This window comes from Streptomyces sp. NPDC102283 (assembly GCF_044766265.1).
In the GTDB taxonomy this organism is placed as follows: Bacteria; Actinomycetota; Actinomycetes; order Streptomycetales; family Streptomycetaceae; genus Streptomyces.
On sequence record NZ_JBIWLQ010000012.1, the window covers coordinates 1 to 56,782 of the forward strand.

At 69.1% G+C, this 56,782-nt stretch carries 55 protein-coding genes and 3 tRNA genes (1 of these 58 cut by a window edge); 35 read left to right on the forward strand and 23 right to left on the reverse strand.

From position 1 onward, the window contains the following. Window positions 1–110: 110 nt before the first annotated feature. Entirely contained in the window at window positions 111–656 is a 546-nt protein-coding gene (locus tag ACIRJT_RS23245) for a hypothetical protein (protein WP_403912058.1), read from the reverse strand. A gap of 430 nt (window positions 657–1,086) precedes the next feature. Further along, entirely contained in the window at window positions 1,087–1,581 is a 495-nt protein-coding gene (locus ACIRJT_RS23250) for a hypothetical protein (protein WP_402095505.1), read from the reverse strand. A 168-nt stretch (window positions 1,582–1,749) separates the two neighbouring features. Between ACIRJT_RS23250 and sigM the strand changes: the two genes are divergently transcribed. From sigM to trxA, 4 genes are all read left to right on the forward strand, one after another. Then, window positions 1,750–2,469, forward strand: coding sequence for an RNA polymerase sigma factor SigM (gene sigM / locus ACIRJT_RS23255; RefSeq protein WP_403912061.1), 720 nt, complete (start codon window positions 1,750–1,752; stop codon window positions 2,467–2,469). Next, complete coding sequence (locus tag ACIRJT_RS23260) at window positions 2,466–3,431, forward strand: hypothetical protein (protein ID WP_403912063.1); 966 nt, start codon at window positions 2,466–2,468, stop codon at window positions 3,429–3,431. The genes sigM and ACIRJT_RS23260 overlap by 4 nt, the downstream gene beginning before the upstream one ends. 125 nt (window positions 3,432–3,556) lie before the next feature. Beyond that, window positions 3,557–4,528: a thioredoxin-disulfide reductase gene (gene trxB / locus ACIRJT_RS23265; protein WP_398612808.1), complete on the forward strand. Its 972-nt coding sequence runs from the start codon at window positions 3,557–3,559 to the stop codon at window positions 4,526–4,528. A 46-nt stretch (window positions 4,529–4,574) separates the two neighbouring features. Further along, on the forward strand, window positions 4,575–4,907 hold the full coding sequence (trxA, locus tag ACIRJT_RS23270; RefSeq protein WP_403912065.1) for a thioredoxin: 333 nt from the start codon (window positions 4,575–4,577) through the stop codon (window positions 4,905–4,907). A 99-nt stretch (window positions 4,908–5,006) separates the two neighbouring features. Here trxA and ACIRJT_RS23275 read toward each other — a convergent pair whose 3' ends face one another. The 9 genes from ACIRJT_RS23275 to rpmH all read right to left on the reverse strand — a co-directional run bounded on the left by ACIRJT_RS23275 (window position 5,007) and on the right by rpmH (window position 11,930). Continuing rightward, window positions 5,007–5,624: a GNAT family N-acetyltransferase gene (locus ACIRJT_RS23275; protein WP_403912068.1), complete on the reverse strand. Its 618-nt coding sequence runs from the start codon at window positions 5,622–5,624 to the stop codon at window positions 5,007–5,009. Between the two features lie 304 nt (window positions 5,625–5,928). Beyond that, entirely contained in the window at window positions 5,929–7,020 is a 1,092-nt protein-coding gene (locus tag ACIRJT_RS23280; protein ID WP_403912071.1) for a ParB/RepB/Spo0J family partition protein, read from the reverse strand. Beyond that, window positions 7,017–8,093 carry a ParA family protein gene (locus ACIRJT_RS23285; RefSeq protein WP_403912074.1) on the reverse strand — a complete coding sequence of 359 codons (1,077 nt, stop codon included), beginning with the start codon at window positions 8,091–8,093 and terminating at the stop codon, window positions 7,017–7,019. Before ACIRJT_RS23285 ends, ACIRJT_RS23280 begins: the two co-directional genes overlap by 4 nt. A 328-nt stretch (window positions 8,094–8,421) precedes the next feature. Then, on the reverse strand, window positions 8,422–9,138 hold the full coding sequence (gene rsmG / locus ACIRJT_RS23290) for a 16S rRNA (guanine(527)-N(7))-methyltransferase RsmG (protein WP_403912076.1): 717 nt from the start codon (window positions 9,136–9,138) through the stop codon (window positions 8,422–8,424). 109 nt (window positions 9,139–9,247) lie between these two features. Continuing rightward, complete coding sequence (locus ACIRJT_RS23295; RefSeq protein ID WP_403912079.1) at window positions 9,248–9,763, reverse strand: protein jag; 516 nt, start codon at window positions 9,761–9,763, stop codon at window positions 9,248–9,250. Between the two features lie 13 nt (window positions 9,764–9,776). Further along, window positions 9,777–11,042, reverse strand: a complete 1,266-nt coding sequence (yidC, locus tag ACIRJT_RS23300; RefSeq protein WP_403912082.1) for a membrane protein insertase YidC — start codon at window positions 11,040–11,042, stop codon at window positions 9,777–9,779. Between the two features lie 3 nt (window positions 11,043–11,045). Beyond that, a complete protein-coding gene (gene yidD, locus ACIRJT_RS23305) occupies window positions 11,046–11,405 on the reverse strand; it encodes a membrane protein insertion efficiency factor YidD (protein ID WP_073768205.1) in 360 nt (119 codons plus the stop codon). Next, the gene (gene rnpA, locus ACIRJT_RS23310) at window positions 11,402–11,773 is read right to left on the reverse strand and encodes a ribonuclease P protein component (protein WP_403912085.1); all 372 of its coding nucleotides are present in this window, start codon (window positions 11,771–11,773) and stop codon (window positions 11,402–11,404) included. The genes yidD and rnpA overlap by 4 nt, the downstream gene beginning before the upstream one ends. A gap of 19 nt (window positions 11,774–11,792) precedes the next feature. After that, window positions 11,793–11,930, reverse strand: coding sequence for a 50S ribosomal protein L34 (gene rpmH / locus ACIRJT_RS23315; RefSeq protein WP_003967884.1), 138 nt, complete (start codon window positions 11,928–11,930; stop codon window positions 11,793–11,795). A gap of 380 nt (window positions 11,931–12,310) precedes the next feature. Here rpmH and dnaA point away from each other — a divergent pair, with 380 nt between their 5' ends. From dnaA to ACIRJT_RS23360, 9 genes are all read left to right on the forward strand, one after another. Then, entirely contained in the window at window positions 12,311–14,170 is a 1,860-nt protein-coding gene (gene dnaA, locus ACIRJT_RS23320; RefSeq protein ID WP_403912088.1) for a chromosomal replication initiator protein DnaA, read from the forward strand. Window positions 14,171–15,108: 938 nt separating this feature from the next. Continuing rightward, window positions 15,109–16,239, forward strand: a complete 1,131-nt coding sequence (gene dnaN / locus ACIRJT_RS23325) for a DNA polymerase III subunit beta (RefSeq protein WP_073799901.1) — start codon at window positions 15,109–15,111, stop codon at window positions 16,237–16,239. Between the two features lie 171 nt (window positions 16,240–16,410). Next, window positions 16,411–17,295: a phosphogluconate dehydrogenase (NAD(+)-dependent, decarboxylating) gene (gene gnd, locus ACIRJT_RS23330; RefSeq protein ID WP_403912091.1), complete on the forward strand. Its 885-nt coding sequence runs from the start codon at window positions 16,411–16,413 to the stop codon at window positions 17,293–17,295. A gap of 67 nt (window positions 17,296–17,362) precedes the next feature. After that, window positions 17,363–18,493 carry a DNA replication/repair protein RecF gene (gene recF, locus ACIRJT_RS23335; RefSeq protein WP_403912093.1) on the forward strand — a complete coding sequence of 377 codons (1,131 nt, stop codon included), beginning with the start codon at window positions 17,363–17,365 and terminating at the stop codon, window positions 18,491–18,493. A gap of 206 nt (window positions 18,494–18,699) precedes the next feature. After that, on the forward strand, window positions 18,700–19,203 hold the full coding sequence (locus tag ACIRJT_RS23340) for a DUF721 domain-containing protein (RefSeq protein ID WP_371627916.1): 504 nt from the start codon (window positions 18,700–18,702) through the stop codon (window positions 19,201–19,203). Between the two features lie 447 nt (window positions 19,204–19,650). Continuing rightward, complete coding sequence (gyrB, locus tag ACIRJT_RS23345) at window positions 19,651–21,720, forward strand: DNA topoisomerase (ATP-hydrolyzing) subunit B (protein WP_215103611.1); 2,070 nt, start codon at window positions 19,651–19,653, stop codon at window positions 21,718–21,720. A 47-nt stretch (window positions 21,721–21,767) separates the two neighbouring features. Further along, a complete protein-coding gene (gene gyrA / locus ACIRJT_RS23350; protein ID WP_403912098.1) occupies window positions 21,768–24,407 on the forward strand; it encodes a DNA gyrase subunit A in 2,640 nt (879 codons plus the stop codon). Between the two features lie 93 nt (window positions 24,408–24,500). Then, window positions 24,501–25,121: a DUF3566 domain-containing protein gene (locus tag ACIRJT_RS23355; protein ID WP_403912100.1), complete on the forward strand. Its 621-nt coding sequence runs from the start codon at window positions 24,501–24,503 to the stop codon at window positions 25,119–25,121. 71 nt (window positions 25,122–25,192) lie between these two features. Then, window positions 25,193–25,269: transfer RNA gene (locus ACIRJT_RS23360), tRNA-Ile, on the forward strand. 73 nt (window positions 25,270–25,342) lie between these two features. Here the strand turns inward: ACIRJT_RS23360 and ACIRJT_RS23365 are convergent. Beyond that, window positions 25,343–25,579 (reverse strand): hypothetical protein, encoded by a 237-nt coding sequence (locus tag ACIRJT_RS23365; RefSeq protein WP_403912102.1) that lies wholly within the window; start codon window positions 25,577–25,579, stop codon window positions 25,343–25,345. Between the two features lie 102 nt (window positions 25,580–25,681). Continuing rightward, a complete protein-coding gene (locus ACIRJT_RS23370; protein WP_403912105.1) occupies window positions 25,682–26,056 on the reverse strand; it encodes a DUF6344 domain-containing protein in 375 nt (124 codons plus the stop codon). 291 nt (window positions 26,057–26,347) lie between these two features. Between ACIRJT_RS23370 and ACIRJT_RS23375 the strand changes: the two genes are divergently transcribed. Further along, window positions 26,348–26,482, forward strand: coding sequence for a DLW-39 family protein (locus ACIRJT_RS23375; RefSeq protein WP_003958712.1), 135 nt, complete (start codon window positions 26,348–26,350; stop codon window positions 26,480–26,482). A gap of 345 nt (window positions 26,483–26,827) precedes the next feature. Further along, the gene (locus ACIRJT_RS23380; RefSeq protein ID WP_403912107.1) at window positions 26,828–28,162 is read left to right on the forward strand and encodes a hypothetical protein; all 1,335 of its coding nucleotides are present in this window, start codon (window positions 26,828–26,830) and stop codon (window positions 28,160–28,162) included. 20 nt (window positions 28,163–28,182) lie between these two features. On the opposite strand, the gene ACIRJT_RS23385 is transcribed toward ACIRJT_RS23380, so the two are convergent. Both ACIRJT_RS23385 and ACIRJT_RS23390 read right to left on the reverse strand, forming a co-directional pair. Further along, complete coding sequence (locus ACIRJT_RS23385; RefSeq protein ID WP_403912110.1) at window positions 28,183–29,532, reverse strand: serine/threonine-protein kinase; 1,350 nt, start codon at window positions 29,530–29,532, stop codon at window positions 28,183–28,185. A gap of 140 nt (window positions 29,533–29,672) precedes the next feature. Then, the gene (locus ACIRJT_RS23390) at window positions 29,673–30,221 is read right to left on the reverse strand and encodes a helix-turn-helix domain-containing protein (protein ID WP_371624615.1); all 549 of its coding nucleotides are present in this window, start codon (window positions 30,219–30,221) and stop codon (window positions 29,673–29,675) included. Window positions 30,222–30,398: 177 nt separating this feature from the next. Between ACIRJT_RS23390 and ACIRJT_RS23395 the strand changes: the two genes are divergently transcribed. The 10 genes from ACIRJT_RS23395 to ACIRJT_RS23440 all read left to right on the forward strand — a co-directional run bounded on the left by ACIRJT_RS23395 (window position 30,399) and on the right by ACIRJT_RS23440 (window position 39,072). Then, window positions 30,399–30,471, forward strand: a tRNA-Ala gene (locus tag ACIRJT_RS23395). A 503-nt stretch (window positions 30,472–30,974) separates the two neighbouring features. After that, window positions 30,975–31,100 carry a hypothetical protein gene (locus ACIRJT_RS23400; RefSeq protein WP_403912114.1) on the forward strand — a complete coding sequence of 42 codons (126 nt, stop codon included), beginning with the start codon at window positions 30,975–30,977 and terminating at the stop codon, window positions 31,098–31,100. Window positions 31,101–31,145: 45 nt separating this feature from the next. Next, complete coding sequence (locus tag ACIRJT_RS23405; protein WP_403912117.1) at window positions 31,146–31,874, forward strand: hypothetical protein; 729 nt, start codon at window positions 31,146–31,148, stop codon at window positions 31,872–31,874. After that, entirely contained in the window at window positions 31,871–33,094 is a 1,224-nt protein-coding gene (locus tag ACIRJT_RS23410) for a cytochrome P450 (RefSeq protein ID WP_403912119.1), read from the forward strand. The genes ACIRJT_RS23405 and ACIRJT_RS23410 overlap by 4 nt, the downstream gene beginning before the upstream one ends. Next, on the forward strand, window positions 33,091–34,470 hold the full coding sequence (locus ACIRJT_RS23415; protein ID WP_403912121.1) for an aldo/keto reductase: 1,380 nt from the start codon (window positions 33,091–33,093) through the stop codon (window positions 34,468–34,470). Before ACIRJT_RS23410 ends, ACIRJT_RS23415 begins: the two co-directional genes overlap by 4 nt. Continuing rightward, on the forward strand, window positions 34,467–35,060 hold the full coding sequence (locus tag ACIRJT_RS23420) for an NADPH-dependent F420 reductase (RefSeq protein ID WP_403912122.1): 594 nt from the start codon (window positions 34,467–34,469) through the stop codon (window positions 35,058–35,060). Before ACIRJT_RS23415 ends, ACIRJT_RS23420 begins: the two co-directional genes overlap by 4 nt. A gap of 238 nt (window positions 35,061–35,298) precedes the next feature. After that, a complete protein-coding gene (locus ACIRJT_RS23425) occupies window positions 35,299–36,081 on the forward strand; it encodes an SAM-dependent methyltransferase (RefSeq protein ID WP_403912125.1) in 783 nt (260 codons plus the stop codon). A gap of 56 nt (window positions 36,082–36,137) precedes the next feature. Next, entirely contained in the window at window positions 36,138–37,403 is a 1,266-nt protein-coding gene (locus ACIRJT_RS23430; protein ID WP_403912127.1) for an MFS transporter, read from the forward strand. A gap of 26 nt (window positions 37,404–37,429) precedes the next feature. Then, entirely contained in the window at window positions 37,430–38,263 is an 834-nt protein-coding gene (locus ACIRJT_RS23435; protein WP_403912129.1) for a methyltransferase domain-containing protein, read from the forward strand. Window positions 38,264–38,487: 224 nt separating this feature from the next. Next, window positions 38,488–39,072: a TerD family protein gene (locus tag ACIRJT_RS23440; protein WP_007447254.1), complete on the forward strand. Its 585-nt coding sequence runs from the start codon at window positions 38,488–38,490 to the stop codon at window positions 39,070–39,072. Between the two features lie 166 nt (window positions 39,073–39,238). Here ACIRJT_RS23440 and ACIRJT_RS23445 read toward each other — a convergent pair whose 3' ends face one another. After that, complete coding sequence (locus ACIRJT_RS23445; protein WP_403912641.1) at window positions 39,239–39,958, reverse strand: DUF5324 family protein; 720 nt, start codon at window positions 39,956–39,958, stop codon at window positions 39,239–39,241. Window positions 39,959–40,241: 283 nt separating this feature from the next. Between ACIRJT_RS23445 and ACIRJT_RS23450 the strand changes: the two genes are divergently transcribed. Together ACIRJT_RS23450 and ACIRJT_RS23455 are read left to right on the forward strand one after the other, a co-directional pair. Continuing rightward, the gene (locus tag ACIRJT_RS23450) at window positions 40,242–40,769 is read left to right on the forward strand and encodes a peptidylprolyl isomerase (protein ID WP_403912132.1); all 528 of its coding nucleotides are present in this window, start codon (window positions 40,242–40,244) and stop codon (window positions 40,767–40,769) included. A gap of 154 nt (window positions 40,770–40,923) precedes the next feature. After that, window positions 40,924–41,829, forward strand: coding sequence for a rhomboid family intramembrane serine protease (locus ACIRJT_RS23455; RefSeq protein WP_403912135.1), 906 nt, complete (start codon window positions 40,924–40,926; stop codon window positions 41,827–41,829). Window positions 41,830–42,195: 366 nt separating this feature from the next. Here the strand turns inward: ACIRJT_RS23455 and crgA are convergent, their stop codons facing one another. Further along, entirely contained in the window at window positions 42,196–42,450 is a 255-nt protein-coding gene (gene crgA / locus ACIRJT_RS23460) for a cell division protein CrgA (RefSeq protein ID WP_371624611.1), read from the reverse strand. A gap of 142 nt (window positions 42,451–42,592) precedes the next feature. On the opposite strand from crgA, the gene ACIRJT_RS23465 reads away from it, so the two are divergent. The 6 genes from ACIRJT_RS23465 to ACIRJT_RS23490 all read left to right on the forward strand — a co-directional run bounded on the left by ACIRJT_RS23465 (window position 42,593) and on the right by ACIRJT_RS23490 (window position 47,214). Then, the gene (locus ACIRJT_RS23465) at window positions 42,593–43,360 is read left to right on the forward strand and encodes a DUF881 domain-containing protein (RefSeq protein WP_403912138.1); all 768 of its coding nucleotides are present in this window, start codon (window positions 42,593–42,595) and stop codon (window positions 43,358–43,360) included. Window positions 43,361–43,390: 30 nt separating this feature from the next. Continuing rightward, window positions 43,391–44,095 carry a class E sortase gene (locus ACIRJT_RS23470; protein ID WP_403912141.1) on the forward strand — a complete coding sequence of 235 codons (705 nt, stop codon included), beginning with the start codon at window positions 43,391–43,393 and terminating at the stop codon, window positions 44,093–44,095. Between the two features lie 78 nt (window positions 44,096–44,173). Further along, window positions 44,174–44,362, forward strand: coding sequence for a hypothetical protein (locus tag ACIRJT_RS23475; RefSeq protein ID WP_003967905.1), 189 nt, complete (start codon window positions 44,174–44,176; stop codon window positions 44,360–44,362). Next, a complete protein-coding gene (locus ACIRJT_RS23480; RefSeq protein WP_398066706.1) occupies window positions 44,359–44,997 on the forward strand; it encodes an aminodeoxychorismate/anthranilate synthase component II in 639 nt (212 codons plus the stop codon). The genes ACIRJT_RS23475 and ACIRJT_RS23480 overlap by 4 nt, the downstream gene beginning before the upstream one ends. Further along, window positions 44,994–46,454: a class E sortase gene (locus ACIRJT_RS23485; protein ID WP_403912146.1), complete on the forward strand. Its 1,461-nt coding sequence runs from the start codon at window positions 44,994–44,996 to the stop codon at window positions 46,452–46,454. Before ACIRJT_RS23480 ends, ACIRJT_RS23485 begins: the two co-directional genes overlap by 4 nt. A gap of 25 nt (window positions 46,455–46,479) precedes the next feature. Next, window positions 46,480–47,214 carry a class E sortase gene (locus ACIRJT_RS23490; RefSeq protein WP_403912149.1) on the forward strand — a complete coding sequence of 245 codons (735 nt, stop codon included), beginning with the start codon at window positions 46,480–46,482 and terminating at the stop codon, window positions 47,212–47,214. A 145-nt stretch (window positions 47,215–47,359) separates the two neighbouring features. Here the strand turns inward: ACIRJT_RS23490 and pknB are convergent, their stop codons facing one another. The 6 genes from pknB to ACIRJT_RS23520 all read right to left on the reverse strand — a co-directional run bounded on the left by pknB (window position 47,360) and on the right by ACIRJT_RS23520 (window position 55,418). After that, window positions 47,360–49,354: a Stk1 family PASTA domain-containing Ser/Thr kinase gene (pknB, locus tag ACIRJT_RS23495; protein ID WP_403912152.1), complete on the reverse strand. Its 1,995-nt coding sequence runs from the start codon at window positions 49,352–49,354 to the stop codon at window positions 47,360–47,362. A 171-nt stretch (window positions 49,355–49,525) separates the two neighbouring features. Continuing rightward, the gene (locus tag ACIRJT_RS23500; protein ID WP_403912155.1) at window positions 49,526–50,983 is read right to left on the reverse strand and encodes a peptidoglycan D,D-transpeptidase FtsI family protein; all 1,458 of its coding nucleotides are present in this window, start codon (window positions 50,981–50,983) and stop codon (window positions 49,526–49,528) included. Continuing rightward, window positions 50,980–52,380, reverse strand: a complete 1,401-nt coding sequence (locus tag ACIRJT_RS23505) for an FtsW/RodA/SpoVE family cell cycle protein (protein ID WP_403912158.1) — start codon at window positions 52,378–52,380, stop codon at window positions 50,980–50,982. Before ACIRJT_RS23505 ends, ACIRJT_RS23500 begins: the two co-directional genes overlap by 4 nt. 22 nt (window positions 52,381–52,402) lie before the next feature. Further along, on the reverse strand, window positions 52,403–53,902 hold the full coding sequence (locus ACIRJT_RS23510; protein WP_403912643.1) for a PP2C family protein-serine/threonine phosphatase: 1,500 nt from the start codon (window positions 53,900–53,902) through the stop codon (window positions 52,403–52,405). 129 nt (window positions 53,903–54,031) lie between these two features. Then, window positions 54,032–54,550, reverse strand: a complete 519-nt coding sequence (locus tag ACIRJT_RS23515) for an FHA domain-containing protein (RefSeq protein WP_003967913.1) — start codon at window positions 54,548–54,550, stop codon at window positions 54,032–54,034. A gap of 10 nt (window positions 54,551–54,560) precedes the next feature. Further along, window positions 54,561–55,418: an FhaA domain-containing protein gene (locus ACIRJT_RS23520; protein ID WP_403912161.1), complete on the reverse strand. Its 858-nt coding sequence runs from the start codon at window positions 55,416–55,418 to the stop codon at window positions 54,561–54,563. A 315-nt stretch (window positions 55,419–55,733) separates the two neighbouring features. Between ACIRJT_RS23520 and ACIRJT_RS23525 the strand changes: the two genes are divergently transcribed. Both ACIRJT_RS23525 and ACIRJT_RS23530 read left to right on the forward strand, forming a co-directional pair. Then, window positions 55,734–55,816: transfer RNA gene (locus ACIRJT_RS23525), tRNA-Leu, on the forward strand. Window positions 55,817–55,954: 138 nt separating this feature from the next. Further along, on the forward strand, window positions 55,955–56,782 hold the 5' portion of the coding sequence (locus ACIRJT_RS23530) for an aminoglycoside phosphotransferase family protein (protein ID WP_403912164.1). It continues 126 nt past the right edge of the window; only the first 828 of its 954 coding nucleotides appear in the window; it begins with the start codon at window positions 55,955–55,957; its stop codon lies beyond the right edge, outside the window.

The following is a 56,782-nucleotide window of genomic DNA, read 5'->3' on the forward strand; positions in this document are numbered from 1 at the left end:
CTTCGCGAAGTGTTCAGCGCTTGCAGCGGTTGCTGCGGGTACGGTCCTCACCCTGTATCTGACATGCTCAAGCTGAGGTTGGAAACAGCTCAGTGGCTACGGGACCGCTCTCAGGACACCGAGAGGGCTTTGCGGGCGTTTCGAAGCTGGGATTCCTGAAAAGCTTTCAGCTGCATCAGCTTTTCAGGATCCCGGCTCATCGCCTCTTTCTGCATCCTGGCCTCCACGCGGCCCCATTTCCCGATGAGACCGACCCGGTTCTTGCACTCCAGGTCAGTCAGAGCCACCTGCTTCTCTTCGGCGCTGGGCTTCTCGGAATCATGGAACTTTTGATCTCCCACGGATTCCAAAGGGGAGGCATAGGAGTATCCGGATACGGCCATGCATTTCGACCACGCTTTCACGACCGCATCGACCTGCGCATCGCCGATGGAACGCTCAAAGCTTTCTCTGTTGACCTGGGAAGCGAACAAAATGGCAGCCTCCGGCACACCGGCCTCATTTATCTTCGCTTCTGCCTCACCGTAGCAACCTCCATCGGGGACAGCTTCACCCTTCGCGCTTCCTCCGTCCCCCTGCTCTCCGAAGGCGAGTCGCTTGTCCTCGTCCGAGAGAGGTTTCAGCTTCCCCTCCGCGCCAGGCGCTGCAAGCGGCATGTGGTATCCGTACCTCGCCGCCGTCCCTCGATCCGATATTCCGTACCGTCTGCTGATTTCTGCTTCTTCAGTAGGATCCTCGGCCGGGGGCAGCGAATAGGAAGAGCCAAGCCGCTTCAAACAAGCATTCGTCAGATGAATTTTTGCCTTCTGGACAACCGCATGATCCTCAGGAGGCACACCGTACTCATCGATGGGGAGCCGGAGTGCCTTGTCAGGGTCAGTACGACCTACCGAGCTCTCCGGCTGAGGAGCTGACCGAACAGGCTCCGACGGAGCCGCGCAGCCGCCCAGAACAATGACCGACCCGATCAGCAGCACTTTCGTACAACGGAGCTGCGAAATATTCACTTTCCCACGCCTCACATAAAACGCTTGGCAGGCGTTCGAAAAGAACGCCTGCCAAGCGACGAGAATATTCCGGATCAGGTCAGCTCGACCAGATCGTGCAGTTCCCACTCGGCGAACCGCTGACCCGGAAGTAAACCGAAGCGTTGTTGTTGTAGGTAGCCTTCAATTGGGGAAGATATCCAAATTCACTGTTCTTTGCCCGCATCGCGTCGCAGGCGCCCGCATATCCACTGTTGTAATAGACCGCCACATTCACCCCGACACCGGGAAGCCTGGTCTGAATCGATGCGGCGTTGTTCTTCAGCGAAACTCCCTGACCACTCCCCGAGGTGAGGAAGGTGTACGGGGCCAGGTTGGAGATGCCTCCAGCGCCGCCGGTCGAGTTGATCGTCGTCCGCGAACCACCGTAGTTCGAGTTGTAGAAGAAAGTGATACAGCTGTCGTCGCAGTTGCCTATCTTGTTGGTGTCGACCGATATCGACGCGTTCGCGGCGGAGGCGGATCCAAGCACTCCCACCACTGCAGAACAGGCAACGGCAAGAGCGGCTGAAGCGGTACGGAATCTCTTGTACATAGATATCCCTTAAGTGCAGAATTTTATATTTTGCTTTAGCTGGGCAGAATATTTCATCATTTTCCGCCCGGACCTTGAAGAGGTTATCAACTGTCTGAGATAGTGTCGATCAGAATCCAAGGCACTTTCACCCTTAAAGTGGCCTTCTGTGCAGCTTGGGGAGACAGAATGGGCGCCGGTTCCGCAGGCACTGGCCCGAGCGACTCGGACCTGCTCGCCCAGCACGTGGCGGGCGATCCCGACGCCTTCGGTGAACTCGTACGCCGCCATCGCGATCGGCTCTGGGCCGTGGCGCTGCGCACCCTGGGGGACAGGGAGGAAGCGGCCGACGCGGTCCAGGACGCCCTCGTCAACGCCTTCCGCGCAGCCCACACCTTCCGCGGCCAGTCCGCGGTCACCACCTGGCTGCACCGGATCACCGTCAACGCCTGTCTCGACCGGGTCCGCAAGGCCGCCTCCCGCAAGACGTCCCCCGTGGACGACGCCGAACGACTCGATCAGCTCCTGGAACCCCACGAATCGGCCGAAGCCCCTGCCGTGCGGCAGGACCTCCACCGTCAGCTCCAGGAAGCCCTGGCCACGCTGCCTGCCGAGCAGCGGGCGGCGCTCGTCCTCGTCGACATGCAGGGCTACCCCGTCGCGGAGGCGGCCAGCATCCTCGAGGTGCCGACCGGCACCGTTAAAAGCCGATGTGCACGGGGCCGGTCGAGACTGGCTCCCCTGGTCCGGCACCTGCGCGCGGAAGCCGGGGGACAGGCCCCCGAAGGGGAGAACCAAGCGGACGGAAGGAACCGGACGCCCGGAGCATCCGTCCCATCTGCGTCAGGCCCCAGAGACGCAGGAGCAAGCGACCCTACCGCTACGAAGGGAGGAGGTGGGCGCCCGTGACATCCACGGCCGACACGGCTCAGCACCCGGAGGTCACCGAGATCTCCGATCTCACCGAGGGGCTGCTCTCCCCTTCCCGCACTGAGGAAGTCCGGCAGCACGTAACCGGGTGCGCCCTCTGCACGGAGGTCCGGGACTCCCTGGAAGAGATTCGAGAGCTGCTCGGAACGATGCCGGCACCCGAGCCGATGCCCGAGGACATCGCCGCCCGCATCGACGCGGCACTCGCGGCGGAGGCCCGCCCCGCCGCTCCCGCCGTGGACGAACCGGTCGTTGTTTCACGTGAAACAACGACCGCCGAAGACACGACCGACCGAGAGACGAGCAAGCCCGCTCCCAGGAGCATCGGCGCCTCCGCCCAGGACCGTCCTACGGGCCGTTCCTCTGCCGCTACCGGACCGGGTCGCCGTCCCACCCGTCGGCGGCGACGCGCGGTGGTCCTCGGCACCGCGTTCGGCGCCGCGGTCATCGGGATGGGTGTCTTCTTCCTCCAGTCCATCGCCCCGTCCGGTGACTCCTCCAAGACCGCGGCCGACAGCGGAGTCAGCGCCGCGGACAGCGGCGCGCACGCCTACGCCGACGGCACGCTGGAATCCCAGGTGCAGGACCTCCTGGGCAGTGGAGCCGGCCGGGAGAGCCCCGGTGCCAAGAAGGTGCCGCCGGGCGCGGACACCAAGTCGACGAGCGAGGCCATCACCCCCGACACCGAGACGTCCAGGAGCCCTTTGAAGGCCCCTGCCGTGGCCGTTCCCCCGTGTGTCCAGCAGGCCACCGGCCGCACCACGCCGGCCCTCGCCCTCGACGAGGGGACGTACCAGGGAACGGACACCTATCTCGTCGTCCTGCCGCACCCGAGCGACCCTTCACGCGTACAGGCCTATCTCGTGGCCGCCTCCTGCGTGGACACCGCTCCGGAGTCCACCGGGCAACTGCTGCTGACCCGCGTCTACGACCGCCCCTGAAACGGTCCGCGACCGCTGCGGCACGTTCGGGAATGCATCAGCCGTAGGATCCGTTGGGTGGGGTGTGAGTCGTAGAACCGACCCCGTAGGCAGTTAGGCAGTCTGCAGAAACGAGGAAGAGACCCGTGAGCGACGTCCGTAATGTGATCATCATCGGCTCCGGACCGGCTGGGTACACCGCCGCGCTGTACACCGCCCGCGCCTCGCTGAATCCGTTGGTCTTCGAGGGCGCCGTCACGGCCGGTGGTGCGTTGATGAACACCACCGACGTGGAGAACTTCCCCGGCTTCCAGGACGGCATCATGGGCCCCGAGCTCATGGACAACATGCGGGCCCAGGCCGAGCGCTTCGGTGCCGAGCTGATCCCCGACGACGTGGTCTCGGTCGACCTCACGGGTGACGTCAAGACCGTCACCGACACCGCGGGCACCGTCCACCGCGCCAAGGCCGTCATCGTCACGACCGGCTCCCAGCACCGCAAGCTCGGACTGCCCAACGAGGACGCCCTCTCCGGACGCGGCGTCTCCTGGTGCGCCACCTGCGACGGCTTCTTCTTCAAGGACCACGACATCGCCGTGATCGGCGGCGGCGACACCGCGATGGAGGAGGCGACCTTCCTCTCCCGCTTCGCCAAGTCCGTCACCATCGTCCACCGCCGTGACACCCTGCGTGCCTCCAAGGCCATGCAGGACCGGGCCTTCGCCGACCCGAAGATCAAGTTCGCCTGGGACAGCGAGGTCGCCGAGGTCAAGGGCGACCAGAAGCTCTCCGGTCTGACCCTGCGCAACACCAAGACCGGTGAGACCTCCGAGCTCCCCGTGACCGGACTGTTCATCGCCGTCGGCCACGACCCGCGCACCGAGCTCTTCAAGGGCCAGCTGGAGCTCGACGACGAGGGCTATCTGAAGGTCGAGGCGCCCTCCACTCGCACCAACCTCACCGGCGTCTTCGGCGCCGGAGACGTGGTCGACCACACCTACCGTCAGGCCATCACGGCAGCGGGCACCGGCTGCTCCGCCGCACTGGACGCCGAGCGCTTCCTCGCGGCCCTGGCCGACGCGGAGCCCGCCGAGCCGGAGAAGACCCCGGCCGTCTGAACGTCCGCACCGCACCCCACCACCCCGAGAGACTAAGGAGGCCGCCGTGGCCGGCGACCTGAAGCACGTTACGGATGACACCTTCGACGAGGTCGTCCTCAAGAGCGGCAAGCCCGTTCTGGTGGACTTCTGGGCTGCCTGGTGCGGCCCGTGCCGCCAGATCGCCCCGTCGCTGGAGGCGATCGCAGCAGAGCACGGGGACCAGATCGAGATCGTCAAGCTCAACATCGACGAGAACCCGGCCACCGCTGCCAAGTACGGCGTGATGTCCATCCCGACCCTGAACGTGTACCAGGGCGGCGAGGTCGCCAAGACCATCGTCGGCGCCAAGCCGAAGGCCGCGATCCTCCGCGACCTCGAAGGCTTCATCAGCACCTGATCGCGCAGCAGCGCTCCAGCGCGATGTTTCACGTGAAACGGGTCCACCCCCCTGAAGGGGTGGGCCCGTTCCGTATGGCGCTGCAGCAACGACCCGGCATCACAACGGCCGCAACACCGGTTCCTTCTGGACCGCCCCCAGAAACCGGTCGAGCGCCATCTCCACGTCTTCCTTCCAGGAGAGCGTCGTCCGCAGCTCCAGCCTCAACCGTGGATAAACGGGATGCGGCCGCACGGTCTTGAAGCCCACGGCCAGCAGATGTTCCGCGGGGAGTACACAGGTGGCTTGCTCGGACCGCGCGTCTCCGAAGGCCTCGATCGCCTTGAAACCACGGCGCAGAACATCCTTCGCCACTGTCTGCACCATGACGCGGCCCAGCCCTTGGCCCTGATACTCCGGAATGATCAGTCCGGTGATGAGCTGGACGGCGTCGGGGGAGACGGGGCTGGTCGGGAAAGCCGTCGAGCGGGGGACGTACGCGGGCGGGGCGTAGAGCACGAAGCCCGCCGGCACATCGTCCACATAGACCACCCGGCCGCAGGACCCCCACTCCAGGAGGACGGCGGAGATCCAGGCTTCCTTCTCCAGCTCCGACTTGCCCGCCTTTACCGCGGCTTCCCCACTGACCGGGTCGAGCTCCCAGAAGACGCACGAGCGGCAACGCTCGGGGAGATCCGGAAGGTTGTCCAGGGTGAGTGGTGCGAGTCGACGCCCCATGACGGCGATCCCTCACTTCCTTCGCCCACCGCACCACGTGCGGCTGCCAGGGTGCTCCGTTCATGGAACAGACTGCCGACGAATCCCCCGACGGCGCCCAGGCCCAGTCCGACCGTGACGAGCCGACTGCGGCTCACTCTTCGCAAGGCCTCCGCCCTCCTCTGAGGTCGATCACCGTGGATGCGCCGTCCCAGATCGCATCGTATCCACCCAGAGGTGGTGCGGATACCGAGAGAGGGCAAAGGGCGGGCCGTGTTCCGGTATCCACCCGGCGCACGGCCCGCCCTTCCTCAGGTCCCGCTGCTCAGCCCTCGTCGTCCTTCTCGGACGTCTCGCCGAGACGGCTCTCCAGCACACGGCCCTCGCCCGGGGCGAGACTGCCGAGGATCCGGTCCAGGTCCTCCATCGAGGCGAACTCGACGACGATCTTGCCCTTCTTCTGCCCCAGGTCGACCTTCACCCGGGTCTCGAAGCGGTCGGACAGACGCGTCGCCAGGTCGGTCAGAGCAGGGGACAGACGGCCACCGGCCCTCGGCCCCTTCGGCTTCGCAGAGCTCGTGGGTCGCGAGCCCATGAGCGTCACGATCTCCTCGACCGCACGCACCGAGAGCCCTTCGGCGACGATGCGGTGAGCCAGCCGGTCCTGCTCCTCGGAATCGTCCACGGACAGCAGCGCACGAGCGTGGCCGGCCGAAAGAACGCCTGCGGCGACGCGGCGCTGCACCGGCGGCGAGAGCCGCAGGAGCCTCAGCGTGTTCGTCACCTGCGGACGCGAACGGCCGATCCGGTCGGCCAGCTGGTCGTGGGTGCACTTGAAGTCCTTGAGCAGCTGGTCGTAGGCGGCGGCCTCTTCCAGCGGGTTCAGCTGAGCCCGGTGGAGGTTCTCCAGCAGCGCGTCCAAGAGCAGCTTCTCGTCGTCCGTGGCGCGGACGATGGTCGGAATCCGCTCCAGGCCCGCTTCACGGCAGGCCCTCCACCGACGCTCACCCATGATGAGCTCGTAGCTGTCCGGGCCCACCTTCCGGACGACGACCGGCTGGAGCAGACCGACTTCCTTGATGGAGACGACCAGCTCGGCCAGCGCGTCCTCGTCGAAGACCTCACGGGGCTGGCGAGGGTTCGGGGTGATCGTCCCGATCGGCAGCTCGGCGAAGTACGCGCCGGACGTCCCGGCATCCTGCTCGGACCGGCCCTCCGGGGTGGACGCCGGCTCCGGCACCACCGGGGCCGAAGGCAGCCCGGTCACCTTCGCAGCGGCCACCCCGCGCGCCGTCAGAACCGGACCCACGCCGGACGACGCCGCACCGCCTCCGGGCGCCGACACCTGCTTCTCCTGGGGAGCGGCGGGGATCAGCGCACCGAGCCCACGCCCCAGTCCTCTACGACGCTCACTCACTGAATGCCCTCCGAAACGTTCTGCTGGCTGTTCTGACTGCTCGTGTGGGCGTGCTGAGCCTCGTAGTGCATCCCGACGCCCCGCAGGGCGATCTCCCGGGCCGCCTCGAGATACGAGAGCGAACCGCTGGACCCCGGGTCGTAGGTCAGCACGGTCTGCCCGTAGCTCGGCGCCTCCGAGATGCGCACCGACCGCGGGATGCTCGTCCGCAGCACTTCCTTGCCGAAGTGGGTACGGACCTCCTCGGCGACCTGCGAGGCGAGCCTCGTCCGGCCGTCGTACATCGTCAACAGGATCGTCGAGACGTGCAGGTCCGGATTCAGATGCCCCCGCACCAGGTCGACGTTCCTCAGAAGCTGACCCAGGCCTTCCAGCGCGTAGTACTCGCACTGGATGGGAATCAACACTTCGGCTCCGGCCACCATCGCGTTCACCGTCAACAGACCCAGCGAGGGCGGGCAGTCGATGAGGATGTAGTCCAGCGGCTGCTCGTACGCCTGGATGGCTCGCTGGAGCCGGCTCTCCCGTGCCACCAGCGAGACCAGCTCGATCTCCGCACCGGCGAGATCGATGGTGGCGGGGGCACAGAAGAGGCCTTCGACGTCCGGTACGGGCTGGACCACCTCGGAGAGCGGGCGGCTCTCCACCAGGACGTCGTAGATCGAGGGAACTTCGGCGTGGTGATCGATGCCCAGAGCCGTGGAGGCGTTGCCCTGCGGGTCGAGGTCGACCACCAGAACGCGGGCACCGTGCAGGGCGAGGGAAGCGGCAAGGTTGACCGTCGTGGTCGTCTTCCCGACTCCGCCCTTCTGGTTGGCCACCACCATGACGCGGGTGCGGTCAGGGCGGGGCAGCCCTTCGCCGGCGCGGCCGAGGGCCTCGACCGCCAGCTGAGCGGCTCGGCCGATGGGTGTGTCGTCCATCGGCGGCGGTGTTTCACGTGAAACACCCTCACCCACGGACTCGGTTCGGGGACCGGGGACCGGGTCGGTCATCGGTCCCGCGAGGTTGGCGTCGGACCGCAAGGATTCACTCTCCTCGACTTCAGGCTCGCAATGAACAGAGCCTGCCATGCTTTCGGGGTCGTGAACCAGCGAGGCCCGCTGTTCTGTGGATGAATCCGTGCGTGTGGACAACTCGGCAACCCGTCCGGGCTTGCGGTCGCGAGGCGTGGCAGCCGCACGACCGCGGCCGATGATTCCCTGCAGCAGAGAGCGACGTTTCACGTGAAACACGATGCCTCTGCGAAGCAACTACCAGGCCACGACACTCCGCACGGGGTACGTATCGCTACTTTCCGGAAGAACCACTGCTAAGCGACTCAAGAGCCGTCAGAATCCGCATACCGTACTGCCGAACAGTGCTCCCGTCCGGACGGCGGCGCCGCCCCGCAGTGCCTCCTCAGCGGCGCCTGCGCGTCCGCTCCGTCCGAGCGGCCTTGGCCCTCTTTGCGGCGAACCTCACACCGCCCGGGCTCTCTCCCACCACGACACGGACCACGGTGGAGAGCGGGTCGACCAGGCCTTCACCGACGTGGAGCACCTCGGTCTCCAGGACACCGAGCTTGCTGAGCGCCGCCCTGGCGCCGTTGAGCTCCTCCTCGGCAGTGTCGCCCTTGAGCGCGAGCATCTCTCCGTAGGGCTTCAGCAGGGGCACGCCCCAGCCCGCCAGTCGGTCCAGCGGCGCCACCGCACGGGCGGTCACCACATGAACGGGCTGAAGCGTCCCGAGGACCTCCTCGGCCCGGCCGCGCACGACCGTCACATGGTCCAGGCCGAGCAGCTCGACGACTTCCTGGAGGAAGTTCGTCCGCCGCAGCAACGGCTCCAGCAGGGTGATCTTGAGATCGGGACGCACCAGAGCCAGCGGGATGCCGGGCAGGCCGGCGCCGGAGCCCACATCGCAGACGGTGACGCCTTTGGGCACGACCTCGGAGAGCACCGCGCAGTTCAGCAGGTGCCGCTCCCACAGCCGGGGGACCTCACGCGGCCCGATCAGGCCTCGTTTGACCCCCGCATCCGCGAGAAGCTCCGCGTACCGAACAGCCTCCGGGAAGAGCTCTCCGAACACCGCCTGCGCCTCCGCAGGTGCCTGGGGGAGCTCTGCTGCCTCCGTCACGGGGACCGTCCTTCCATACCGCACTAGCGCACTGTGGGTGGCTGACTTTCAGGCTGACAAAGATCGGCCCCGCCTGCGAACAGACGGGGCCGACAGTACAAGGATCCGGTCAGGCCGGGAGAACGACGACGAAGCGCTGCGGCTCCTCGCCCTCCGACTCGCTCCGGAGACCGGCCGCGGCGATCGCGTCGTGCACGACCTTGCGCTCGAACGGCGTCATCGGGTCCAGCTTCACCGGCTCGCCCGAGCTCTTGACCTCGTCCGCGGCCTTGGCACCCAGCGCCGCGAGGATCTCGCGCTTCTTGGCCCGGAAGCCACCAATGTCCAGCATCAGCCGGCTGCGGTCGCCCGTCTCCCGGTGGACGGCCAGTCGCGTCAGCTCCTGGAGCGCCTCCAGGACCTCACCGTCACGGCCCACGAGCTTCTCGAGGTCACGCGCCGATTCGCTGATGATCGACACCGCGGCCCGGTCCGCCTCGACGTCCATATCGATGTCGCCGTCGAGGTCGGCGATGTCGAGCAGCCCCTCGAGATAGTCGGCCGCGATCTCGCCCTCCTGCTCCAGGCGGGTCAGGGTGTCGCTACCGGCCTCAGCGGCGGCCGTGGAGGTGGTGCCTTCCGTCACGGATGGACTCCTTCTACTTCTTGGACGGGTGCTTGGGCCGCTGCGGACCCTTGCGCTGCCCGGACTTGGCTTGGCGTGAGGAGCCGGAGGCGGGCTTGCCCGCCGACTTCGGCTTGTCGTCCTGCGGTGCGTCCTGCTTCTCGAGCGAGGTCGTGGAACCGGCTTCCGAGGACTCCGTGTCCTTGGCTCCACCGGCCGTGGCACCGGCCGTCTGGCGCTTCGCCTTGGTCTGGCGCTTGGGCTGCTGGCGCTTGTGCGCCTGACTGCCCTCGGCGTCGGCCGCGGCGGTCTCGCTCTTCTGCACCGTGCCGTCCTCCTGGGCCGCGAGACCCAGCTTGCCGAGGCCGGTGATGAACTTGCGCTCGATGTCGTTACGGTCGGGGCCCTTGGCGACGATGGCCTTGACGGTGTTGCGACGGGTGCGGCCGCGCACCTGCTCATGGGCGGACACGCTCTTGAGGACCCGCTGGAGGTAAGCGTCCTGCGCCTTGCTGCCCGGCGTCGGGTTCTGGTTGATCACGTACATCTGCTGACCCATGGTCCAGACGTTCGTGGTCAGCCAGTAGACGAGGACACCGACGGGGAAGTTGATGCCCATCACGGCGAAGATGACCGGGAAGATGTACATCAGCATCTTCTGCTGCTGCATGTACGGGGTCTTGACCGTCAGGTCGACGTTCTTCGTCATCAGCTGGCGCTGCGTGAAGAACTGCGACGCCGACATCAGCACGATCATGATCGCGGTGACGATCCGGACGTCCATCAGGGAAGCGTCGAGCGAGGTGACCTTCTCGACGCTGTCAGTGAACTTCGCGGCCAGCGGGGCGCCGAAGATGTGCGCCTGACGCGCGCTGTCCAGCAGGTCCTGGTTGATCGCCCCGATCTTCTTGCCCGAGGCGATGGACGACAGCACGTGGTAGAGGGCGAAGAAGAACGGGGACTGCGCCAGGATGGGAAGGCACGAGGAGAGCGGGTTGGTGCCCGTCTCCTTGTACAGCTTCATCATCTCTTCGGACTGACGCTGCTTGTCGTTCTTGTAGCGCTCCTGGATCGCCTTCATCTTCGGCTGGAGCACCTGCATGTTGCGGGTCGACTTGATCTGCTTCACGAAGAGCGGGATCAGGCAGATCCGGATCAGCACCACCAGGGACACGATCGACAGGCCCCAGGCCCAGCCGGAGTCGTCGCCGAAGAGCGCCCCGTAGACCTTGTGGAACTGAACGATGACCCATGAGACGGGTGTGGTGATAAAGCTGAACAGACTGGCAATCGTGTCCACTAATCAGGCTCCTTGAGCATTGGGCGAGGTCTCTGCGGCCGGGCTCGGAGGTTCGGAGACCGACCCCCCGGGCGGCACATCAGCGGCGGTCTCCCCGCCCTTTTCGCCGCGCAGGGCATTGCGCAGCAGCTCGTGCCACCGCGGACGCTTGCGTGGCGGAACATGATCCACACCGCCGGGTGACCACGGATTGCACCGCAGGATGCGCCAGGCCGTCAGCGCTGTTCCCTTGATGGCACCGTGCCTGTCGATCGACGTATATCCATAGTGGGAACACGACGGGTAGTAACGGCAGACAGGCCCGAGGAGTGGACTGATCGTCCACTGGTACAGCTTGATGAGAGCAAGCAGCGGGTACTTCATCGCGCGCCCCCTCCCAGCAGCCGCTGAAGGGCGGCGTCCAGGTCTCGGGCCAGCTGTGCATGGTCGGCGTCGCCCGCACCGGGCAGCGCCCGTACGACAACAAGGCTACCGGGGGGCAGCTGAGCCAGCCGGTCGCGGACCAGGTGGCGAAGCTTCCGCTTCACCGCGGTACGGACGACTGCGCCCCCCACGGCCTTGCTGACAACGAAACCCGCACGTGACGGGGGAACAGTCTCCCCCGTCACGTGCGGGTCCGTGTCACCGCTGCGTAGATGGACGACGAGCAGTGGACGTCCGGCTCGACGTCCTCGTCGTACCGCGGTCGCGAAGTCCTCGCGCCGCCTCAGCCGATTCTCGGTAGGCAGCACGTCATGGACCTGTTGGCGATCAGGCGGACAGGCTGCTGCGGCCCTTGCCACGGCGGTTCGCGAGAATCGCACGGCCGGCACGGGTACGCATGCGCAGCCGGAAGCCATGGGTCTTGGCGCGACGACGGTTGTTCGGCTGGAAGGTGCGCTTGCTCACTCGGGGGCTCCAGAAATGATTCGTGTGTTGGCGGGACATCGCCTGGCTGTCACCGTGCGCCCACGAGGAACTCGCGTAAACGCCTTAGTGCACCGCTTCACAATCACAGATCGTGATCTTTGCCCATCGGAGGCAGGCGGCAGCAGCCATCGACAACTCGACCTGGTCACGGTACGCGCGGCTACGCCATCCGGTCAAACCGGCTTCGCGTGGCCCCTCATTGTGCACAGCCTGTGGACAACAACTTGAACCACGCGGCTCCGCCTGACTACCGTGGCTGAACTCCGGTTCTTTCCTTCCCGACTGCCGGGCCTCACCCGACCCGACCCATCCCGTCCCGAGAACCACACATTCGTGGGACATGCGAGAGAGCGTGCCTTGTGGCTGACGTACCTGCCGATCTTGCCGCAGTGTGGCCGCGAGTGCTGGAACAACTCCTCGGGGAGGGTCAGCAGGGCATCGAGCCGAAGGACAAGCAGTGGATCGAGCGCTGCCAGCCCCTGGCACTCGTCGCCGACACCGCGCTGCTGGCCGTCCCCAACGAATGGGGCAAGCGCGTCCTGGAGGGCCGGCTCGCGCCGCTCATCAGCGAGACGCTGACCCGCGAGTGCGGCCGCCCCATCCGGATCGCCATCACCGTCGACGACTCCGCGGGCGAACCGCCCTCCCCGCCGGCGCCCCCGATGCACCAGTCGCACCAGAGCCAGCAGGGCCACCGCTACCCGGCGCAGCCGCGCGACGACGCGTACGACGGATACGGCCACCGGCCCTCCGACGACGGGATGCCGACGGCCCGGCCGGCCTACCCCGACTACCAGCAGCAGCGCCCGGAGCCCGGCGCCTGGCCGCGCACCCAGGAGGACCTCTCCTGGCAGCAGCCGCGGCACGGCGGATACCAGGACCGCGAGCAGCCCTCCGGCGAGCCGTACCGCGAGAGCGAGTCGTACCGGGAGCGTGAGAACGAGCAGTACCGGGAGCAGCACCCGGAGCAGTGGCGCGAGCCGTACGGCACCGGGCGCCCCCAGCAGCCGCAGCACGACTACCGGTCACCGCCGCCCGAGCACCAGGGGTACGAGCAGCGCCCCGACCGGCAGGACCAGCAGCAGCCCGGGCCCCGCCAGAGCAGCCACGGCCCCCATCGGACCGGCGGCTCGGTCCCCGGCCCGATGGGCGCCCAGCCGGCCCCCGCGCCGGGCCCCGGCGAACCGCACGCCCGGCTGAACCCGAAGTACCTCTTCGACACCTTCGTCATCGGGGCGTCCAACCGGTTCGCGCACGCCGCGGCCGTCGCCGTCGCCGAGGCGCCCGCGAAGGCGTACAACCCCCTCTTCATCTACGGGGAGTCGGGGCTCGGCAAGACCCACCTGCTGCACGCCATCGGGCACTACGCGCGGAGCCTCTACCCGGGGACCCGGGTGCGGTACGTGAGCTCGGAGGAGTTCACCAACGAGTTCATCAACTCGATCCGCGACGGCAAGGGCGACACCTTCCGCAAGCGCTACCGCGACGTGGACATCCTGCTGGTCGACGACATCCAGTTCCTGGCGAGCAAGGAGTCGACGCAGGAGGAGTTCTTCCACACCTTCAATACGCTGCACAACGCGAACAAGCAGATCGTGCTCTCCTCGGACCGGCCGCCCAAGCAGCTGGTGACGCTGGAGGACCGGCTGCGCAACCGCTTCGAGTGGGGTCTGACGACGGACGTCCAGCCGCCCGAGCTGGAGACCCGGATCGCGATCCTCCGCAAGAAGGCGGTGCAGGAGCAGCTCAACGCCCCGCCGGAGGTCCTGGAGTTCATCGCCTCGCGGATCTCGCGCAACATCCGTGAGCTGGAGGGCGCCCTGATCCGGGTGACCGCCTTCGCCTCGCTCAACCGGCAGCCGGTGGACCTCGGACTGACCGAGATCGTCCTGAAGGACCTGATCCCGGGCGGTGAGGAATCGGCGCCGGAGATCACCGCGCCGGCCATCATGGCGGCGACCGCGGACTACTTCGGCCTCACCGTGGACGACCTCTGCGGATCCTCGCGCAGCCGGGTCCTGGTGACGGCGCGCCAGATCGCCATGTATCTGTGCCGCGAGCTGACCGACCTCTCGCTGCCGAAGATCGGTGCGCAGTTCGGCGGCCGCGACCATACGACGGTGATGCACGCGGACCGGAAGATCCGCGCGCTGATGGCGGAGCGCCGCTCCATCTACAACCAGGTCACCGAGCTGACCAACCGCATCAAGAACGGCTGACGCCGGCTTCCGGGACTTCTCCCGAAGCGTTTCTCAGGGCGCTTGGCACGGACCTCCACGGTCCGCGCCAGGCGCTTTTCGCGTTCCCGGGGCCCCGCAGCGGGCTGTCCGGAGCCACCATCGGGCTGTTCGAGGCCCGCGTCGAGCGTTCCGTCGAGCCCGCGCTGTTCGAATACGGGCTGCTCAGAGGCTCTTCTCCACAGATGTGGGAGAAATCTTCCGTCCACAGCCTGGGGACTGGGAAGTTGTCCATATTGCGTCCACAGGGCTCGCTGCCGATACTCCATCAGGCCAGGTCACCTGGCTGGGGATTTGTGGTCAACCGTCATCCACAGCCTGTGGACAGAGTTTTCGTCCACAGGAGGTCATCGCGGTTGTCCACCGGCGACCCACAGGCTGAGCCTCGTTGTCCCCAGCTTCTTGCCGCTTCTCCACACCTCTGTCCACTGTTCGGCAACGCAACACACGCTCTCACCGCCCGGAGTGAAAGGCGTCACACCAAGGTGGTCGGTTGGGCTGTGGGGAACGTGGGTAAAGCTGGGGACAGGCCTGGGGAGAAGTGGCCCCCTCCTGTGCATCGGGTGTGCAGAACTTCCGCCCGTCCACAGAAAGCCCTGGTTTTCCACGGGCGCCACCCACAGGGGCGGTGGACAAAAAACAGTCGCTGACCTGCGCAAACGACGTTATCCACGGTATCCACAAGGCCTACTACTACTACCACCCAGAGTTAGCAAGGAATCAGCTTCGAAGTGGGTGCTGTGGACAACTCGGCCGTCGACCGCCGCGAAGCTCTCGGCCCGACTTGACCCCGAGCAGCAACGACTGTCGGTGCCGTACGTCAGACTGGACCCCGGAGCCTCCCCAGCCCTCGGCAGGGAGCTCCGGTCCAGACGACGAAGGCCAGCAGGGCGAGCGAGCAACAGCAGGAGGCGGTTCCGGTGAAGATCCGGGTGGAGCGCGATGTACTCGCGGAGGCGGTGGCCTGGGTGGCCCGCAGCCTCCCGGCCCGTCCGCCGGCGCCCGTTCTCGCGGGTCTTCTGCTGAAGGCCGAGGACGGAGCTCTCAGCTTCTCCAGCTTCGACTACGAGGTCTCCGCCAGGGTCTCCGTGGACGCGGAGATCGACGAGGACGGCACGGTGCTCGTCTCCGGCCGGCTGCTCGCCGACATCTGCCGCGCCCTGCCCAACCGCCCGGTGGAGATCTCCACCGACGGTGTGCGGGCCACGGTCGTCTGCGGCTCCTCCCGCTTCACCCTCCACACACTGCCTGTGGAGGAGTACCCCGCGCTGCCGCAGATGCCGACCGCCACGGGCACCGTCCCCGGTGAGGTCTTCGCCTCGGCCGCCGCCCAGGTCGCCATCGCCGCCGGCCGCGACGACACCCTGCCGGTGCTCACCGGCGTACGGATCGAGATCGAGGGCGACACGGTCACCCTCGCCTCCACCGACCGCTACCGCTTCGCGGTCCGTGAGTTCCTGTGGAAGCCGGAGAACGCCGACGCGTCCGCGGTCGCCCTGGTGCCCGCCAAGACGCTCCTGGACACCGCCAAGGCGCTCACGAGCGGCGACACGGTCACCCTGGCGCTCTCCGGTTCCGGCGCGGGCGAGGGCCTGATCGGCTTCGAGGGCGCCGGCCGCCGGACGACGACGCGGCTGCTCGAAGGCGATCTGCCGAAGTACCGCACGCTCTTCCCGACCGAGTTCAACTCCGTCGCGGTGATCGAGACGGCCCCCTTCGTCGAGGCCGTCAAGCGCGTGGCCCTGGTCGCCGAGCGCAACACCCCCGTACGGCTCAGCTTCGAGCAGGGCGTCCTCATCCTGGAAGCCGGTTCCAGTGACGACGCACAGGCTGTGGAGCGCGTCGACGCGGTGCTGGAGGGCGACGACATCTCGATCGCCTTCAACCCGACGTTCCTGCTGGACGGTCTGAGCGCGATCGACTCCCCGGTCGCCCAGCTCTCGTTCACCACGTCGACCAAGCCCGCCCTGCTCAGTGGGCGCCCGGCCCTCGACGCCGAGGCGGACGACGCGTACAAGTACCTGATCATGCCGGTCCGCCTCTCCGGCTGATCCCGGCCGATCCCGGCCACCCCCGGCCGACCGGGGGACGTATCCGCGGCAGTTTCCGGCGGGCCCGCTCGGCGCGGAGCGGGCCCGCCGCGCTGTCCCCCGCCGGGCGTAGGCTCGGTCCTGGGCGCACACGCCCCGACGCTTATCGCCACGACGCTTAAGGAATCTCTGATGGAGCTCGGTCTCGTCGGCCTCGGCAAGATGGGCGGCAACATGCGCGAGCGCATCCGCCGCGCAGGCCACACCGTCATCGGTTACGACCGCAACCCGGATGTCGCCGATGTCCACAGTCTCGAAGAGCTTGTGGGCAAGCTGAAGGGCCCGCGGGTCGTCTGGGTCATGGTCCCGGCCGGTGCCGCGACCCAGTCCACGATCGACGAGCTCGCCGATCTGCTCTCGCCCGGCGACGTCGTCGTCGACGGTGGGAACTCGCGGTGGACCGACGACGAGAAGCACGGCGTCGAGCTGGGCATCAAGGACATCGGCTTCGTCGACTGCGGAGTCTCCGGCGGTGTCTGGGGCCTGGAGAACGGCTACGCCCTGATGTACGGCGGCACCGAGGAGAACGTGGCGAAGGTCCAGCCGATCTTCGACGCGCTGAAGCCCGAGGGCGACTTCGGCTCCGTGCACGCGGGCAAGGTCGGCGCCGGCCACTTCGCGAAGATGGTCCACAACGGCATCGAGTACGCCATGATGCAGGCCTACGCCGAGGGCTGGGAGCTGCTGGAGAAGGTCGACTCCGTCACCGACGTGCGCGAGGTCTTCCGCTCCTGGCAGGAGGGCACGGTCATCCGTTCCTGGCTGCTCGACCTCGCGGTCAACGCGCTCGACGACGACGAGCACCTGGACAAGCTCCGGGGCTTCGCCGCCGACTCGGGCGAGGGCCGCTGGACGGTGGAGGCCGCGATCGACAACGCGGTGCCGCTGCCCGCGATCACGGCGTCGCTGTTCGCGCGGTTCGCCTCGCGCCAGGACGACTCGCCGCAGATGAAGATGATCGCCGCGCTGCGCAACCAGTTCGGCGGGCACGCGGTCGAGTCCAAGTCCGAGAACTGATCGGAACGCCGGCGACGCGTCGGCAGCGCAACAACCTGCGAAGCACCATCGGGAGAGGTCGGCCACCATGCACGTCACCCACCTCTCGCTGGCCGACTTCCGCTCGTACGCCCGGGTCGAGGTCCCTCTCGACCCGGGCGTCACCGCGTTCGTGGGGCCCAACGGGCAGGGCAAGACCAACCTCGTCGAGGCCGTCGGCTATCTCGCCACCCTAGGCAGCCACCGGGTCTCCTCGGACGCCCCACTGGTGCGGATGGGCGCCGAGCGGGCGGTGATCCGTGCGGCGGTCACCCAGGGCGAGCGATCCCAGCTGATCGAGCTGGAGCTGAACCCCGGCCGCGCCAACCGGGCCCGTATCAACCGGTCCTCGCAGGTCAGACCGCGTGACGTGCTCGGGATCGTCCGGACCGTGCTGTTCGCGCCGGAGGATCTGGCCCTGGTCAAGGGCGACCCCGGGGAGCGGCGCCGGTTCCTGGACGAGCTGATCACGGCGCGGTCGCCCCGGATGGCCGGGGTCCGCTCCGACTACGAGCGGGTGCTCAAGCAGCGCAACACCCTGCTGAAGTCCGCGGCGATGGCCCGACGGCACGGCGGCCGCTCGATGGACCTGTCGACGCTCGACGTCTGGGACCAGCACCTGGGCAGGGTGGGCGCGGAGCTGCTCGCGCAGCGCCTCGATCTGATCGCCACGCTCCAGCCGCTGGCCGACAAGGCGTACGGCGACGTCGCGCCGGGCGGCGGTCCGGTGGCGCTGGAGTACCGCAGCTCGGTCGGCGAGGACGTGGGTCCCGCACGCACCCGCGACGAGCTGTACGAACAGCTGATCGCGGCGCTCGAAGGGGTCCGCAAACAGGAGATCGAGCGGGGCGTGACCCTCGTCGGCCCGCACCGCGACGACCTGCTGCTCGGCCTGCGGTCCATGCCGGCGAAGGGGTACGCGAGTCACGGCGAGTCCTGGAGTTACGCGCTGGCCCTGCGGCTGGCCAGTTACGAGCTGCTGCGCTCCGAGGGCAACGAGCCGGTGCTGGTGCTGGACGACGTCTTCGCCGAGCTGGACGCCCGTCGCCGGGAGCGGCTGGCGGAGCTGGTGGCTCCCGGCGAGCAGGTGCTCGTGACGGCCGCGGTGGCCCAGGACGTTCCGGGCGTGCTGGCGGGGGCGCGGTACGCGGTGACCGCGGGCGAGGTGGAGCGCGTATGACCGGCCGGGGCGAGAGCGGTGCGGGCGCACGGGGATCGGCCTCCCGCGCGGGCGGTACGGGAGCGGTTCGCGCGAAGGGCACGGCCGCGGGCCGGGGCGGTGGGCCGGGAGACGCGTTGCCGGATCCGGCCGCTTCCGGGGCTTCGCCCAGGGCCTCTGCCGGGGCGTCTCCAGGGGCGCCCGGAGGAGTGCCGAAGCCGCCCGAGGTGACCGGCGTCGATCTCGCCCGGGTCGCGTTGCGGGCGGCGAAGGAGCAGGCCAGGGCGCGGGGCGCGGCGGCGCAGCAGAAGAAGCAGGCCAGGCGGGGTGGCGGGCTGCGCTCGGGGGCGCGGTCGGACGGCCGGGATCCCCAGCCGCTGGGCTCCGCGATCAACCGGCTCATCACCGAGCGGGGCTGGGAGACGCCCGCGGCGGTCGGCGGGGTGATGGGGCGGTGGCCGCAGATCGTCGGCGACGATCTGGCGAACCACTGCGTGCCCCTGCGGTACGACGACGATCCGGACGCCCGGGTGCTGACCGTGAGCTGCGACTCGACGGCGTGGGCGACGCAGCTGCGGCTGCTGGCTCCGCAGCTGGTGGCCCGGCTGAACGCGGATCTGGGGCAGGGCACCGTACGGATGATCAAGGTGGTCGGGCCGGGGGGCCCGGAGCGCCGGTTCGGTCGGTTGCGGGCACCCGGCAGCAAGGGTCCGGGCGACACCTACGGGTGAGGGCGGGCCGCCGGGCGGAGGAGGGCGGGCCGCGGTGGGCCCGCGGTCGGGTTGCCCGCTCCTGCCGCCGCTTCCGGAAGGACGACCGTTGACCGCGCTGATCTGCACTTTTGGCGTAAACTTGTCGTGTACCGGGCGGGAGTATGGGCGGGTTCGTCAGGGTTCGCTCGAGAGGAAACCGGCCGGTACGGCCGGGGCGTCCCTCACCGTAGCGAGAGGTTGACAGGCCGAAGCGCTCAAAGCCCTTCAGGGCCTCTTGGAGCCCCTTCCCGAATATGGGGAGTCGTCAGCCGCTCATTCAGGGCGGCACATGCGTACTCAGGTACCGGCAAACCCCCATTCATGTCAGTGCTACCGGTAGACTGGTGAGTAATCCCGCCGCTGAGGCGGGAGTCGTCGATACAAGCCGAACGACGCAGCCGCTCCCGCCTGTCCGGAGAACGGCCTGTGCTGTGCCAGAAAGGGCGCTTCGTGGCCGATTCCGGCAACCCCAACGAGAACATTCCGTCCACAGCGGGCGAGCACGGCGAGGTCGCCGCCTCGTACGACGCCAGCGCGATCACTGTGCTGGAAGGGCTGGACGCGGTCCGCAAGCGGCCTGGCATGTACATCGGCTCGACCGGTGAGCGCGGCCTGCACCACCTGGTGCAGGAAGTCGTCGACAACTCGGTCGACGAGGCGATGGCGGGCCACGCGGACACCATCGACGTCACGATCCTCCCCGACGGCGGGGTGCGCGTGATCGACAACGGCCGGGGCATCCCGGTCGGCATCGTGCCGTCCGAAGGAAAGCCGGCCGTCGAGGTCGTGCTGACCGTGCTGCACGCGGGCGGCAAGTTCGGCGGCGGCGGCTACGCCGTCTCCGGCGGTCTGCACGGCGTCGGCGTCTCCGTCGTCAACGCCCTGTCCACCCGGGTCGCCGTCGAGGTCAAGACCGACGGCCACCGCTGGACCCAGGACTACAAGCTCGGTGTCCCGACCGCCCCGCTGGCCCAGCACGAGGCCACCGAGGAGACCGGTACGACGGTCACCTTCTGGGCCGACGGGGACATCTTCGAGACCACCGAGTACAGCTTCGAGACCCTCTCCCGCCGCTTCCAGGAGATGGCGTTCCTCAACAAGGGCCTCACTCTCAAGCTCACCGACGAGCGGGAGTCGGCGAAGGCGACGGCGGGCGCGGACAGCGCGGACGCGGTCGAGCCCGCCGAGGAGGAGACCGCCCGCACGGTCACGTACCACTACGAAAACGGCATCGTCGATTTCGTGAAGTACCTCAACTCCCGCAAGGGCGACGTCATTCACCAGTCGGTGATCGACATCGAGGCCGAGGACAAGGACCGTCTCCTCTCGGCCGAGATCGCCATGCAGTGGAACACGCAGTACACCGAGGGTGTCTACTCCTTCGCCAACGCGATCCACACGCACGAGGGCGGTACGCACGAGGAGGGCTTCCGTGCGGCGCTGACCTCGCTGGTCAACCGGTACGCGCGCGACAAGAAGCTGCTCCGCGAGAAGGACGACAACCTCACCGGCGAGGATGTCCGCGAGGGCCTCACCGCGATCATCTCGGTGAAGCTGGGCGAGCCGCAGTTCGAGGGCCAGACGAAGACCAAGCTGGGCAACACGGAGGCCAAGACCTTCGTGCAGAAGGTCGTGCACGAGCAGCTGACGGACTGGTTCGACCGGAATCCCAACGAGGCCGCCGACATCATCCGCAAGGGCATCGCCGCCTCGACCGCCCGGGTGGCGGCCCGCAAGGCGCGTGACCTGACGCGGCGCAAGGGGCTGCTGGAGAGCGCCTCGCTGCCGGGCAAGCTCAGCGACTGCCAGTCGAACGACCCCACCAAGTGCGAGATCTTCATCGTCGAGGGTGACTCCGCCGGTGGTTCGGCGAAGTCCGGCCGCAACCCGATGTACCAGGCGATCCTGCCCATCCGCGGCAAGATCCTGAACGTCGAGAAGGCCCGGATCGACAAGATCCTCCAGAACACCGAGGTCCAGGCGCTGATCTCGGCGTTCGGCACCGGGGTCCACGAGGACTTCGATATCGAGAAGCTCCGCTATCACAAGATCATTCTTATGGCGGACGCCGACGTCGACGGTCAGCACATCAACACCCTGCTGCTGACCTTCCTCTTCCGCTTCATGCGGCCGCTGGTGGAGGCCGGGCACGTCTACCTCTCGCGCCCGCCGCTCTACAAGATCAAGTGGGGCCGGGACGACTTCGAGTACGCGTATTCGGACCGGGAGCGCGACGCCCTGGTGGCGCTCGGCAAGCAGAACGGCAAGCGGATCAAGGAAGACTCGATCCAGCGCTTCAAGGGCCTCGGCGAGATGAACGCCGAAGAGCTGCGCGTCACGACCATGGACGTCGACCACCGGGTCCTCGGCCAGGTCACGCTGGACGACGCGGCGCAGGCCGACGACCTGTTCTCGGTGCTCATGGGTGAGGACGTCGAGGCACGGCGCTCGTTCATCCAGCGCAATGCCAAGGACGTCCGCTTCCTCGACATCTGAGTCGGCCGTACCAGCGACGCCGCAGCTCGAAAGGACTTTGACCAGCAATGGCCGACGAGAACACCCCTGTGACACCTGAACCCGTGACGCCCGAGGAAGAGACCGTCCCCGGTGTGGGCATGCGTGTCGAGCCCGTCGGGCTCGAGACGGAGATGCAGCGCTCCTACCTCGACTACGCGATGTCCGTCATCGTCTCGCGTGCGCTGCCCGACGTACGGGACGGCCTCAAGCCCGTCCACCGCCGGGTGCTGTACGCGATGTACGACGGCGGGTACCGCCCCGAGAAGGGCTTCTACAAGTGCGCCCGCGTCGTCGGCGACGTCATGGGCACGTACCACCCGCACGGCGACTCCTCCATCTACGACGCCCTGGTGCGCCTCGCGCAGCACTGGTCGATGCGGATGCCGCTGGTGGACTCCAACGGCAACTTCGGTTCCCCGGGCAACGACCCGGCCGCCGCCATGCGGTACACCGAGTGCAAGATGATGCCGCTGTCCATGGAGATGGTCCGGGACATCGACGAGGAGACCGTCGACTTCCAGGACAACTACGACGGCCGCAACCAGGAGCCGACGGTCCTGCCGGCGCGCTTCCCGAACCTGCTGGTCAACGGCTCCGCGGGCATCGCGGTCGGCATGGCGACCAACATCCCGCCGCACAACCTCCGCGAGGTCGCCTCCGGCGCCCAGTGGTACCTGGAGCACCCCGAGGCCTCCCACGAGGAGCTGCTGGACGCGCTGATCGAGCGCATCAAGGGCCCCGACTTCCCCACGGGCGCGCTGGTCGTGGGCCGCAAGGGCATCGAGGAGGCGTACCGCACCGGCCGTGGTTCCATCACGATGCGCGCGGTCGTCGCGGTCGAGGAGATCCAGGGCCGCCAGTGCCTGGTCGTCACGGAGCTTCCGTACCAGACCAACCCCGACAACCTCGCGCAGAAGATCGCCGACCTGGTCAAGGACGGCAGGGTCGGCGGGATCGCGGACGTCCGCGACGAGACCTCCTCGCGTACGGGTCAGCGCCTGGTCGTCGTCCTCAAGCGGGACGCGGTCGCCAAGGTCGTCCTGAACAACCTGTACAAGCACACCGACCTCCAGACGAACTTCGGCGCGAACATGCTGGCGCTCGTCGACGGGGTGCCGCGCACGCTGTCGATCGACGCGTTCATCCGCCACTGGGTGACGCACCAGATCGAGGTCATCGTCCGGCGGACGAAGTTCCGGCTGCGCAAGGCGGAGGAGCGGGCGCACATCCTGCGCGGCCTCCTCAAGGCCCTGAACGCCATCGACGAGGTCATCGCCCTCATCCGGCGTTCCAACACGGTGGAGATCGCGCGCGAGGGCCTGATGGGCCTTCTGGAGATCGACGAGCTCCAGGCCAACGCGATCCTGGAGATGCAGCTGCGCCGACTGGCCGCGCTGGAGCACCAGAAGATCACCGCCGAGCACGACGAGCTCCAGGCGAAGATCAACGAGTACAACGAGATCCTGGCCTCGCCCGCCAAGCAGCGCACCATCGTCAGCGAGGAGCTGGCGGCGATCGTCGACAAGTTCGGCGACGAACGGCGCTCGGCGCTGGTGCCCTTCGACGGTGACATGTCCATCGAGGACCTGATCGCCGAGGAGGACATCGTCGTCACGATCTCCCGCAGCGGCTATGTGAAGCGCACGAAGACGGACGACTACCGCTCGCAGAAGCGCGGCGGCAAGGGCGTGCGCGGGACGAAGCTGCGGGAAGACGACATCGTCGACCACTTCTTCGTCTCGACGACCCACCACTGGCTGCTGTTCTTCACGAACAAGGGCCGGGTCTACCGGGCCAAGGCGTACGAGCTCCCGGACGCCGGCCGGGACGCGCGCGGCCAGCACGTCGCCAACCTGCTGGCCTTCCAGCCGGACGAGAAGATCGCCCAGATCCTCGCGATCCGCGACTACGAGGCCGTGCCGTACCTGATCCTGGCGACGAAGGGCGGTCTGGTGAAGAAGACCGCGCTCAAGGACTACGACTCGCCGCGCTCGGGCGGTGTCATCGCGATCAACCTGCGCGAGATGCCGGACGGCGGCGACGACGAGCTGATCGGCGCCGAGCTGGTGTCGGCCGAGGACGATCTGCTGCTCATCAGCAAGAAGGCCCAGTCGATCCGCTTCACCGCGACGGACGACGCGCTGCGCCCGATGGGCCGTGCCACCTCGGGGGTCAAGGGGATGAGTTTCCGCGAGGGCGACGAACTGCTCTCGATGAATGTCGTCCGGCCCGGTACGTTCGTCTTCACCGCTACCGACGGCGGGTACGCGAAGCGGACCCCCGTCGACGAGTACCGCGTCCAGGGCCGCGGCGGCCTCGGCATCAAGGCCGCCAAGATCGTGGAGGACCGCGGATCGCTCGTCGGTGCGCTGGTGGTCGAGGAGACCGACGAGATTCTCGCCATCACGCTCGGCGGTGGTGTGATTCGTACGCGAGTCAATGAAGTCAGGGAGACGGGCCGTGACACCATGGGCGTTCAACTGATCAATCTGGGCAAGCGCGACGCCGTCGTCGGCATCGCGCGCAACGCTGAGGCCGGCCGTGAGGCGGAAGAGGTCGATGGGACCGATGACGTCGAGGGCGAGGCGGCCGAGGTTCACGCCGAGGGCGTGATCGAGGGCACTGTCGAGGGCACGGAGCCTTCGACCGGGGAGCACGAGGAGTAGAGCGTGAGTGGAGCCACGGGCGCCGGTTCGGCCGCTTCCGGAGCTGGAGCGAACGGTGCCCGTGGCCCTGCCACGGACTCCCAAGGGGGCACTGTGACGGACACACGAGGGCCTCAGCCCCAGTACGAGGGTTACGCGACCGGGCCCCTGCCCGGTGAGCGTGAGCCCGCACCGGGGCCGTCGGGGCCGTACCACCCGCCCCAGGCGTACCAGGCGCCCGGCGGCGGCACCCAGGGCGGCCAGCGCCCCGGACAGCCGGGCGACGGCACGTTGGGCGGCGCGCAGGGCGTGGGCGGCGCCCAGGCGACGCGCAAGCCGCGCACGGGGGCGCGGACCACTCCGCGTACCCGCAAGGCCCGTCTGCGGGTGGCCAAGGCCGACCCGTGGTCGGTGATGAAGGTCAGCTTCCTGCTGTCGATCGCGCTGGGCATCTGCACGGTGGTGGCGTCGGCGGTGCTGTGGATGGTCATGGACGCGATGGGCGTCTTCGAGACCGTCGGCGGCACGATCAGCGAGGCCACCGGCTCGAACGAGAGCAACGGCTTCGATCTGCAGTCGTTCCTGTCGCTGCCGCGCGTGCTCATCTTCACGTCGGTCATCGCCGTGATCGACGTGGTGCTGGCCACCGCGCTGGCGACGCTGGGCGCCTTCATCTACAACCTGTCGGCGGGCTTCGTGGGCGGCGTCGAGCTCACGCTGGCCGAGGACGAGTAGCGCGCCGGGTATCGATTTTGGGACTGGCCCCGACGTGCGCTAATCTTCAGAAGTCAGCGCAGCAGCGCGGCGGGGCTATAGCTCAGTTGGTTAGAGCGCATCCCTGATAAGGATGAGGCCACAGGTTCAAATCCTGTTAGCCCCACCAGCCTGAAGGCCCCTCACCGGAGACGGTGGGGGGCCTTTCGCATGTCCGGCCCCCCGAGGGCACGGGAAGGCGCCTACAGCGTGGACGCGTACATCAGCACCGCTACCGGAGTCAGCCCGCAGACGAGGCCGACCGAGAGGCACACGTACGCCAGGACCTTGAAGGCCCTGTGCTGTTGGGCCCGGCAGGCGGCGAAGCTGGTGAAGCTCACGACGGCCAGGCACGGCAGGACGATGAAGAAGAAGCCCAACGCGGCCACGGCGTGCCCTTCTGCTGATCCCGTCGCGGCCCGGCCGCTGGTGCGGGCCATCCTCGCAGGCCGTGCCGTGGGCACACGGGGCCGGGCACACGAAAAGGGCCCCCGGCCGGTGTGAACCGGACCAGGGGCCCCGGAGTGCGGTGGGCGCCGGGATCAGGGGGGTGGCGCCGGGGAGTCGCCTTCCGGGGCTGTGTGGTGGGAGCCGGCCGGGCCGGTCGTGGCGGTCTCCGCGGGGTCGAGCGACAGGTGACGCGTGGCCGGGGAGGAGCCGTGGGCCTCGGCGCGGATGCGCTGCTTCATCGTGGGCGGAAGCGCCCGGTCACGCGGAAGGGTCCATCGGACCGAGGGGGCGATCGGAGTTGCCGCGGTGGGGGCCGTGTGCTCCTGGGTCGTGGGGCTGGGCTGCGCCGCGGCGTTCGTGGCGTTCGCGGCGCTCGCCGTGGCGGTGGCGAGGCCCAGCGACGCCAGGAGGGCGAAGAAGGCGGTGATGAAGGCGGTCCAGAGGTTCTTGGGCTGGAAGGTGCTCATGGCCCCTCGCTTTCGGACGGTCCGGTTGCTGACTTCTCCGATCATGTGGATCCGGGCCGTGATTTCGAGGAGCGACGCCCGCTCTGCGCTGATCTTCGGATGAACACCACTCGTATGGTGCAACCGGTGTGGACAGGCCCTCCCGGGCGGCCGAAAGAGGGCGGCGGGAGGTCGTTCCGGACGCCGAAGAGGGGTCGCACCGAGGCCCCGGGCAGGTCACCGATCGGTATCGGCCGGTGTGTATAGTCGGCGACAGAAGGCCCTTACGCCAAGGAAAGACGAGGTCGCGCGGTGAAGAAGCTTCTCCTGGTCGCACTGGCCGCCATCGGCGGGCTCCTCGTGTACCGCCAGATCCAGGCGGATCGCGCCGAGCAGGATCTGTGGACGGAGGCGACCGACTCCGTGCCCGCAGGTTCGGGTGTGTGAGACGGCACAGTCTGTTACGGGCCCCGGTCGCTGAGCGGCCGGGGCTTCGTGCTGTTCGGGGCCCGTCTCTCGGCGTACGGGCCCTTTGTCGTGCCCGCGTGACGCCCGTACCTCTTGATGTCTCGCCCTCGCGAGTTCACTTGAGCACACGAATGAATTGCTCCAGTGAACTCCAGCGGACTCCGGTGAGGTGCCGGTGAGGCGCCGACAGGGGTCGCAACGCGGACAAGAAGGGGTAATGCGGCTGTGGCCGGAGACAGCGGCGGTGCGGGCGGGGCAGGATGGACCGGCATCGCGGCCGGACGGTCGACGGCACCGGCGCGTGGGGACGACGAGGGGAAGCGCGTGAAGAGGCAGCGCAACAGGGGCCGGGTGATGGCCGCGGTACTCGCGGCGATGTGCGCGGCGGCGGCCCTGCCGGGGCAGGCGCACGCGGCGGGCCCCGGGGTGTACGCGTTCGACCCCGACGCGAAGAACGTGCAGGGCGCGGCGACCAACGTCGAGGCGTCCACCCTGGACGAGGGCGTCCCGTACCGCAGCATGATCAAGCCGGGCGAGAAGCTCTACTACCGGGTCACGCTGGACGACGTCTCCGCCGCCTACGTGTCGGCGGTCGCGGTGCCCGGCGACAGCGGCGAGGTCGCCTACGGCGACGGCATCACCGTCAGCCTCCGGGAGACCGACGACACCCGGTGCGGCTCGGAGCGGGCGAACTTCGGCTCGGGTGAGTACGCGCGTCCCATCGCCGCGTACGCCTCCCGGACCATCGAGGAGGGCGGCGCCAGCTGCCAGGAGAGCGGCCAGTACGACGTACTCGTCGAGCGCGAGAGCAAGGAGACGTCCAACTCCGAAGCCTGGGGACTGGAGTTGCGCTTCCTTCAGGAGCCGCGGCTGAGGAGCGGGGTGTCCATGCCGACGGACGGGCCCGAGAGTTGGCCCTCGGCCTCGGCGAAGCCGCTGACCGGGAAGCAGGAGAAGCGGTCCGGCGGGGCCGGGTACTCCGAGGCCACCGGCCTGGAGGACGGCCGCTGGCAGGACACGGTCGCCCCGGGGCAGACCCGCTTCTACCGGGTGCCGGTGGACTGGGGCCAGCAGATCCATGCCACCGCCGGTCTCTCCAACAGCACGAGCACCGGCAAGGAGTTCGTGGGCAACGCGCTCACCCTGTCGCTGGACAACCCCGCCCAGGGGCATGTCTCCGAGGCCATGCTCTCGTACTCCGGAGGGCCCGCCTCCGCGTCCCTGCGTCCGCTGCCGCCGGTGGCCTACCGCAATCGGTTCGACCCGTCGGCCCAGGTCAGCGCCATGCGCTTCGCGGGCTGGTACTACCTGTCGGTGTCCCTCAGCCCGAAGCTCAAGGAGGCCTACGGCGAGGAGCCGATCCCGTTCGAGCTGGCGGTCCAGGTGAAGAACGACGCCGAGACGTCTCCGTACGAGGGTGACGCGGGGGTCTTCGGCGTCACCGACCAGGACCGGGAAGTGGCCCGGAAGGGGAAGAACGCCCGGGAGGCCGCGCAGAGCGGCCCGATGACGGTGGTCGCCGCGGCCGGCATCGGCACCGGGTCCGTGTTGGTGCTCGGGCTGGGCGTCTGGACGCTGCTGGCCCGCCGCCGCGCCGCCGGGGCCCCGGCCTCGGGTCAGCCGGCCGACGGGGGCCACCGGCCGCCGCAGGGCTGGTAGCCGGTCCGGCGGCGGGACCGTCAGATCTGGGTCAGGGCCCAGATGCCGACCGCGAAGCAGATCAGTGCCACCACCAGGACCGCGGCCGCCACCTTCGGGGGCGGTCCCGGACGCGTTCCCCGTGGGGGCACGTGGGGCGCGGCGTGCTGCACCGGCGGGGACGGCACCGGTGGTTGTTGACGCTGGGCGGTGTAGGTCCGGGTGGCGACGGGATCGTGCGGTACGCCGGAGGTCGGCGCCTGGGAGAGGTCCGGCGCGCCGACGGCGTACGGGGGCGGCGCGTCCGGCGCGAGCGGTGCGGCCGGCTGCTGGAACCCCGGCTGTGCGTAGGGCTGTTGCTGCGGGGGCGCGGCGCCGGGCGGGGGCGCGAGATGGAAGCTGCCCGTCTCGGACATCGACGCGAGAGGCGGTGTGTAGGCCTGTCGGCCGGGCCCCGGAACGGTCGGCTGCGCAGGGGTGGGCGCGGGCTTCTCGGGCTGCTGGGGGGCGGTGACGGGCCCGTCCGGGCCGAACCCGGCCGGCAGCGGCCCGATCTGGTCGAACACCTCCACCGGCTCGTCGTCCGGGCCGGGTTCGGGCAGCATCTCGACCGCCGCGGTCAGGGCCTTGCGCGCGCCCGTCGCGGTCCGGAACCGGGCGTGCGGGTCCGGCTGGAGCAGACCGGCGAGAACCTGCCACAGAGGCTCGGGAATGCCGCTCGGGGCACTCGGGGTGCCGTGCGCGGCGAAGTGCTCCACCAGGGCCCGGGCGTCGGGCTTCTGGCCCTGGATGAGGTAGAGCGCGACCAGGCCGACCGCGAAGAGGTCCGCGGGGAAGTCGGGCTCGGCGCCCATCATCTGCTCGGGCGCGAAGTAACCGGGGGTGCCGACCACGTAGTTGGTCTCGGTGAGCCGGGGCTCGCCCTTGCGCATCGAGATGCCGAAGTCGGAGAGACGCAGATGCGGGCGGCCCGTTCCGGTCGCCTCCATCAGGATGTTGGCGGGCTTGATGTCGCGGTGCACCACTCCTTCGGCGTGCACCGTGGAGAGGCCGGAGAGCAGCTGGTCCAGCAGCAGGCAGACGAAGCGCGGGGGCAACGGGCCGTAGTCGCCGATGACATGGGCGAGCGAGCCGCCGCTCACCAGATCCATGGTGAACAGGACCTTGTCGTCGTCGGCGGCCCAGCTGGCCGGGGCCAGCACGTGCGGGTGCTCGATGCGCAGGGCCTGTTCGCGGACGAAGCGCAGCAGCGTGTGCGCGTCGCTCTGCTGGAGCACCTTGGCGGCGACGTACCTGCGGCGGCGGTGGTCCCAGGCGCGCCAGACGGCGCCGACCCCGCCCCGTCCGATCGGATCGATCAGTTCGTACCGACCAGCGAAGACCTCACCCATTGTGCTGCGCCCGCTCCCCGTTCCTGTGGTGCCGCGGCGTCCGCCGCGGCCCGTGTCCGGCCCCCGTGCCCCTGACGGCACCAGGGCGTCGCACGGTGCGCGCGTGCCCTGGCTCCGTCGTCCGTCGTGGTCCGGAGTCGCTAGCTCTGGTGTCCCTCGTAGTGCGCGACCGCCTCCGCGGTGCGTCCCGCTCCGTACACCCTGAGGAACTCTGCCAGCTCCGGGTGGGTCGGGGCGAGGGCGTCCGCGGCTTCGATGATGTCGCCGGCCGCCGAGACCGACCGCAGCAGGGACTGGATCTCGCGCACCACACGGCGGACGGTGGGAGCGCCACCGGTGGAAGTGGTCTGGCCGGTGGCGGTCAGGACCGATCCGCCCTGCGACTTCTTGATCTCCTCCATGCGGTCGGTGGCCTCGCCCGCGCTGACGCTGCCGTCGGCGACCTGGCTCGCCAGCTCCTGGAGGGCCTGGACGCGCTGGACCACGGCGGGGTTCCCGATCTTGGCCCGCTGGCCGCTCATCAGCTGGGAGAGCATCGGGGCGGAGAGTCCGAGAACAGCGGCCAGCCGGGCCTGGTTCAGGCCGAGATCATCGATCAGTCGACGGAAGAGCGCCCCCAACGGCTCCCCGTACCAACTGCGTTGAAGCTCTCTGGCTCTTGCCGTCGCCTCTTGTTGCGCTGCGTCCATGGCGTCTCCCCATCGCTCCGGCTTCGCTGCTGCGAACCTGCGAGCATCTTACGGAGCGTGGTCGTCCACGGGGAGTCCCTATCCTTTTGCAGGATTGCGGGGGTCACCCGGTACTCTGGTCCACGACGGTAGCCCTGGCACGGACGTGCCGGGCGTTGCCCTCGTTCGTTGTGGCCCGGGGCCTTAGCTCAGTTGGTAGAGCGCTGCCTTTGCAAGGCAGATGTCAGGAGTTCGAATCTCCTAGGCTCCACTTAGTTAAACCCCTCTGACCTGCGGAAACGCGGTCAGAGGGGTTTTCTTTATGCCGGTTTTCCGTGCTGACGCAGCAGCAGCACGGCGCTGACACGGTGAAGGCGGAGGCGCGGGATTCCGGGGCCGGGCGGTGAGGCCGGGCGGTGGGCATCGCCGGAGGAGCCGGCCGTGCCCCCTCCACCTCCGTGCCCCTCACCCCGTGCCACCCATGCCCCCTGTGGCCGCCCTGGCCACCTGCGGCCGTCCTGGCGCCCCGCGGCACCGCTGAGCCTGCTGCCCGAACCCGCCCGTCGGGCGAGCGACCCACCCTCTGCCCGTACCTCGTCCTGGTGCCCGGGTCAACCTCCAAAGATGCAGGTCCACACAGATCGTGCGATCGCTAAATTGTTCGTCGTCGGCCGGTTCGAGTTCGCAATGCGGGCCCGAGCCGATTCGGCGAACAAGCACCGTGCGGCGGAAGCATGGTGAATTCAATGGAACCGAGAAGGGGGTGCAACCGAAATGAACGAGATTCAGGCTGCGGAGACCGAGGTCGCGACGATCGAGGTATCCGACGAGCAGATCGAAGCGCTGCTGTGGCCGCGCTGCCTCCAGGCCATCCCGGAGGATGTCCTGTCGCGCATCTAGTAGAGGACGTTTGACGCCTGAAGGCGTCCCGACTTGGAAGGAGAAGTGATCCCCTTGCGTGTCTCGTACCGTGATGACACCTGTTCGGTGATTGACGACTTTCTCGACCGGGACGCCTTCGGGCGTCTGAGCAACAGTATTCAGTACATTGACTACGGGCTCATCCACTCGACGAAATGGAACAAGCCCTACGGTCCGCCGGGGCTGCCCGTCATTCAGAGTGAGAGAGTCCTGCGGGGCCAGAAGGAGTCGACCCCGGAAGGCCTCGGTCTCATCGGCGACTTCGTGGACCGGCTGCAGAGCGGTGGCGAGGGGCTCTCGGACGGGCCGGGCGCCGGGGTGATCGGCAGCCGCATCCTGACCGGCAAGGTCGTGGCCATGGGCGCCGGGGCGGGCTTGTTCTGGCACGCCGATACCGACCAGGTGGACGGCGCGTACATCTTCTACGCGCATCCTCGCTGGGATTCCTCCTGGGGCGGTGAGCTCCTGGTTCTGGACGGCACGACGGAACTCGGCGTCGGGGAACGGGCCCGAGACGCCGCCGGCAGTACCGGACGGCCGGACTACGAGGCCGTGGGCGCGATTGTCGGACCTGATTTCCGTACCGATCCGGCAGAAGAGCGGCGGATGCGGATCGGCGCCGGCCGTTTCTACTCGGCACGCCCCAACCGGCTCGTGCTGATCAACGGCCGGGCCGAGCACCGCGTCAATCCCGTACTCCCCGCCGCCGGTGACCATTTCCGGTGCAGCATTGTGGGTTTCGCAATAAAATGACTTCTTACGCGGAACAGGCCGTCCTTTCTTCCTTCGAGATCGACAATGACCCGAGCGACGCTTTCGCCGACGATGCCTATCGGGCGTTGGAATCGGCGCCGCCGATCGCCAGGACCTCGCGCGGCGACTATCTCGTCACCGGCCATCCGGAGGCCGTGCATATTCTTCGCTCTCCCGATGCGGAGCCACGGTTCGATTACCCCACGGCGGGCAGTCGCTGGAACCAGCTTGCCGAGAAGTTCTTCGTCTTTCTTGACGGGACCGCGCACCGGCGCCTGCGCTCCGCGTTCGACACCGACTTCGCCCGGGGAGCTGTCAGCGCCGAAGGCCCCCGGCTGGAGGCGCTCAGCGCGTCCTGCGCGGAGGCCTTCCGGTCGCGGGCCGAGGCCACGGGCAGCGCCGACGTCATCATGGACTTCGCCGTTCCGTGCACCGTGAAGATCCTCGCGCACCTCCTCGGCCTGGACCCCGCGGCTGTACCCACGGTGGTGGAGCTCGCCGGTCGCATCCGTTCCACCGGCGACGAGGACCGCGACTTCCTCGACCGGGTGGCCGTGGAGCTGCGGTCGACCGCGGAACTCCTGATCGACACCGCACGGTTCGAGGGCGATCTGCCGGCCCGGCTGGCCGCCGCCTGTGAGGGCGATCGCGAACTCATGTGCGCGACCGTGGCGTTGCTGCTCCTGGCGGGCTTCGAGACCAGCGCGAACCTGTTCGGCAACCTCGTGCTCGCGCTGCTGTGGGAGCCACGCCGTCTCCAGGCCCTGCGCGCGGCAGGCCCGGGCCGGCTTCCCGCCGCGGTGGAGGAGATGCTCCGTCTTCACTCGCCCGCCCACGTGGTGGCACGGACGGCGCGCAAGGCCATCACGGTGGCAGGGCACACGCTGCCGGCGGGGGCCCGGATCGCGGTCTTCCTGCGGCTGTGCAACATGGACGCCCGGGTCTTCGACCGGCCCCGGGAGATGGACCTGGGCAGAAACCCCAATCCGCACCTGAGCTTCTCGCACGGGCGCCACTACTGCCTCGGCGCATCGCTCGCCCGGGTCGAGATCAGCGCCATGCTCGGTGCGCTGCTGCCGGTGCTCGCGGGCATGGAGGCCGACCGGTCCCAGGGGCACGCGTGGACGGAACAGGCGCTCGGCCGTTCACTCGTGGCGCTCCCCGTCCGGCCGCTCCCCGTCCGGCCGCGCTCCCTCACGACGCCGGGAGGCCGGTCGTGAGCGTATCGACGCATCTGACCATCGGCGGGCTGCCCCCGGTGCGGCGGATCGGCCTCGGCGGCAACAAGTTCTGCGGACCCGACGCCTGGGGGCCGCCACGTGATGTGGCGGAAGCCGTCACCGTGGTGCGGGTGGCCTGCGACAGCGGGATCGATCTCATCGACACGGCCGGCTCCTACGGCCCGGGCTGGTCCGAGGAGATCGTCGGACGCGCCCTGGCCGGCCGTTCGGACCGGCCGGTCGTCGCCACCAAGGTGGGCCAGCGGCACCCCGCGGCCCGCACCTGGACCGCCGACGGCCGGCCCGAACGGCTCGTCGAGGAGGCGCGCGACTCGATGCGCCGGCTGGGCCGCGGCCACCTCGACCTCGTACAACTGCACTGTGTCGATCCGGCCGTCCCCATCGAGGAGTCGCTCGGAGCGCTCTGGGACCTGCGGGACCGGGGCGAGGTACGCGAGGTCGGCGTCTGCAACGTATCGGCCGAGCAATTGGCCCGCGCCGTGCGGTCCGGCCGCATCGCCTCGGTCCAGAACCGGTTGTCGCTGCTGCGGCTGGACGAGGCGACGCTCGCCGTCGTGGATGCCTGCGCGGCGGCCGGTAGCGCCTTCCTGGCCCACCAGCCTTTCGATCACGGTCAGTTCTTCCTCTCCGGCGCTCTTGAGGACGCCCCTCGGAGGCTGGCGCGCAGCGCCGTCGGGCAGCTGGTGCTGAGGCTCCTCCTGGAGGTCGGCCGTCATGTGGCGCTCATCCCGGGATCGGCCGACGTCGGCCACATCCGGGCCAATCTCGGCGCACTGCACCTGGAGCTCGCGGGGGACGAGATGACCGGGGTGCTGCACGGGCTCCCGGACGCCGTCGCGGCGCGCCGGCGGATCCTCGGCGTGCCCGGCGGGGCCGATGAGCTGCCGCCGCGCCTGGGCGCGACACCGCACACGACCATCGAGGTGCCGCAGCAGCAGATCACGCAGAACGGTGTGCCCGGTGCGCGCGACGAGCTGATCCGGCGCACGAGCGAGCTGCCCGGAGTCCGGGTCCGGCGCACGCTCCTGGCGATCCCGGGCACCGTGGCCTTCCACGTGGCCGGCGAGGAGCCGCCGGGTGACGGCCTCATGGCAGGCACGGAGTTCCTGCACTTCCACCCGCCGCACGACGGGTCGCTCCACGCCGTCTTCAGCGCCGAGGACCATGCCGAGCTCCTGGCCAAGCGGTGGGCTCTGCCCCATCTGCTCACCGGATACGTCGTCCATGACCGGTCCCTGCTCGTCTGGGCGCCGCGCGACCGGTCCGAGCTGGAGATCTGTTGGCAGATCATTCGGCGGGCCCACCGGTACGCCATGTCCGCCGTCACGGCCGGGTCCACGGGGGCACACCGATGAGGGTGGGGATTCTGGGCGCCGGTCCCTTCGGGCTGGCCCTCGCCGCGCGCCTGGCACGCCACGAGGTCCCGGTACGCGTCACGACCCGCCATGTGGCCGAGGCGACGGAACGGGCCCACCGATACCCCGTCTTCGCCGGGCGTCCGGCCCTCCTCGCCGACATGGCGACCGTGCTGGCCGACGCCGACCTCCTGGTCCTCGCCCTGCCCTATCCCGTCGCGCTGCGCCTGAGCCGGCGCTTCCCGGCCTTCTCCGCCGGAAAGCTGCTCATCGACGTCACGAATCCGCTGTTCGCACGGGAACAGGGCGACCCGTTCGGGGCCGGGGAGGGGTGCCTCGGAATCGCCCGGGCCCTGCCCTACGTCCGGATCGCCAAGGCGTTCAACACCTTGACCGTCGCCGGGCTCGACTCCGACGCCCCCGACTACGCGCCGTACGCCACGGACGACGGGACGGCCGCGGACGCCACCGAGAGCATCGCGCGCGGGATCGGGCTGCGGCCGGTACGGATCGGGCCGCTGTCCTGCGCCGCGCACCTGGAAAGCGCTGCGCTCGTCGACCGACTCACCTCAGGAGCACGCCTTGACTGAAGTCCCTCAGCACTCCGAAGTCCCTCAGCACTACGGAGTCCCTCAGCACTACGGAGTCCCTCAGCACTACGGAGTCCCTCAGCACTACGGAGTCCCTCAGCACTACGGAGTCCCTCAGCATTCCGAAGTCCCTCGGCATTCCGAAGTCCCTCGGCATTCCGAAGTTCCTCAGCGCGGGGCAGTTCCTCAGCACCCCGCGGGCCACTCCGCGTCCAGTCGGATCGACCGGATCACGGTGGTGGGCACCGGGATGCTCCCGACCCGCGACATCACGGTGGGCGGGATGGCCGTCATCCGTACGGCCGATGTCGTCGTGTACTCGGCCACCTGGCCGGGGATCAGCCGCTGGCTCACCTCGATGGGCCCGCGCCGGATCGAGGACATCTCCGGACTCTACAGACTGAACGGCGTGGACTCGGACAACTACGACGCCATCCTGGAGGCGCTCCTCGGCCTCGCGAGGGAGGGCGGGCACGTCGCCTATCTGGTGCCCGGCAACCCTCACCTCGGCGTCTCCACCACCAGCGTGCTGACCAGGATGGCCAAGGAGCGGGACGACCTGCGGGTGGAGATCGTCCCCGGTGTCTCCAGCTTCGACACGATCGCGGCAGACCTCGATGTCGACTATCTTTCCCGTGGCACGACGGTCATCGACTCCAACCGGCTGCTGATGTACAAGGTCGGACTCGACAGCACGCTGGGGGTGTTGATCTATCATCCCGCCTCGGTGGGGAACGTGCGCGTCGACTTCGAAGCGCCCTGGAAGTCCAACAACCTGTCGTCGCTGCGGGACTACCTGCTCCGCACCTTCGCCGCGGACCATCCGTACTACGCCGTCATCTCGGCGTCGGCGCCCGGGCGGAGCCCCGAGGTCACCCGCGGGACCCTGGGGCAACTCGCCTCCGACGCCCAGGTGTTCCAGTACGGCTCCTCGCTGTACGTGCCGCCGGCAGCGGACTTCGACCTCGACGAGGACTTCGTCCGACGCCTCACCGCCGGGCTCGCACAGAACAGAAGTTGAGCGGCCGATCGGCGGACTCCGTCACCGCTGCCGCAGCTCACGTGGGGGGAGACACGATGACGGACCTGACGGACCTGGCATCCGACCGGGCCGCGTGGCGACGGTTCCGCAGGCTCTGGTCGGCGACCGCGACGTCGAATGTCGCCGACGGCGTCCTGATGGCAGCGACCCAGTTGGCCGCTCTCACCCTGACCCGGGACCCCGTCGCCATCGCCGTCATCACCGCGGTGCAGTACCTGCCCTGGCTGCTCCTCTCGATTCCGATGGGGACGCTGGCCGACCGTGTCGACCGGGTCCTGCTGCTGCGGACGGCCAGCGCCACCCGTGCCGTCGGCGCCGGCGTCCTCGCACTGGGCCTGGCGACCGGCCACGTCCACATCGTCATGCTCTACGGACTGGCCTTCGTCTTCGGAGTCGCCGAGACGCTGTACGACAACACGTCCTCGGCGCTCGTCCCCGGCATCGTCGCGGATCATCAACTGGAGCGGGCCAACGGACGGTTGCTGGCGACCTACACGCTCGCCAACAGCTTCGTCGGACCTCCGCTGGGCAGCGGTCTGTTCGCGCTGGCCGTGGCCGCACCGTTCGCCTTCGGCTCCGCGGGCTATGCGGTGGCGCTCGTGCTCATGTTCCTGCTTCCCGTCAGCCGGCGCGGACCGGCTGACGGGAGGAAGCCGAACACATTCCTCCAGGACCTGCGCGAAGGCATCCGCGGGTTCACCGGGTCCCGGATGCTCATCGCGCTGTGCGCCCTGTTCGGCGTCGGCAACCTGGTCAGCGCCGCCACCTACAGTCTCGTCTCCCTCACCGTCGTCGAGCGGCTCGGTGCCGCGCCCGCGATGTTCGGCCTCGTGCTAGCGGGCGGAGCGGTCGGGGCCTGCCTGGGCGGCTTCTACGGCGACCGCGTCGGCGCGTTCACCCGTCCGGGGACGACGCTGGTGTGGACGACCGTCGTGTCGGGCCTCGCGACCGCCGGGATCGGCCTGGTCGACAGCGCGGCGGCCATGAGCGCCCTGATGGCGCTCGACGGCTTCGTGGTCATGACCCAGTCCGTGATCGCCGCCAGCCTCCGGGCTCGCCTCATTCCTGATCGGATGCTGGGCCGCGTCACCGCCGTCTTCCGCACGCTCGCGACGGGCGCCTCCGCGTTGGGGGCGGTCCTGGGCGGCGTGCTGGCAAAGAACCTGGGCCTGTCCTGGCCCTTCTACATCGGAGGCGCGATCTTCGTCGTACTCGGGCCCGTCCTCTACCGATGGCTCAGCAACGCACACATCGCGGCGGCGACGCCGGGCAAGGAAACCGACCCCGTGGAGTTGACCTAGTGTTCGAGGTTCATCATCAGGCCCGCATGCTGGCCGACGCCGTGCGCGTCTCGGCCTTCCGGGACGCGCTGGCGGAGGTCGTCGCCCCGGACGACCGCGTCCTGGACGCCGGGACGGGCACGGGCATCCTCGCCGCCATCGCCGCCGAGTACACGACCGGGCCGGTCACCGGGGTCGAGTACCTGACGGACACCGCCGCCTTCGCCACCGCCGCGACGCGGACCTCCGGGCTCGAACGCGTGCGCATCGTCCAGGGCAACGTCACGCAGGCGGACGTGGGCGGCCCACCGGACGTCGTGGTCTCGGAGACCATCGGCGCGCTCGGGCCGGAGGAGAACATCGTCGGCCTGACGTACGCCCTTCGGCAGCGCTTCCCGGAGATCCGCGCCTTCGTCCCGGCGCGGCTCCGGGTGCTGGCCGAGCCGCTCGTCTCGGCCGAGGCCGACCGGATGAGCGAGCGCGTCGTCGGCGCCTTCACCCGGCCGCAGCCCGGCGGGCTGTCGTTCAAGGCTCTGCTGCCCGAGGTGGAGCGGGCGTTGGGCGGCCGGATCGTCACCGAGCGCCTCACCGACGCCGTGCCCGCCGGTGAGCCGTGCGACCTGGTGGCGTACGAGCTCGGGGTGACGCCGGACGCGGACTTCGGCCGCACGATGGACCTGGGCGGCTCCGACGCCAACGCGGTGCACCTGTACTTCGAGGCCGTCCTGGCGCCGGGCCTGCTGCTGAGCAGCCACCGTACCCAGCCCTTCACCCACTGGGGGCACTCGTACGTCACCCGACCCGGCGGCGCGCGCTGGGTGAGGTTCTCCTACGAGCACGCCTCGCGGCGCTTCACGTGCCGGTGGTCGTCCGAGGCCTGAGGCCCGCCTCGCGGGTCCTGCGGGGCGCTCGCGCGCGCGTCGTTTCCGGGCTTCGCAGCGGAGGGCGGTCCGAGTCCACGGCTCGTTGGGGCCCGGTGTCCCTGTCGGCTTCCGGACGCCGGTCTCGTACGATCCGGAACTGTCCCGCTGCCTCCGAGGACCGAGCGCCGGGGACACCAGGCACACTTCATACGTAAACAGTCGAGCCACAAAAGGACTCAGGCATGATCACGTTGACGAAGGAAGACGGCCCGGCCGACCTGGGCGGGGTGACCCATCTGTCCATCGGGGCGTCCTGGGACCCCACCGTCGGGAGCAGCGGCGGTCTGATGGGCAAGCTCCGGCAGAAGGCCGGAACGGACCTCGACCTGATCGCCATCGCGTTGCAGGGCGGGGACCCGGTGCGGCTGGCCGGACTGGACTCCCTGGACCCGCTGGGCAACGGATCGCTGGTGCACAGCGGGGACAACCAGACCGGGCACGGAGACGGTGACGACGAGACGGTGACCGTCGAGTTCGCCAAGATTCCTTCGAACATCACGTCGATCGTCTTCATCGCCGCCGCGTACAAGAAGCGCAGCGCGTTCAGCAACGCGCGCAACATCAGCTTCAAGGTGTACGACGCGACGGGCGGCAGCACGCAGCAGGTCGCCGACATCTGGCCGAGCATGCTCACCCAGGACAACGGCGTCGCGGTGGCCAAGGCGATCCGCGAGGGCGCCGGCTGGAAGCTCCAGGTGATCAACGAGACCGGGAAGATCAAGCAGGGCGACGAGCAGGCCCTGATGCGCTTCGCCGTGAGCCGGTAGTCGCCGGTGGGCGGGGCTCCGCGGCCGTCTTACGGCGGAGCGGGGCGATGAGAACGGGAGCGGGGCGCGAAGAACGGACGAGGCTGCGGTAACCGCCCGGGCGGTTACCGCAGCCTCGTCCGTTCTTCTCAGGGGCTGAGCACGGAGTGCCCCGCGCCGACCCGGGTCAAGGCCGGTCGTCGAGACCGGGGGCGTCCCCCTCGCCCGACTCGGCCTCGGCCTGCTTGGCCTTGACCTCCGGGTCGAGGTCGGCCCGGTCGCTGCCGTCGACCGAGCTGAGCGGCGACCGCTCGTCGCCCACCTCGGTGGCGACGGGCGGCTCGACCAGCCAGTCCGGGTTGGCCTGCTTGTCCCACCAGCGCCAGGCGGCGTAGGCGCCGCCGGCCAGTACGCCCAGCACCAGGAACCCCTTCGCGGCCCGGCCCGCCTTGGCCCGTCGCTGGTGCTTCCTGGCCAGCTTCTGGATCTCCTTGGCCGTCACCTGGGTGCGCAGCGCCGCCAGGGCGGCCGCGCTGCGGGCGGAAGCCTGCTCGGCGACGGGCAGGGCGACCGACCGGGCGTGCTCGATGCGGGGGGCGGTGTAGTCGGCGGCGCTCCGTGCCGCCTTGCGGGTGGAGACCGCGGCGCGGTGCGCGGCATCGTCGACCCTGGGCGGCACATGCGTACGGGCCTGTTCGAGGCGTGGTGCGAGATGGGACGCGTACTGGACACGGGCCTGCTTGGCGGCCTTCGTCACCTTCGGCGCGAGTTGCGTACGAGCCTCGTGCGCGTAGTGGGCGGCCTGCTTCTTGGCTGTGTCGGCGTAGGGCGCCACCACTTCCGCGGCGTGCTGCGCGCTGTCCTTCGCCGAGTCGGTTGCGGCGCGCACGCTGTCGATGCGGGTCACGAGATCCTCCTCCTTGGTGGCGGGTAGGTACTCCGCCTGTCCGCCCAGTTCGAAATCATGCCTGTTGCGTCCATGCCCGGCACGCGGGACGGGCATCCGGGTCATGATCGCCCTTCGCGGTCAAAACGGTTCATGGGTGAAGTGTGCCGACGACAATGCCATGGTTCGGTGGCGAACGCGCCGTTTCGTCCGGCATCCGGCCGCACGTTTCCCGGGCCGTGGGAGGATCGGCGGACGTCAGCGATGGATGTGGCGTCAGGTGAAGGACGAAGGAAGGCAGACCGTGGCCGAGCAGCTTTACGCCACCTTGAAGACCAATCGGGGCGACATCGAGATTCGGCTTCTGCCGAACCACGCACCCAGGACGGTCCGTAACTTCGTGGAGCTGGCCACCGGGCAGCGCGAGTGGGTCAACCCGGAGACCGGCGAGAAATCCACGGACCGGTTGTACGACGGCACCGTCTTCCACCGCGTCATCAGCGGTTTCATGATCCAGGGCGGCGATCCGCTGGGCAACGGCACCGGCGGTCCCGGCTACAAGTTCGCCGACGAGTTCCACCCGGAGCTGGGCTTCACCCAGCCCTATCTGCTGGCCATGGCGAACGCGGGCCCGGGGACGAACGGCTCGCAGTTCTTCCTGACCGTGTCCCCCACCGCCTGGCTGACCGGCAAGCACACCATCTTCGGCGAGGTGTCCGGCGACGCGGGCCGCAAGGTCGTCGACGCCATCGCGGCCACCCCGACCAACCCGCGTACCGACCGTCCGCTCCAGGACGTGGTGATCGAGTCCGTGGTGGTCGAGACCCGTTGAGTGGTCCAGACCCGTCGAGTGGCCGCGACACCCCCGGCGGACACCGCTCGCGGGAACCAACCGCCCTGCCCGTCCGTACTGATACATAGCGGACCGGCGGGGCGGCCTTGTTCGCGCCGCCGGGCGACGAGGACCGAGAGGCAGGCCAGGACCGATGGACCAGCAGCCGCCGGGGGACCGTGCCGCCGCGGGAAGCGGTGGGCCGACACCGACCTGCTACCGCCACCCCGACCGTGAGACCGGCATCAGCTGTACGCGCTGCGAGCGGCCCATCTGCCCCGAGTGCATGGTCAGCGCCTCGGTCGGCTTCCAGTGCCCCGACTGCGTGCGCCAGGGCTCGGGCACCGGGCACCACCCGTCCGCCGCCCGGCCGCGCACGCCGGCCGGCGGCGCGGTGGCCGCCGACCCGCGCCTGGTCACCAAGATCCTGCTCGGCATCAATCTCGCCGCCTTCCTCCTGGTCAGCATCCGTCCCGCGCTGGTGAGCGATCTGACGTTGCTCGGGCTGGCGTGGGACCCGAGCCCGCCGCCGGGATCCGTCGTCGGCGTCGCCGAGGGCCAGTGGTACCGCCTGGTGACCTCGATGTTCCTGCACCAGGAAGTGGTGCACATCGGGTTCAACATGCTGGGCCTGTGGTGGCTCGGCGGGCAGCTGGAGGCCGCGCTCGGCCGGAGCCGCTACCTCGCGCTCTATCTGCTGTCCGGTCTCGCGGGCAGCGCCCTGACCTATCTGCTCGCCGAGCCCGGCCAGCAGTCGCTCGGGGCGTCCGGCGCGGTCTACGGCCTGTTCGGTGCCATCGCCGTCCTGATGCGCCGGATGAACTACGACCTGCGTCCGGTGCTGGTGCTGCTGGCGTTGAACCTGGCCTTCACCTACTTCAACCGGGACGGCATCGCCTGGGAGGCGCACGTCGGCGGTCTGATCGCGGGCGTCGTCATCGCCGTCGGCATGGTCCACGCCCCGCGCGAGCGGCGTACGGCGGTGCAGGTCGGCGCCTGCGCGCTCGTCCTGCTGGCGAGCCTCGGGATCATCGTCGCCCGCACGATGTCCCTCATGTGAGCCGGATTCCGAGCGGAACGGGGCCCTCCACCCTCAGGACGACCGAAGTTGTCCACAGTGTGCGCAGAATCTTGTGCATGGCAAGAGGAACATGCGTTCCCCTCGTCGCTGAGCTGGGTTTTTCCGCCAGGACAACGGGATGCGGCCCCCCTCGGCGAGGGGGGCCGCAGTCACACCGGCGTCAACTTGAGTGGAGGTTATCCACAGATCGTCTGACCTTTTCCCCCAGCTGTGGATAACTCTGTGGGTAACTCAGGGCAAGGCTTGCGCGGAGGTGTGCCGAGCGGATACGGGACGAGCGGATACAGCCCGTGCGCGCACGGGACGAGAGCCGTTCGCCGCCTCGGCGTCAGCGGAGGAGGAGCGTCACTTCCACTGCGTCGACACGGCGAAACCGCCGGCGATGAAGCCGAAGCCGACCACGATGTTCCAGTTGCCCAGGGCGTCGACCGGCAGATCGCCTTCGGTCAGGTAGAACACCACGATCCAGGCCAGCCCGATGAGGAACAGGGCCAGCATCACCGGAGCGACCCAACTGCGGTTGGTCAGCTTGATGGTCGTTGCCTGCTTCGCCGGGGGCGGCGTGAAGTCGGCCTTCTTGCGGATACGTGACTTCGGCACGAGGGACTCTCCTGTCGATGCGCTGCGTGACCGCGCAGGGATCTGTGGCGGGCGCCGGGGGCGGGGTGCCAGGGGGAATGCTGCCTCCCCCGAGCGTCCGTTAGCGTAGTGCTTCTCTGGCGCCTGATGAGATAAGGGTACGTTGAGCAATTCTGCCGACTCCCCAGAAGGCCCGGCCCGGCGCACTTCCGTGTGGGCGGTCCGGGGGCTCACCGCTGCGGTCTTCGCCCTGGCCGGACTGATCTTCGTCACCAGTGCCAACACCGCCAAGGGCACCAATCTGCGCAGCGACTCCTCGCTGCTGAAGCTCTCCGACCTGATCAGGGAGCGCAGCGAGAACAACGGCGAGCTGAACGACGCGGTCGCCGGCGCCCGTGCGGACGTCGATGGACTCGCCCAGCGCGACGACGGCTCCACCAAGGCCGAGGACGCCCGGCTGAAAGCCCTGGAGAAGGCGGCCGGCACCACGAAGATCAGTGGCGACTCCGTCAGCGTGACGCTCGACGACGCGCCCCCCGACGCCACCGCCAACCCCGGCTACCCCGAGCCCCAGCCCAACGACCTGGTCATCCACCAGCAGGACCTGCAGGCCGTGGTGAACGCGCTGTGGCAGGGCGGGGCGCGCGGGATCCAGGTGATGGACCAGCGGCTGATCTCCACCAGCGCCGTCCGCTGCGTGGGCAACACGCTGATCCTCCAGGGCCGCGTCTACTCCCCGCCGTACAAGGTCACCGCGGTCGGCGACCCGGGCAAGCTCAAGCAGGCGCTCAACGACTCCACCGCGATCCAGAACTACCTGCTGTACGTGAAGGCGTACGGGCTGGGCTGGAAAGTCGACGAGAACGAGGCGGTGACTCTTCCCGGGTACTCGGGCACAGTGGATCTCCACTACGCACAGCCTGTGGAGTGAGCCCGAGCTGAGCCCCGGGGAGGCCGTCCGGTGTCGGTGCGAGTCGTCGTCAGAACCTTCAGCGAACTCTGCATCACCGTGGGCGCGCTGATCATCCTCTTCGTCGTCTACTTCCTGTTCTGGACAGGTGTGAAGGCGGCCGACGCGGCCGAGGGCGAGATCGACACCCTCCAGAGCCGGTGGGCCCGGGAGCCCGTGGCGCCGGCCCCGCCGCCCGCCTCCTCGGAGCCGTCCCCGGCAAAGGCGCCGGCCCCGGTCCCGTACCGCGCCGGAAAGCCCTTCGCGATGATGCACATCCCGCGCTTCGGCGCCGGCTGGGAGTGGCCCGTCCTGGAGAACACCGCGGTCACAACCCTGAAGAAGGGGCTCGGGCACTACAGCGGAACGGCCCGCCCCGGCGACACGGGCAACTTCGCGGTGGCCGGGCACCGGCGGACGTACGGCGACCCCTTCAAGGACTTCCCGGAGCTGCGGCCCGGGGACGCGGTCGTCGTGAACGACGGCACGACCTGGTTCACCTACCGCATCGCGAAGAAGCCGTACCGGACCGTGCCCACCGACACCGCCGTCGTCGACCCGGTGCCCCGCGGCTCCGGATTCGAGGGCGCCGGACGCTATCTGACGCTCACCACGTGCGAGCCGGAATGGGGCAGCAGCCACCGGCTGATCGCCTGGGCACATCTGGACGCGACGCGACCGGTGAGCGGGGGAAGGCCTCCGGAGCTTTCCGGCTGACCCGAGCTTTTCCCCAGCTGACCCCCTCCTCGGCCGCGGCCCTCTAGTCTGGTGCGGGTACCGAATGGAGGGGTCAGCATGTACGGCTGGATCTGGCGGCATCTGCCGGGCAACGCATGGGTGCGGGGCGTCATCTCGCTCGTGCTGGTTCTGGCGGTCGTCTACGCGCTGTTCCAGTACGTGTTCCCCTGGGCCGAGCCACTGCTTCCGTTCGGTGACGTGACCGTCGACGGCGAGAGCGCCGGTGGAGCAGGAGCCGACCAGTGAGCGCACGCGTCCTCGTCGTGGACAACTACGACAGCTTCGTCTTCAACCTCGTCCAGTACCTCTACCAGCTCGGCGCCGAGTGCGAGGTGCTGCGCAACGACGAGGTGACCCCCGCCCACGCGCAGGACGGCTTCGACGGCGTCCTGCTCTCGCCGGGTCCCGGCACGCCCGAGCAGGCCGGCGTCTGCGTCGAGATGGTGCGCCACTGCGCGGACACCGGCGTCCCGGTCTTCGGCGTCTGCCTGGGGATGCAGTCGATGGCGGTCGCGTACGGCGGCGTCGTCGACCGGGCCCCCGAGCTGCTGCACGGCAAGACCTCGCCCGTGACCCACGAGGGCAAGGGCGTCTTCGCCGGACTGCCGTCCCCCTTCACCGCCACGCGCTACCACTCGCTCGCCGCCGAACCCGGCGCGCTGCCCCCGGAGCTGGAGGTCACCGCCCGCACGGCGGACGGCATCATCATGGGGCTGCGCCACCGGGACCGGGCGGTGGAGGGCGTGCAGTTCCACCCCGAGTCGGTGCTCACCGAGCACGGCCACCTGATGCTCGCCAACTGGCTGGAGCAGTGCGGAGACCGGGGGGCCGTCGCGCGGTCGGCGGGGCTCGCGCCGGTGGTGGGCAAGGCCGCCGCGTGACCGCGGGCCGCCGCGGGCCCGACGCCGGACCGGAGGGCCCTGACGCGCGACGGGCGAACGGGGCCGACGGCGCGTTCGTGGCGGCGGTGGACGGCCTCGCGGATCCGCTCAACGATCCGCTGCCCGGCGGGCACGCCTCGCCGTGGTTCCGGGCGGACAACATCCCGGGCGGACCGGGAGCGGACGGACCGGGGGACGGACCGGGAGCGCTTCCCGGACCGGGGCCCGGAGCAGGCCCCGGGCCAGGCCACCGAGTGCGGGAATCCGTGCCGGAGCCCGTGCCGGGACACGTAACGACCGCGGCGCCGTCGCACGAGGCCGGTCACGCGCCCCACCAAGGGCCTCAGCAGCCCCAGGGAGCCCCGAACGAGTGGTACGACCCCGCCGGGTACCAACGCGACTGGTACGGGCCCCAGGAGCCGTCCGCGCGCACAGCTCCGGCCGAGGAGCGGGCCCCGGCCCCGGACCTCCTCGCCGAACCGCGCACCGAAGTCCTCGCCGCTGTCGTCACGGGGCCCGCCGAGCCCCGCACCGAAGTCCTCACCGCTGTCGTCGCGGCGCCCGCCGAACCGCGCACCGAGGTCATCGGCCGCGTTCCCGCCGATCCCGAGCCGGAGCCCGACCCCGCTTCCCGCCCCGGCCCGCCTCCCACCGGCGGGCGGGCCGAGCGCCGTCGGGCGGCCAAGGGGCGCGGCCGGCGGCGCCCGGAACCGGTCGTGGAGCGGGCCGCCCCGGCCGCCCCGATGTCCCGGATGGAGGCCCGGCGCGCGGCGAAGGCGGCGAAGGACAGCCCGGCGGTCGTCGCCAGCCGGGTGGTCGGCGAGGTGTTCATCTCGCTGGGCGTCCTGATGCTGCTGTTCGTCACCTACCAGCTCTGGTGGACCAACATCCGGGCCGAGCAGATCGCCGGCAAGGAGACGAACCGGATCCAGGACCAGTGGGCCAACGGCGACCGGAAGCCCGGGGTGTTCGCACCCGGCCAGGGCTTCGCCATCATGCACATCCCCAAGCTGGACGTCGTCGCCCCGATCGCCGAGGGCATCGACAAGGAGAAGGTCCTCGACCGGGGGATGATCGGCCACTACGGCGAGGGCAGGCTCAAGACGGCGATGCCCTCCGACAAGCAGGGCAACTTCTCGGTGGCCGGCCACCGCAACACCCACGGCGAGCCGTTCCGCTACATCAACAAGCTCAACCCGGGCGACCCGATCGTGGTCGAGACGCAGGACGCGTACTACACGTACGAGATGGCCAGCATCCTCCCGCAGACCTCGCCGTCCAACATCTCGGTGATCGAGCCCGTACCGGCGGGTTCGGGGTTCGAGGGCCCTGGCCGGTACCTCACGCTGACGACCTGCACCCCGGAATTCACGAGTACCTACCGGTTGATCGTCTGGGGCAAGATGGTCGACGAACGGCCGCGCAGCCAGGGAAAGCCCGACGCGCTCGTCGGCTGAACATCCTCACGACAGGGACGGTGCGGTGGCAGCGAGGACCGAGCACGACGAGCGGGCCGACACGTCCACCTCCCCGCCCCCGGTGAGCCGGGGAGGCCGCCACCCCGTCGCGACGGCCGTCAGCGTCTTCGGCGAACTGCTGATCACCGCAGGCCTGGTGCTCGCGCTGTTCGTCGCGTACTCCCTGTGGTGGACCAACGTGCTCGCCGACCGCGAGGCCGACAAGCAGGGCGACACGGTCCGCAGCAGGTGGGCGGACGGACCGGGCGCCCTGGACACCAAGGACGGCATCGGCTTCCTGCACGTGCCCGCCATGAAGAACGGCGAGGTGCTGGTCAAGAAGGGCACCGACCCCAAGACCCTGAACAACGGCATCGCGGGCTACTACACGGACCCGGTGGAGTCGGGCCTCCCCTGGGACGACGAGGGCAACTTCACGCTGGCCGCGCACCGCGACGGGCACGGCGCGAAGTTCCACAACATCCACAAGCTGAAGAGCGGCGATCCGGTCGTCTTCGAGACCAAGGACACCTGGTACGTCTACAAGGTCTACAAGACGCTCCCCGAGACGTCGAAGTTCAACGTCGACGTGATCCAGCCGGTGCCGGAGGAGTCGGGCGTCGAGGAGCCCGGTCGCTACATCACGTTGACGACCTGCACCCCGGTCTACACCTCGAAGTACCGGTACATCGTGTGGGGCGAGCTGGAGCGCACGGAGAAGGTCGACAAGGACCGCACGATCCCGGCCGAACTGCGCTGAGCCGGCCGAACTGCGCTGAGCCGGCCGAACTGCGCTGAGCCGCCGAGGAACAGCCGCTCGCGCTCGGGTATACGGGAAGGGCCCCGGTCACCATCGTGGTGACCGGGGCCCTTCCCGTGCCGTGCCGTGCCGGGTGCGCGGTGGGTCAGTCGTCGCCCAGGCCTCCGATGAAGCCTCCGCCGTTCCCGTTCCCGCCGTTCCCGCCGCCCTCGATGGTCACGAGGGTGACGGTGCTGCCCTTGTCCGCCGGGGTGGTCGGCGCCGGGCTGCTGGTGATCACCTTGGCGTTCGGCTTGTCGACCGAACCCTGGGAGAGCGCGACCACGAAGCCGAGCCCTTCGAGCTGGGCCTTCACGTCCTGGTACGGCCTGTTGCCGATGTCACCGGGGATCGCGACCTGCTCCGGCTGCGCCGGCCCCTTGGAGACCTTCAGGACGATCTGCGCGTCCTTGGCCTGCTTGCTCGGGCCGGCGGGAGTCTGCTCGATCACCTCTCCGGCCGGCTTTTCCGAGTCCACGTCGGTCCGTGAGACGTTGGTGAACCCGAGCTGGTTGAGCTGGGCCACGGCGGCGTCGTACTGACGGGTCCGCACGTCGGGCATCGGGTCGGTCGTCTGCACGGCCACGGTGAGGGTGATCTCGGCCCCGTCGTCGGCCTTCTCGCCGCCCTTGGGGCTCTGCTCGATCACGGTGCCCTCGGTCTTCTCGGACTCCTCCGTGGTGACGTTGACCGTGAAGCCCTTCTCCTCGAGGACCTCGCGGGCGCCGTCCTCGGACTTCTCCAGGACGTTGGGGACCTCGGTCTTCGGCGCTCCGGTGGAGACGACGACCGTGACGGTGCCGTCCTTGTCCATCAGCGTCTCGGCCGACGGATCCTGCGAGCAGATCTCGCCCTTCTCCTGGTCCTCGCACGGCTCCTCGGCGCCGACCTTCACGGTGACGTCGGTCCTGGCCGCGCGTTTCTCCGCTTCCTGCACCGTGGAGCCCACCAGGTTCGGGGCCTTGATCTGGCCGTCGTCGCTGGTCGGGGTGAAGATCACCCGGCCGATCAGGATCGCGCCGATCAGCACCAGGATGCCGGCGACGACCAGCAGGATCGTCGAGGTGTTGCTCTTCTTCGGCTGGCGCCGGCGGCCCGACCGGTCGTCGTAGCCGCCGTCGTCCGGGTGGACCGGCGGCAGCATCGAGGTCTGCGCGTTGTTCGGGTCGGCCGGGCGCAGGGCGGTGGTGGGCTGGTCGGGGTTGTAGCCGTCGTAGCCCCCGTACCCGGCCGCGCCCATCGCCGCCGTGGCCGCGACCGGCTGGCCGTCGAGGCAGGCCTCGATGTCGGCGCGCATCTCGTCGGCGGACTGGTAGCGGTAGTCCGGGTCCTTGGTGAGCGCCTTCAGCACGATCGCGTCCATCTCGGGCGTGATCTCGGGGTCGAAGTTGCTCGGCGGCTGCGGCTCCTCCCGGACGTGCTGGTAGGCCACCGCGACGGGCGAGTCCCCGACGAACGGTGGCCGGACCGCGAGCAGCTCGTACAGCAGACAGCCGGTGGAGTAGAGGTCGGAGCGCGCGTCGACCTGCTCGCCCTTGGCCTGCTCCGGGGAGAGGTACTGGGCGGTGCCGATGACCGCGGCGGTCTGTGTCATCGTCATCCCGGAGTCGCCCATGGCACGGGCGATGCCGAAGTCCATGACCTTGACCTGGCCGGTGCGCGTCAGCATGACGTTCGCCGGTTTGATGTCGCGGTGGACGATCTGGGCGCGGTGCGAGTACTCCAGGGCCTGGAGGATGCCGACCGTCATCTCCAGCGTGCGCTCGGGGAGCAGCCTGCGACCGGAGTGCAGGAGCTCCCTCAGCGTCGACCCGTCGACGTACTCCATCACGATGTACGGGATGGAGACCCCGTCGACGTAGTCCTCGCCGGTGTCGTACACGGCGACGATCGCGGGGTGGTTGAGCGAGGCGGCCGACTGGGCCTCACGGCGGAACCGGGCCTGGAACGACGGGTCACGGGCCAGATCGGCCCGGAGCGTCTTCACAGCTACGGTGCGGCCGAGCCGGGTGTCGTGCGCGAGGTAGACCTCGGCCATGCCACCACGGCCGAGCACCGAGCCCAGCTCGTACCGGCCGCCGAGGCGACGCGGCTCTTCCATAACTGTTCCAGCCCTCTCCGTCAGTCCCGACCGCACCCGTGTGTGGTCCGCGGCGGTGCGCTGTTCGCGCATACGCTACCGGGCACGGGTGACGTGATCAGCCCGCACCCGTCAGCCGATATCCGACCGGTATCCGATGTCCGGTATGACGGGCGACCGCCGTGACAGGTCTCACTTCTGCCTGTCGACGACCGCTTTCATCACGTCGCGCGCGATGGGGGCGGCCAGCCCGCCGCCGGAGATGTCGTCCCGGTTGGCGTTGCCGTCCTCGACCACGACGGCGACGGCGACCGGAGAGTCGCTGTCGGTCTTCGCGTACGAGATGAACCAGGCGTACGGTTTCTCGCTGTTGTTCAGACCGTGCTGTGCCGTACCGGTCTTGCCGCCCACTGTGACGCCGGGGATCCGCGCGTTGGTTCCCGTACCGTCCTTGACGACGGTCTCCATCATCTGCTGGACCTTCTGGGCGTTCTCACCGGAGAGCGCGCGGCTGAGCTCCTCGGGCTCGTGGGTGTAGACCGGGTCCAGGTTGGGCGCCTGCCGCTCGGCGACCATGTACGGCTGCATCAGCTTGCCGTCGTTGGCGATCGCGGAGGCCACCATGGCCATCTGGAGCGGGGTGGTCCGGTTGGACGCCTGGCCGATGCCGGCCATCGCGTTCTGCGGCCTGTTGTCCTCGGGGTAGATGCTCGCGTCGGCGCGGACGGGCGTGAAGACTTCCTTGTTGAAGCCGAACCGGTCCGTCTGCTCGATCATCTTCTTGTTGCCGAGGTCGTCGCTCATCTTCCCGAAGACGGTGTTGCACGACACCCGCAGGGCCTCGCGCAGCGTGGCGTTCTCGCAGGGGATGTCGCCCTCGTTCTGGAGCGGCGTGGTGGACTGCGGCAGCGTCCAGGGCAGCGGCGACTCCGTCTTGGCGTCGATGTCGTCGTAGAGCCCGTTCTCCAGGGCGGCGGCGGCGGTGACGACCTTGAAGGTGGAGCCCGGGGGGTAGGTCTCGCGCAGGGCCCGGTTGAGCATCGGCTTGTCCTTGTCCTTCAGGAGCTTCTGCCGGTTGTCCGAGTCCTTGAGGGAGTTGCCGGCGAAGACCGAGGGGTCGTAGGACGGGGTGCTGGCGAGGGCGAGGATGGCGCCGCTCTTCGGGTCGAGGGCGACCACCGCGCCCTTCTTCTCGCCGAGCCCCTTGAAGGCGGCCTTCTGGGCGTCGCCGTTCAGGGTGGTGACGATGTTGCCGCCGCGCTTCTTGTCGCCGGTGAACATCGACAGCGTCCGGTCGAAGAACAGCTGGTCGTCGTTGCCGGTGAGGATGCCGTCCTCCAGGTTCTCCAGCTGCGAGGAGTCGAAGGCCTGCGAGGAGTAGCCGGTCACGGGGGCCCACAGGGGACCGTTCTTCCAGACCCGCTTGTACGTGAAGTCGCTGTCCTCGGTCTCGGCTGAGCCCGTGACCGCCTTGCCGTCGACGATGATGTCGCCGCGCTCGTGGGCGTACCGCTCGATCTCGACGCGGCGGTTGTACTTGTGGCTGGTCAGCTCGTCGGCACGGACGTACTGGAGCCAGTTGTCGCGGATGAGGAGCGAGAGGACGAGGATGCCGCAGAAGATCGCGACGCGGCGCAGCGGCTTGTTCACGGTCGGACCACCTGCGTCATCTCGGCGTCGGTGGAGGGCGCGGGAGCCGGGGCGGGACGGCGGGCGGTGTCGCTGATGCGGATCAGGATGCCGATCAGGGCCCAGTTGGCGATGACCGACGATCCACCGGCCGCGAGGAACGGCATCGTCATACCGGTGAGCGGGATGAGGCCCATGACACCGCCGGCGACGACGAAGACCTGGATGGCGAAGGCGCCGGAGAGCCCGATGGCCAGCAGCTTGCCGAACGGGTCGCGGGCGGCCAGCGCGGTGCGCACACCGCGCTCGACGATCAGCCCGTACAGCAGGAGGAACGCCATCACACCGGCGAGCCCGAGCTCCTCGCCCACGGTGGCGAGGATGAAGTCGGTGTTGGCGGCGAAGAGGATGAGGTCGGAGTTGCCCTGACCGAGCCCGGTCCCGAGCGTGCCGCCGGAACCGAAGGCCATCAGCACCTGGGCCATCTGCTCACTGGCGGCATGCGTGCCCCAGCCGGCGAAGGGGTCGAGCCAGGCGGTGACCCGGTCCTGCACGTGCGGCTCGAAGGAGGCCACCCCGACCGCGCCCACGGCCGACATGGTCAGACCGAAGACGATCCAGCTGGTGCGCTCGGTCGCCACGTAGAGCATGACGACGAACATGCCGAAGAAGAGGAGCGAGGTGCCGAGGTCGGTCTCGAAGACGAGGATCAGGATCGACATCGCCCAGATGGCCAGGATCGGACCGAGGTCGCGCCCGCGGGGCAGGTACATGCCCATGAAGCGGCGGCTGGCCAGGGCCAGGGCGTCGCGCTTCACCATCAGATAGCCGGAGAAGAAGATCGCGATCACGATCTTCGCGAACTCGCCGGGCTGGATGGAGCCGAGACCGGGGATGGTGATCCAGATCTTCGCGCCGAACTGGGCCGGGAAGAACATCGGCAGGATCAGCAGGATGAGCGCCACCACCATGGAGATGTAGGTGTAGCGCTGGAGGATGCGGTGGTCCTTGAGCAGGAGCAGCACACCGATGAACAGCGCCACGCCCATCGCCGAGAAGAGCAGCTGCTTGGAGGCGGCGGGCGCGAAGCTGGGGAGCCGCGCCAGCCGCTCCGACTGGTCCAGGCGCCAGATCAGCGCCAGTCCCAGGCCGTTCAGCAGGGTGGCCAGGGGCAGCAGCAGCGGATCGGCGTACTTGGCGAATCTGCGCACCACGAGGTGGGCGACGCCGCCGAGCAGGGCGAGGCCCGCTCCGTAGCCGAGCATGCCCGCGGGCAGTTCGCCGTTGAGGGCGAGGCCCACGTTGGCGTAGGCGAACACGGAGATGGCGACGGCGAAGACGACGAGCGCCAGCTCGGTGTTACGGCGGCTCGGTGCGTCGATCGCGCCGATGGTGGTCGTGTTGGTGACAACGCTCATGGTGCTGAAGGCCCCCTACGGCTTACTGCTTACCGCACTGCGGGACCAGCTTCTTCTCTTCCTCCGAGAGGCTGGGGCCGGGAGTGGGAGCGGTGGTCGGCTTGGTCCCCTTGGCGGAGGACGTGGCGGAAGTCCTGGTGGCGGGGGCTCCGGCGGTGCCGCCGGCCTCGCCCTCGCCCGTACGGGCCCGGTTCTCGGCGTCGGCCGCGCGGCGTTGCGCGTCCTTCTTGCAGGCGGAGGCCTGGGCGGCGAGCTCGGCGACCTTCTCGCGGGCGTCGGTGACGTTGCCCTCGGCGATCGTCGCCTCGACCTGCTTGCGCTGGTACGGCGGCAGGTACTTGAGCTCGATCTCGGGGTGGTTCTTCTCGACCTTCGAGAGCGAGACCCAGGCGAGGTCCTGGCTGATGCCCTGGAACAGCGCGACGTGTCCCTCCTGCGCGCCGACGTAGTACTGCGTCTGCGTCCAGCGGTAGCCGCCGTACAGACCGCCGCCGATGACGGCCAGCGCGAGCACGACGAAGACGGAACGCTTCAGCCATTTACGGCCGCCGCCCGGTTTGGTGAAGTCCTCGTCCGTGTAGGCGTCGTAGGAGCCGTCCGGCATGCTCCCGTAGCCGACGTCGCCGCTGCCGGGCGGGCCGAAGCCGCCGGCGGGCGGGGGCACGGGGCGGCCGAGGCCGGCCGCGCGCCCGGCGGGCGTCTGCATGGCCCCGCCGTCACCCAGCTGGGCCTGGTTCTCCGCGACCGCGCCGACGACGACCGGGGTGTCGTTGAGCTGCGCGGCCAGGGTGTCGTTGTTGTCGACGTCCAGGACGTCGGCCACGATGCAGGTGATGTTGTCCGGGCCGCCGCCGCGCAGAGCGAGCTGGATCAACTCCTGGATGGTCTCCTGCGGGCCCTGGTAACTGGCGAGGGTCTCTTCCATCGTCTGGTGCGAGACAACGCCGGAGAGGCCGTCCGAGCAGATCAGATAGCGGTCGCCGGCGCGGACCTCGCGGATGGAGAGGTCCGGTTCGACATGGTCGCCGCTGCCCAGCGCCCGCATCAGCAGGGAGCGCTGCGGGTGGGTGGTGGCCTCTTCCTCGGTGATCCTGCCCTCGTCGACGAGGCGCTGCACCCAGGTGTGGTCCTGGGTGATCTGCGTCAGGACGCCGTCCCGCAGCAGGTACGCGCGGGAGTCGCCGACGTGCACCAGGCCGAGGCGCTGGCCGGTCCAGAGCAGGGCGGTGAGCGTGGTGCCCATGCCCTCCAGCTGGGGGTCCTCCTCGACCATGACGCGCAGTTGGTCGTTGGCCTGCTGAACGGCCGTGCCGAGCGAGGTCAGGAGATCGGATCCCGGTACGTCGTCGTCGAGCGGGACGAGTGTGGAGATCACCTCGGAGCTGGCGACCTCACCGGCCGCCTGACCGCCCATGCCGTCGGCGATGGCGAGAAGCCGGGGGCCGGCATAGCCGGAGTCCTCGTTGCCCTCCCGGATCATGCCCTTGTGCGACCCGGCGGCGAAGCGCAGCGACAGACTCATGCGCACCTCGCCCGTCGGCTCGGGGTACAGCCTGTCTCGAGCCACACTGCCCACCCTCCGGTCGGGAACCGGGCAGCGTCCGCCGTCGGGACCGCCGCGGCTCGCTCGCTCCGCTCGCTCATTGTCGTACTACTTCCGCAGCTCGATGACGGTCTTGCCGATACGGATCGGCGCGCCCAGCGGAACTGGTGTCGGGGTGGTGAGCCGGGTCCGTTCCAGATACGTGCCGTTGGTGGACCCGAGATCCTCGACGATCCACTGACCGTCACGGTCCGGGTAGATCCTGGCATGCCTGCTGGACGCGTAGTCGTCGTCCAGCACGATCGTTGAATCGTGGGCCCGGCCCAGGGTGATGGTCTGGCCCTGGAGCGCGACCGTCGTGCCCGTGAGCGTGCCTTCGGACACGACCAGCTTCGTGGGTGCCCCGCGGCGCTGCCGCCCGGGCTGCTGGCGCTGCTGGGGCGGCGCCGCTTGTTGTTGTTGGCGGCCCTGTTGGGGGCGCGCGTCGGCGGCAGTGCGGCGTGAGCCGCGCTGCGTGACGCGCGTTCCGAACAGGTCGCTGCGGATGACCTGAACGGCCACGATGACGAACAGCCACAGAACAGCCAGGAAACCTAGCCGCATGACCGTCAGGGTCAGCTCTGACATTGCCCCCGCTTCACCCTTCGGCTTGCCGGTAAACGATGGTGGTGCTGCCCACGACGATCCGCGAGCCGTCGCGGAGCGTAGCGCGGGTGGTGTGCTGCCCGTCTACCACGATGCCGTTGGTAGACCCGAGATCCTGGATCGTCGAGGGCGTTCCGGTCCGGATCTCACAGTGCCGGCGCGATACGCCGGGGTCGTCGATCCGCACGTCGGCGTCGGTGGATCGTCCCATCACCAACGTCGGGCGGGAGATCTGATGGCGGGTGCCGTTGATCTCGATCCAGCGCCGTGTCCGGGCGTCCGGCAGGGGGCCGGGCGCGGCCGGCGGGCGCCGGTCGTTCGTGGGGGCCGACGGCCTTCCGGTGCCGGGCGGCGGGGCCGCGGGCATCGGCGGAGCGGCGCTCGGGGGGTAGCCGTAGCCGCCGGGAGCCTGCGGGGCGGCGGGCCGCCCGGCCGCGGGCTGCTGGGGCTGGGCCGACGGGTCCTGCTGTGACGAACTCGATGCCAGCGTGCGGCTGCGGACCCGGTAGAGCCCGGTGTCGAGGTCGTCGGCCTTCTCCAGGTGGACCTTGATCGGCCCCATGAAGGTGTAGCGCTGCTGCTTGGCGTAGTCGCGCACCAGACCGGAGAGCTCGTCACCCAGTTGACCGGAGTACGGGCTGAGCCGCTCGAAGTCGGGTGTGCTGAGCTCGACGATGAAGTCGTTGGGGACGACGGTCCGCTCGCGGTTCCAGATCGTCGCGTTGTTGTCGCACTCCCGCTGGAGGGCGCCGGCGATCTCGACGGGCTGCACCTCGGACTTGAAGACCTTGGCGAAGGTGCCGTTGACCAGCCCCTCGAGGCGCTGCTCGAAACGCTTCATGACCCCCATGGGGCACCTCCTCCGTTGTCATCGTCCCTGTACTGCTTACTGATCGTATCCACGCGTCGGGAAATCGGCTGGTTCCCCTTGTCTGGCCTGTGGATGAGTGTCACCCCTCACACGGATCGTAGAGGTGGCCTCCTCACAGTGTCCCGCACCCGGGACGCACTCTGGAGGAGTGGGGGCGATGGTTCGGGGTTCCCGCTTCCCCTGCCGGAGCGGGCGAAACAACGGATGTGATTCCACCCTGTTCATCGTGCTAATCTTCGGGATGTCGCCAGGCGCTCGCACCACACGGTGAGAGAGTCTGGAAACACCACTCATGCGCGAGTGGCGGAACGGCAGACGCGCTGGCTTCAGGTGCCAGTGTCCTTAGGGACGTGGGGGTTCAAATCCCCCCTCGCGCACGACGGACATCGAAGTGGGTGTCCTGGTAGCACTGACGAAATGGTCGGCATCGTGATCACGATGCCGACCATTTCGCTTTGCACCGGTCGTCGGTGCCTATCTCCGCCGCCAGGCGCGGAGTCCGGAAGGACGTGTGTATGTACAACGCGGACGCCGCTGCAGGCTCTGTCTCCCCTTCCCGCTCCCTCCCCAGCATCGACGCGGGTCTCGCCGAGCGCCTGCTTGTCGAACAGTTCCCGCAGTGGGCGCATCTCCCCCTCGCTCTGCTCGATCCCGCCGGTTCCGATCACGTGATCTTCCGGCTCGGCGACGACATGGCGGTGAGGCTGCCCAGGGGTGACTGGGCGGGTGGGCAGGCGGTGAAGGAACATCGCTGGCTGCCCCGGTTGGCGCCAGGACTGCCGTTGTCCGTTCCCGTACCGCTGGGCTTGGGGGAACCGTCGCCGGAGCTGGGGTACCCGTGGCATTGGTCGGTGTCCCGGTGGCTGGACGGAGCGGTTCCCGAGGTGGACACCACCGGCGCGTCCGGAGGCGCCCAGCCCCTCTCCGTCGCGCGGCAGCTGGCGGACTTCCTCACCGCGCTCCACCGGCTCGCGCCGGCGGACACGCTCCTCCCCGGCCCTCACCTCGACCTCGTCGGCGCATCGTTGGCGTCACGGGACGACGACACCCGCGCCGCGATCGCCGCCACCGCGGACGTCTTCGACGCCGCCGCCATGACGTCCGCGTGGAACGCGGCCCTCGAAGCCCCGCCCTGGTCCGGGCGACCCCGATGGTTCCACGGCGACTTCCACACGGGCAACCTCCTCGCAGACCCCGACGGCCGCCTCTGTGCCGTCATCGACTTCGGCGGGCTCGGCATGGGCGACCCTGCCTGTGACCTCACGATCGCGTACACGTTCCTGGAAGCCTCCGGGCGGGCGGCCTTCCGCACGCTTTTGGCCACGGACGACGGGACATGGGCC

Excerpts from the sequence above, each read along its gene's own strand:
- ACIRJT_RS23245 (WP_403912058.1), bottom strand. The coding sequence starts at position 656 with ATGCCGCTTGCAGCGCCTGGCGCGGAGGGGAAGCTGAAACCTCTCTCG.
- ACIRJT_RS23250 (WP_402095505.1), bottom strand. The coding sequence starts at position 1,581 with ATGTACAAGAGATTCCGTACCGCTTCAGCCGCTCTTGCCGTTGCCTGT.
- sigM (WP_403912061.1), top strand. The coding sequence starts at position 1,750 with ATGGGCGCCGGTTCCGCAGGCACTGGCCCGAGCGACTCGGACCTGCTC.
- ACIRJT_RS23275 (WP_403912068.1), bottom strand. The coding sequence starts at position 5,624 with ATGGGGCGTCGACTCGCACCACTCACCCTGGACAACCTTCCGGATCTC.
- ACIRJT_RS23285 (WP_403912074.1), bottom strand. The coding sequence starts at position 8,093 with ATGGCAGGCTCTGTTCATTGCGAGCCTGAAGTCGAGGAGAGTGAATCC.
- yidD (WP_073768205.1), bottom strand. The coding sequence starts at position 11,405 with ATGAAGTACCCGCTGCTTGCTCTCATCAAGCTGTACCAGTGGACGATC.
- gnd (WP_403912091.1), top strand. The coding sequence starts at position 16,411 with ATGGAGCTCGGTCTCGTCGGCCTCGGCAAGATGGGCGGCAACATGCGC.
- recF (WP_403912093.1), top strand. The coding sequence starts at position 17,363 with ATGCACGTCACCCACCTCTCGCTGGCCGACTTCCGCTCGTACGCCCGG.
- gyrA (WP_403912098.1), top strand. The coding sequence starts at position 21,768 with ATGGCCGACGAGAACACCCCTGTGACACCTGAACCCGTGACGCCCGAG.
- ACIRJT_RS23365 (WP_403912102.1), bottom strand. The coding sequence starts at position 25,579 with ATGGCCCGCACCAGCGGCCGGGCCGCGACGGGATCAGCAGAAGGGCAC.
- ACIRJT_RS23370 (WP_403912105.1), bottom strand. The coding sequence starts at position 26,056 with ATGAGCACCTTCCAGCCCAAGAACCTCTGGACCGCCTTCATCACCGCC.
- ACIRJT_RS23385 (WP_403912110.1), bottom strand. The coding sequence starts at position 29,532 with ATGGGTGAGGTCTTCGCTGGTCGGTACGAACTGATCGATCCGATCGGA.
- ACIRJT_RS23390 (WP_371624615.1), bottom strand. The coding sequence starts at position 30,221 with ATGGACGCAGCGCAACAAGAGGCGACGGCAAGAGCCAGAGAGCTTCAA.
- ACIRJT_RS23400 (WP_403912114.1), top strand. The coding sequence starts at position 30,975 with ATGAACGAGATTCAGGCTGCGGAGACCGAGGTCGCGACGATCGAGGTA.
- ACIRJT_RS23410 (WP_403912119.1), top strand. The coding sequence starts at position 31,871 with ATGACTTCTTACGCGGAACAGGCCGTCCTTTCTTCCTTCGAGATCGAC.
- ACIRJT_RS23420 (WP_403912122.1), top strand. The coding sequence starts at position 34,467 with ATGAGGGTGGGGATTCTGGGCGCCGGTCCCTTCGGGCTGGCCCTCGCC.
- ACIRJT_RS23430 (WP_403912127.1), top strand. The coding sequence starts at position 36,138 with ATGACGGACCTGACGGACCTGGCATCCGACCGGGCCGCGTGGCGACGG.
- ACIRJT_RS23435 (WP_403912129.1), top strand. The coding sequence starts at position 37,430 with ATGCTGGCCGACGCCGTGCGCGTCTCGGCCTTCCGGGACGCGCTGGCG.
- ACIRJT_RS23440 (WP_007447254.1), top strand. The coding sequence starts at position 38,488 with ATGATCACGTTGACGAAGGAAGACGGCCCGGCCGACCTGGGCGGGGTG.
- ACIRJT_RS23455 (WP_403912135.1), top strand. The coding sequence starts at position 40,924 with ATGGACCAGCAGCCGCCGGGGGACCGTGCCGCCGCGGGAAGCGGTGGG.
- ACIRJT_RS23475 (WP_003967905.1), top strand. The coding sequence starts at position 44,174 with ATGTACGGCTGGATCTGGCGGCATCTGCCGGGCAACGCATGGGTGCGG.
- pknB (WP_403912152.1), bottom strand. The coding sequence starts at position 49,354 with ATGGAAGAGCCGCGTCGCCTCGGCGGCCGGTACGAGCTGGGCTCGGTG.
- ACIRJT_RS23505 (WP_403912158.1), bottom strand. The coding sequence starts at position 52,380 with ATGAGCGTTGTCACCAACACGACCACCATCGGCGCGATCGACGCACCG.
- ACIRJT_RS23510 (WP_403912643.1), bottom strand. The coding sequence starts at position 53,902 with ATGAGTCTGTCGCTGCGCTTCGCCGCCGGGTCGCACAAGGGCATGATC.
- ACIRJT_RS23515 (WP_003967913.1), bottom strand. The coding sequence starts at position 54,550 with ATGTCAGAGCTGACCCTGACGGTCATGCGGCTAGGTTTCCTGGCTGTT.
- ACIRJT_RS23520 (WP_403912161.1), bottom strand. The coding sequence starts at position 55,418 with ATGGGGGTCATGAAGCGTTTCGAGCAGCGCCTCGAGGGGCTGGTCAAC.